59 protein-coding genes (1 of these 59 running past the window's edge) are annotated in these 57,671 nt (G+C 41.3%); 34 read left to right on the top strand and 25 right to left on the bottom strand.

Annotated elements, in window-relative coordinates:
- Positions 1 to 212 (top strand): hypothetical protein (locus BMZ06_RS20965; protein ID WP_217646821.1); only part of this gene is annotated, 212 nt, incomplete at its 5' end.
- Positions 213 to 990: 778 nt separating this feature from the next.
- Here the strand turns inward: BMZ06_RS20965 and BMZ06_RS10585 are convergent.
- Positions 991 to 1,377: a sporulation protein gene (locus BMZ06_RS10585; RefSeq protein ID WP_089752014.1), complete on the bottom strand. Its 387-nt coding sequence runs from the start codon at positions 1,375 to 1,377 to the stop codon at positions 991 to 993.
- Positions 1,378 to 1,982: 605 nt separating this feature from the next.
- Between BMZ06_RS10585 and BMZ06_RS10590 the strand changes: the two genes are divergently transcribed.
- The 8 genes from BMZ06_RS10590 (at position 1,983) to BMZ06_RS10625 (ending at position 9,958) form a co-directional block, all read left to right on the top strand.
- The gene (locus tag BMZ06_RS10590) at positions 1,983 to 2,723 is read left to right on the top strand and encodes an SDR family NAD(P)-dependent oxidoreductase (RefSeq protein WP_089752015.1); all 741 of its coding nucleotides are present in this window, start codon (positions 1,983 to 1,985) and stop codon (positions 2,721 to 2,723) included.
- Between the two features lie 176 nt (positions 2,724 to 2,899).
- On the top strand, positions 2,900 to 4,024 hold the full coding sequence (locus BMZ06_RS10595; protein WP_089752016.1) for an acyltransferase: 1,125 nt from the start codon (positions 2,900 to 2,902) through the stop codon (positions 4,022 to 4,024).
- Between the two features lie 200 nt (positions 4,025 to 4,224).
- A complete protein-coding gene (gene nadE / locus BMZ06_RS10600) occupies positions 4,225 to 4,974 on the top strand; it encodes an NAD(+) synthase (protein WP_089752017.1) in 750 nt (249 codons plus the stop codon).
- A gap of 10 nt (positions 4,975 to 4,984) precedes the next feature.
- Positions 4,985 to 5,542 carry a cysteine hydrolase family protein gene (locus BMZ06_RS10605; protein WP_089752018.1) on the top strand — a complete coding sequence of 186 codons (558 nt, stop codon included), beginning with the start codon at positions 4,985 to 4,987 and terminating at the stop codon, positions 5,540 to 5,542.
- Between the two features lie 501 nt (positions 5,543 to 6,043).
- Positions 6,044 to 7,960 carry an endonuclease MutS2 gene (locus BMZ06_RS10610; RefSeq protein WP_089752019.1) on the top strand — a complete coding sequence of 639 codons (1,917 nt, stop codon included), beginning with the start codon at positions 6,044 to 6,046 and terminating at the stop codon, positions 7,958 to 7,960.
- A gap of 78 nt (positions 7,961 to 8,038) precedes the next feature.
- The gene (msrA, locus tag BMZ06_RS10615) at positions 8,039 to 8,722 is read left to right on the top strand and encodes a peptide-methionine (S)-S-oxide reductase MsrA (protein WP_089752077.1); all 684 of its coding nucleotides are present in this window, start codon (positions 8,039 to 8,041) and stop codon (positions 8,720 to 8,722) included.
- 165 nt (positions 8,723 to 8,887) lie between these two features.
- Complete coding sequence (locus tag BMZ06_RS10620) at positions 8,888 to 9,094, top strand: DUF3006 family protein (RefSeq protein WP_089752020.1); 207 nt, start codon at positions 8,888 to 8,890, stop codon at positions 9,092 to 9,094.
- 123 nt (positions 9,095 to 9,217) lie between these two features.
- Complete coding sequence (locus tag BMZ06_RS10625; RefSeq protein WP_175477868.1) at positions 9,218 to 9,958, top strand: STAS domain-containing protein; 741 nt, start codon at positions 9,218 to 9,220, stop codon at positions 9,956 to 9,958.
- Positions 9,959 to 10,698: 740 nt separating this feature from the next.
- Here BMZ06_RS10625 and BMZ06_RS10635 read toward each other — a convergent pair.
- Positions 10,699 to 11,814: an oxidoreductase gene (locus BMZ06_RS10635; protein WP_089752023.1), complete on the bottom strand. Its 1,116-nt coding sequence runs from the start codon at positions 11,812 to 11,814 to the stop codon at positions 10,699 to 10,701.
- A 125-nt stretch (positions 11,815 to 11,939) separates the two neighbouring features.
- Between BMZ06_RS10635 and BMZ06_RS10640 the strand changes: the two genes are divergently transcribed.
- Positions 11,940 to 14,102 carry an ATP-dependent helicase gene (locus BMZ06_RS10640; protein ID WP_089752024.1) on the top strand — a complete coding sequence of 721 codons (2,163 nt, stop codon included), beginning with the start codon at positions 11,940 to 11,942 and terminating at the stop codon, positions 14,100 to 14,102.
- 16 nt (positions 14,103 to 14,118) lie between these two features.
- Positions 14,119 to 15,204: a mechanosensitive ion channel family protein gene (locus BMZ06_RS10645; protein ID WP_089752025.1), complete on the top strand. Its 1,086-nt coding sequence runs from the start codon at positions 14,119 to 14,121 to the stop codon at positions 15,202 to 15,204.
- Positions 15,205 to 15,414: 210 nt separating this feature from the next.
- On the opposite strand, the gene BMZ06_RS10650 is transcribed toward BMZ06_RS10645, so the two are convergent.
- Positions 15,415 to 15,888, bottom strand: coding sequence for a membrane lipoprotein lipid attachment site-containing protein (locus tag BMZ06_RS10650; protein WP_089752026.1), 474 nt, complete (start codon positions 15,886 to 15,888; stop codon positions 15,415 to 15,417).
- 177 nt (positions 15,889 to 16,065) lie between these two features.
- On the opposite strand from BMZ06_RS10650, the gene BMZ06_RS10655 reads away from it, so the two are divergent.
- Entirely contained in the window at positions 16,066 to 16,476 is a 411-nt protein-coding gene (locus BMZ06_RS10655) for a GNAT family N-acetyltransferase (protein ID WP_089752027.1), read from the top strand.
- Between the two features lie 20 nt (positions 16,477 to 16,496).
- On the opposite strand, the gene BMZ06_RS10660 is transcribed toward BMZ06_RS10655, so the two are convergent.
- The 10 genes from BMZ06_RS10660 to sigY all read right to left on the bottom strand — a co-directional run bounded on the left by BMZ06_RS10660 (position 16,497) and on the right by sigY (position 21,549).
- A complete protein-coding gene (locus tag BMZ06_RS10660) occupies positions 16,497 to 17,036 on the bottom strand; it encodes a DUF6241 domain-containing protein (protein ID WP_089752028.1) in 540 nt (179 codons plus the stop codon).
- A 135-nt stretch (positions 17,037 to 17,171) separates the two neighbouring features.
- Positions 17,172 to 17,942 carry an SDR family NAD(P)-dependent oxidoreductase gene (locus BMZ06_RS10665; protein ID WP_014642192.1) on the bottom strand — a complete coding sequence of 257 codons (771 nt, stop codon included), beginning with the start codon at positions 17,940 to 17,942 and terminating at the stop codon, positions 17,172 to 17,174.
- A gap of 139 nt (positions 17,943 to 18,081) precedes the next feature.
- Positions 18,082 to 18,855, bottom strand: a complete 774-nt coding sequence (locus BMZ06_RS10670) for an ABC transporter permease (protein WP_089752029.1) — start codon at positions 18,853 to 18,855, stop codon at positions 18,082 to 18,084.
- The gene (locus BMZ06_RS10675; protein ID WP_089752030.1) at positions 18,830 to 19,753 is read right to left on the bottom strand and encodes an ABC transporter ATP-binding protein; all 924 of its coding nucleotides are present in this window, start codon (positions 19,751 to 19,753) and stop codon (positions 18,830 to 18,832) included. The genes BMZ06_RS10670 and BMZ06_RS10675 overlap by 26 nt, the downstream gene beginning before the upstream one ends.
- Entirely contained in the window at positions 19,750 to 19,971 is a 222-nt protein-coding gene (locus BMZ06_RS10680; protein ID WP_425431757.1) for a PLD nuclease N-terminal domain-containing protein, read from the bottom strand. The genes BMZ06_RS10675 and BMZ06_RS10680 overlap by 4 nt, the downstream gene beginning before the upstream one ends.
- 21 nt (positions 19,972 to 19,992) lie before the next feature.
- The gene (locus tag BMZ06_RS10685) at positions 19,993 to 20,322 is read right to left on the bottom strand and encodes a YbjQ family protein (RefSeq protein ID WP_089752031.1); all 330 of its coding nucleotides are present in this window, start codon (positions 20,320 to 20,322) and stop codon (positions 19,993 to 19,995) included.
- Positions 20,303 to 20,497 (bottom strand): hypothetical protein, encoded by a 195-nt coding sequence (locus tag BMZ06_RS10690; RefSeq protein ID WP_089752032.1) that lies wholly within the window; start codon positions 20,495 to 20,497, stop codon positions 20,303 to 20,305. The genes BMZ06_RS10685 and BMZ06_RS10690 overlap by 20 nt, the downstream gene beginning before the upstream one ends.
- Positions 20,494 to 20,727, bottom strand: a complete 234-nt coding sequence (locus BMZ06_RS10695) for a sigma-Y antisigma factor component (RefSeq protein ID WP_089752033.1) — start codon at positions 20,725 to 20,727, stop codon at positions 20,494 to 20,496. The genes BMZ06_RS10690 and BMZ06_RS10695 overlap by 4 nt, the downstream gene beginning before the upstream one ends.
- On the bottom strand, positions 20,724 to 21,035 hold the full coding sequence (locus BMZ06_RS10700) for a YxlC family protein (protein WP_089752034.1): 312 nt from the start codon (positions 21,033 to 21,035) through the stop codon (positions 20,724 to 20,726). Before BMZ06_RS10700 ends, BMZ06_RS10695 begins: the two co-directional genes overlap by 4 nt.
- Positions 21,025 to 21,549, bottom strand: coding sequence for an RNA polymerase sigma factor SigY (gene sigY / locus BMZ06_RS10705; RefSeq protein ID WP_089752035.1), 525 nt, complete (start codon positions 21,547 to 21,549; stop codon positions 21,025 to 21,027). Before sigY ends, BMZ06_RS10700 begins: the two co-directional genes overlap by 11 nt.
- Before the next feature lie 573 nt (positions 21,550 to 22,122).
- On the opposite strand from sigY, the gene trpE reads away from it, so the two are divergent.
- The 8 genes from trpE (at position 22,123) to BMZ06_RS10745 (ending at position 30,414) form a co-directional block, all read left to right on the top strand.
- The gene (gene trpE, locus BMZ06_RS10710; RefSeq protein WP_089752036.1) at positions 22,123 to 23,631 is read left to right on the top strand and encodes an anthranilate synthase component I; all 1,509 of its coding nucleotides are present in this window, start codon (positions 22,123 to 22,125) and stop codon (positions 23,629 to 23,631) included.
- On the top strand, positions 23,628 to 24,650 hold the full coding sequence (trpD, locus tag BMZ06_RS10715) for an anthranilate phosphoribosyltransferase (RefSeq protein WP_089752037.1): 1,023 nt from the start codon (positions 23,628 to 23,630) through the stop codon (positions 24,648 to 24,650). The genes trpE and trpD overlap by 4 nt, the downstream gene beginning before the upstream one ends.
- Complete coding sequence (trpC, locus tag BMZ06_RS10720; protein WP_089752038.1) at positions 24,643 to 25,407, top strand: indole-3-glycerol phosphate synthase TrpC; 765 nt, start codon at positions 24,643 to 24,645, stop codon at positions 25,405 to 25,407. Before trpD ends, trpC begins: the two co-directional genes overlap by 8 nt.
- Positions 25,404 to 26,066, top strand: a complete 663-nt coding sequence (locus BMZ06_RS10725) for a phosphoribosylanthranilate isomerase (protein ID WP_089752039.1) — start codon at positions 25,404 to 25,406, stop codon at positions 26,064 to 26,066. The genes trpC and BMZ06_RS10725 overlap by 4 nt, the downstream gene beginning before the upstream one ends.
- Positions 26,044 to 27,234 (top strand): tryptophan synthase subunit beta, encoded by a 1,191-nt coding sequence (trpB, locus tag BMZ06_RS10730; protein ID WP_089752079.1) that lies wholly within the window; start codon positions 26,044 to 26,046, stop codon positions 27,232 to 27,234. Before BMZ06_RS10725 ends, trpB begins: the two co-directional genes overlap by 23 nt.
- A 1-nt stretch (position 27,235) precedes the next feature.
- Positions 27,236 to 28,036, top strand: coding sequence for a tryptophan synthase subunit alpha (gene trpA / locus BMZ06_RS10735; protein WP_089752040.1), 801 nt, complete (start codon positions 27,236 to 27,238; stop codon positions 28,034 to 28,036).
- 28 nt (positions 28,037 to 28,064) lie between these two features.
- Complete coding sequence (locus BMZ06_RS10740; RefSeq protein ID WP_089752041.1) at positions 28,065 to 28,646, top strand: anthranilate synthase component II; 582 nt, start codon at positions 28,065 to 28,067, stop codon at positions 28,644 to 28,646.
- A gap of 355 nt (positions 28,647 to 29,001) precedes the next feature.
- Positions 29,002 to 30,414 carry a sodium:solute symporter family protein gene (locus BMZ06_RS10745; RefSeq protein WP_089752042.1) on the top strand — a complete coding sequence of 471 codons (1,413 nt, stop codon included), beginning with the start codon at positions 29,002 to 29,004 and terminating at the stop codon, positions 30,412 to 30,414.
- A 58-nt stretch (positions 30,415 to 30,472) separates the two neighbouring features.
- Here BMZ06_RS10745 and BMZ06_RS10750 read toward each other — a convergent pair whose 3' ends face one another.
- From BMZ06_RS10750 to BMZ06_RS10765, 4 genes are all read right to left on the bottom strand, one after another.
- Complete coding sequence (locus tag BMZ06_RS10750) at positions 30,473 to 31,363, bottom strand: manganese catalase family protein (RefSeq protein WP_089752043.1); 891 nt, start codon at positions 31,361 to 31,363, stop codon at positions 30,473 to 30,475.
- 12 nt (positions 31,364 to 31,375) lie between these two features.
- On the bottom strand, positions 31,376 to 31,597 hold the full coding sequence (locus tag BMZ06_RS10755) for a YuzF family protein (protein WP_051005589.1): 222 nt from the start codon (positions 31,595 to 31,597) through the stop codon (positions 31,376 to 31,378).
- A 676-nt stretch (positions 31,598 to 32,273) separates the two neighbouring features.
- Positions 32,274 to 33,878 carry a glycoside hydrolase family 43 protein gene (locus BMZ06_RS10760; protein ID WP_089752044.1) on the bottom strand — a complete coding sequence of 535 codons (1,605 nt, stop codon included), beginning with the start codon at positions 33,876 to 33,878 and terminating at the stop codon, positions 32,274 to 32,276.
- 23 nt (positions 33,879 to 33,901) lie between these two features.
- Positions 33,902 to 35,104: an ROK family transcriptional regulator gene (locus tag BMZ06_RS10765; RefSeq protein ID WP_089752045.1), complete on the bottom strand. Its 1,203-nt coding sequence runs from the start codon at positions 35,102 to 35,104 to the stop codon at positions 33,902 to 33,904.
- Between the two features lie 150 nt (positions 35,105 to 35,254).
- On the opposite strand from BMZ06_RS10765, the gene BMZ06_RS10770 reads away from it, so the two are divergent.
- The 3 genes from BMZ06_RS10770 to BMZ06_RS10780 all read left to right on the top strand — a co-directional run bounded on the left by BMZ06_RS10770 (position 35,255) and on the right by BMZ06_RS10780 (position 38,362).
- On the top strand, positions 35,255 to 36,553 hold the full coding sequence (locus BMZ06_RS10770) for an extracellular solute-binding protein (protein ID WP_089752046.1): 1,299 nt from the start codon (positions 35,255 to 35,257) through the stop codon (positions 36,551 to 36,553).
- A 94-nt stretch (positions 36,554 to 36,647) separates the two neighbouring features.
- Positions 36,648 to 37,526 carry a carbohydrate ABC transporter permease gene (locus BMZ06_RS10775; protein WP_089752047.1) on the top strand — a complete coding sequence of 293 codons (879 nt, stop codon included), beginning with the start codon at positions 36,648 to 36,650 and terminating at the stop codon, positions 37,524 to 37,526.
- Between the two features lie 14 nt (positions 37,527 to 37,540).
- Complete coding sequence (locus BMZ06_RS10780) at positions 37,541 to 38,362, top strand: carbohydrate ABC transporter permease (RefSeq protein WP_089752048.1); 822 nt, start codon at positions 37,541 to 37,543, stop codon at positions 38,360 to 38,362.
- A 42-nt stretch (positions 38,363 to 38,404) separates the two neighbouring features.
- On the opposite strand, the gene BMZ06_RS10785 is transcribed toward BMZ06_RS10780, so the two are convergent.
- Positions 38,405 to 39,019 carry a YesL family protein gene (locus tag BMZ06_RS10785; protein ID WP_089752049.1) on the bottom strand — a complete coding sequence of 205 codons (615 nt, stop codon included), beginning with the start codon at positions 39,017 to 39,019 and terminating at the stop codon, positions 38,405 to 38,407.
- Between the two features lie 128 nt (positions 39,020 to 39,147).
- Here BMZ06_RS10785 and xylA point away from each other — a divergent pair, with 128 nt between their 5' ends.
- The 3 genes from xylA (at position 39,148) to BMZ06_RS10800 (ending at position 43,030) form a co-directional block, all read left to right on the top strand.
- Complete coding sequence (xylA, locus tag BMZ06_RS10790) at positions 39,148 to 40,476, top strand: xylose isomerase (protein ID WP_089752050.1); 1,329 nt, start codon at positions 39,148 to 39,150, stop codon at positions 40,474 to 40,476.
- A gap of 2 nt (positions 40,477 to 40,478) precedes the next feature.
- Positions 40,479 to 41,978, top strand: coding sequence for a xylulokinase (gene xylB / locus BMZ06_RS10795; protein ID WP_089752051.1), 1,500 nt, complete (start codon positions 40,479 to 40,481; stop codon positions 41,976 to 41,978).
- A gap of 68 nt (positions 41,979 to 42,046) precedes the next feature.
- Positions 42,047 to 43,030 carry an aldo/keto reductase gene (locus tag BMZ06_RS10800; protein WP_089752052.1) on the top strand — a complete coding sequence of 328 codons (984 nt, stop codon included), beginning with the start codon at positions 42,047 to 42,049 and terminating at the stop codon, positions 43,028 to 43,030.
- A 645-nt stretch (positions 43,031 to 43,675) separates the two neighbouring features.
- Here BMZ06_RS10800 and BMZ06_RS10805 read toward each other — a convergent pair.
- The 3 genes from BMZ06_RS10805 to BMZ06_RS10815 all read right to left on the bottom strand — a co-directional run bounded on the left by BMZ06_RS10805 (position 43,676) and on the right by BMZ06_RS10815 (position 45,673).
- On the bottom strand, positions 43,676 to 44,701 hold the full coding sequence (locus tag BMZ06_RS10805) for an aldose epimerase family protein (protein WP_089752053.1): 1,026 nt from the start codon (positions 44,699 to 44,701) through the stop codon (positions 43,676 to 43,678).
- A gap of 194 nt (positions 44,702 to 44,895) precedes the next feature.
- Positions 44,896 to 45,168, bottom strand: a complete 273-nt coding sequence (locus BMZ06_RS10810; protein ID WP_089752054.1) for a hypothetical protein — start codon at positions 45,166 to 45,168, stop codon at positions 44,896 to 44,898.
- A gap of 163 nt (positions 45,169 to 45,331) precedes the next feature.
- Positions 45,332 to 45,673 (bottom strand): YflT domain-containing protein, encoded by a 342-nt coding sequence (locus BMZ06_RS10815; protein ID WP_175477869.1) that lies wholly within the window; start codon positions 45,671 to 45,673, stop codon positions 45,332 to 45,334.
- 337 nt (positions 45,674 to 46,010) lie between these two features.
- On the opposite strand from BMZ06_RS10815, the gene BMZ06_RS10820 reads away from it, so the two are divergent.
- The 3 genes from BMZ06_RS10820 to BMZ06_RS10830 all read left to right on the top strand — a co-directional run bounded on the left by BMZ06_RS10820 (position 46,011) and on the right by BMZ06_RS10830 (position 50,029).
- Positions 46,011 to 46,922, top strand: coding sequence for a tyrosine-type recombinase/integrase (locus BMZ06_RS10820; RefSeq protein ID WP_175477870.1), 912 nt, complete (start codon positions 46,011 to 46,013; stop codon positions 46,920 to 46,922).
- A 146-nt stretch (positions 46,923 to 47,068) separates the two neighbouring features.
- Positions 47,069 to 47,932, top strand: coding sequence for a hypothetical protein (locus BMZ06_RS10825; RefSeq protein WP_089752057.1), 864 nt, complete (start codon positions 47,069 to 47,071; stop codon positions 47,930 to 47,932).
- A gap of 186 nt (positions 47,933 to 48,118) precedes the next feature.
- A complete protein-coding gene (locus tag BMZ06_RS10830) occupies positions 48,119 to 50,029 on the top strand; it encodes a hypothetical protein (RefSeq protein ID WP_089752058.1) in 1,911 nt (636 codons plus the stop codon).
- A gap of 199 nt (positions 50,030 to 50,228) precedes the next feature.
- On the opposite strand, the gene BMZ06_RS10835 is transcribed toward BMZ06_RS10830, so the two are convergent.
- The 3 genes from BMZ06_RS10835 to BMZ06_RS10845 form a co-directional block, all read right to left on the bottom strand.
- Positions 50,229 to 50,531: a hypothetical protein gene (locus BMZ06_RS10835; protein ID WP_089752059.1), complete on the bottom strand. Its 303-nt coding sequence runs from the start codon at positions 50,529 to 50,531 to the stop codon at positions 50,229 to 50,231.
- Positions 50,528 to 50,791 (bottom strand): hypothetical protein, encoded by a 264-nt coding sequence (locus BMZ06_RS10840; protein WP_089752060.1) that lies wholly within the window; start codon positions 50,789 to 50,791, stop codon positions 50,528 to 50,530. The genes BMZ06_RS10835 and BMZ06_RS10840 overlap by 4 nt, the downstream gene beginning before the upstream one ends.
- 212 nt (positions 50,792 to 51,003) lie before the next feature.
- Positions 51,004 to 52,113 carry a hypothetical protein gene (locus BMZ06_RS10845; RefSeq protein WP_089752061.1) on the bottom strand — a complete coding sequence of 370 codons (1,110 nt, stop codon included), beginning with the start codon at positions 52,111 to 52,113 and terminating at the stop codon, positions 51,004 to 51,006.
- A gap of 771 nt (positions 52,114 to 52,884) precedes the next feature.
- Between BMZ06_RS10845 and BMZ06_RS10850 the strand changes: the two genes are divergently transcribed.
- From BMZ06_RS10850 to BMZ06_RS10870, 5 genes are all read left to right on the top strand, one after another.
- The gene (locus tag BMZ06_RS10850) at positions 52,885 to 53,142 is read left to right on the top strand and encodes a helix-turn-helix domain-containing protein (RefSeq protein ID WP_089752062.1); all 258 of its coding nucleotides are present in this window, start codon (positions 52,885 to 52,887) and stop codon (positions 53,140 to 53,142) included.
- Positions 53,143 to 53,227: 85 nt separating this feature from the next.
- The gene (locus BMZ06_RS10855) at positions 53,228 to 53,716 is read left to right on the top strand and encodes a phBC6A51 family helix-turn-helix protein (protein WP_089752063.1); all 489 of its coding nucleotides are present in this window, start codon (positions 53,228 to 53,230) and stop codon (positions 53,714 to 53,716) included.
- Positions 53,716 to 54,480 carry a hypothetical protein gene (locus BMZ06_RS10860; protein WP_089752064.1) on the top strand — a complete coding sequence of 255 codons (765 nt, stop codon included), beginning with the start codon at positions 53,716 to 53,718 and terminating at the stop codon, positions 54,478 to 54,480. The genes BMZ06_RS10855 and BMZ06_RS10860 overlap by 1 nt, the downstream gene beginning before the upstream one ends.
- Positions 54,461 to 54,661, top strand: a complete 201-nt coding sequence (locus BMZ06_RS10865; RefSeq protein WP_089752065.1) for a hypothetical protein — start codon at positions 54,461 to 54,463, stop codon at positions 54,659 to 54,661. The genes BMZ06_RS10860 and BMZ06_RS10865 overlap by 20 nt, the downstream gene beginning before the upstream one ends.
- 727 nt (positions 54,662 to 55,388) lie before the next feature.
- Positions 55,389 to 56,339, top strand: coding sequence for a tyrosine-type recombinase/integrase (locus tag BMZ06_RS10870; protein ID WP_089752066.1), 951 nt, complete (start codon positions 55,389 to 55,391; stop codon positions 56,337 to 56,339).
- A 128-nt stretch (positions 56,340 to 56,467) separates the two neighbouring features.
- Here the strand turns inward: BMZ06_RS10870 and BMZ06_RS21050 are convergent, their stop codons facing one another.
- Positions 56,468 to 57,671 carry the 3' portion of an SEC-C metal-binding domain-containing protein gene (locus BMZ06_RS21050; protein ID WP_425431759.1) on the bottom strand. The gene runs 980 nt beyond the window's last position, so only the last 1,204 of its 2,184 coding nucleotides appear in the window; its start codon lies off the right edge, out of view; it ends in the stop codon at positions 56,468 to 56,470.

The raw sequence follows: 57,671 nt of genomic DNA on the forward strand, positions 1-57,671 counted from the left end.
AAAAGACACGCGGTGATACTCTTCTTGTGCACATCCATCCCACACACACGATCACTTATAACGTGCATAAGGGGCCGCCTCCTTTTGGAAAGTTGCAGCCAGCCACTCCATTCGGAAACGTTACGTGTAATCTACCCTACGTGCTTCTCCGAGGAGAGCGACAATCCATGGTACACTTGCTTCCGAAGACCCGTCTCTGTTACGAGTTCTAAGACATCACGCCATCTCGACCTTTGGTAGAAGTCGCTGACTGTACTCTTCTAATACCCGTTAGGAAACCATTTTCATATATCATGGTGCGAAAAAATTAGCATGAATGTCTCTGTTAAACTTCCGTGTTGATTTTATGGCAAAGCTTCCATTAGTTGAAGACTCAGTTTCTAGATATCTAGTTAGAGAGTTAGGTCCTGTGGGGAACGACTCGTTTTCCGGCCCTGCACGACGCAGGGGCGTTGGACGTTGCCACAGGAGGTGGCTTCTTTGTCGAACCTTTTATGTGCTGAGCCTCCACAAGCCCGGGGTCTTACCGATCATGTTTATCCCACAGGAGTCTCCCCGCTCCCCTCCGGACCTGGGCGAATCAGAAAATCGAAATGGGTTTATCTTTCACCCGCTTGAAGAAAAATAACCACGTGGGTGTATTTTCTTTATTCAAGCTGAACAATGCGAGATAGTCTGTTATATAAGCATTTCAGGCAGGTTAAGGAGGAGAGGACACTTTCTTTCCGAAGGGTCCGTTCTTCCTAATAAAGTTGGGCTGGTGGGGAAATGACGAGACTCCCATGGGAGAAGGGGCTAGGTGAGATCCCGCAGGGAGTGAAGCGAGCGAGGAAGCTCACCGTTCCCCCATAGGAAAGGGAGTTATTTCCCCACCAGCCTTTTCCTCATATTGTAACGGACCCGGAATATCTCGAAACTGAGTCTTCCACAATCCGGCCCTATTGCGTAATGAGCCTTTTATGAAAAATCAACAATAAGCTTTAAAAAGCCTTAATTTATAACGACAAGTTCATCGTGATCGAAACGTTTAACATCATCGACGAACACAATCTTCGTTTGCAAACGATAGGAATATGCTTGAGACGTAGGAGGAAGGTCTTCAGGAATCTGATAGTGAAAAGGTACTTCACGCTTTCCTTTTGGTTCCATTGTTTGAGACATTAATACGGTAGCGGCAGGGGCAATGACTTCTATTTTATGATTCTTCGCTTCTCTTACAAAATCGCATTCCAATCGTTTAATTTTCTGCGGCAGCCATCCTCCATAAATGTGGAAAGACCCCTTCACTATGGCGCCTGGTACAATCTGGTGAGATTGCAGCACTAAATCTACTTTCGGGGAACCGATTTTAAATAAGTTTAATAATGATTGAATCACGATCTGGATCCTCCTTAGGGTTTTTGATATTGATCCGAAAATCAACTTTCATTGAATGATACTCCTTCTTTTTTGTACATTAAAAAACCTTTACCATCGGTCTGGTAAAGGTTTGGGATTCCAAATAAATATACCTTTACCGAATTGGCAAAGGTCTCGCAAACAACATAATGTTGTCAGTTAAGCCGGTGATGAATCATCACGTATTGTCGACATAACTGTAAGCTACTCCCCTTTGGAGTATTATAAGCTCTTTATGAGCACAGTTTTTACTCGCTAACTGTAAATCTATATTATTATATTTTTCCAACTCTGTCAATTTATTTTTTGAAAATTCTTTTATCGGACGCGCCTGAATTTAGTTAAGGAGCGGTTGGTAAGGCGGAATTGACAGTTGCGCCACTCCTGCAGATAAGTATAGACTAGTGAGACTCTGGGAGATGAAGAGATAGCGCTGAAAAAATTTTAAAATCATCAAGTCAGAAGACAGCTTAAGTGTTGATGAAGCAAAATCGATGAGGCGTGCATATTAAATCACACCCGGCATAATTACCAATGGTCCTTCAGACGACAAAACGTAAAATAATTAGTTAGGAGAATGAAATATGCCCGATTTAACCAATCAAGTCACCCTGATTACCGGTGCTAATCGAGGTCAGGGGAAAGCGATGGCCGAACATTTGGCTGAACTGGGGAGCCTTGTGATAGTTGCTGCCCGGGATTATACTCAAGCAATGGAAACAGCTGAAGAAATTGGAAAAGAGAGGGCTTTTCCAGTGCAGTTGGATGTTATCAGTGAAGAAGAGTGGAAAGAAGCAGTAAGTCTGATCATTACAAGGTTCGGCCGAATTGATACTCTTATTAATAATGCTGGAATCCTTATACGTAAACCTTTCAGTCAACTCACAATAGAAGAATATCAACAGTTAATTAATGTGAATCAGCTCGGAGTATTCATCGGCATGCAAACTGTTACACCTTACATGGAAAAACAGAATAAGGGCTCAATCATTAATAACTTATCCATTTCGTCTTTTGCTCCTATCAGCCGTTCTTCAGCTTATGCTGCAACTAAGGCAGCAGTAGTGGCCATGTCTAAATCTGCGGCAATTGAATTAGGACCTAAAGGCATTCGAGTCAATATGATTCATCCCGGGGGGATCGAAACCGAAATGGCTACTCAGGGAAAAGGAGTTCCAGAATCCTATCAAGATATTCCGTTAGGGCGTATTGGACAGCCTATAGAAATAGCCAGAGTGGCAGCCTTTCTTGCTTCGGATGAAAGTTCATACTGCACAGGGACGGAAATTGTTGTAGATGGGGGAATGACACTTGGGACCTCTTGATATAAAGAGGCCAAATTGTCATGTATTTTCTAGTTACCAAATCTGCCAATTAAAGGAAAGTTTTGTTTAAATAACATCACGAATTAATTAAGTTTTTGTAACAGTAAGACGTATTTTGTAGATCTATGGTATGATAACTTAGGTTTTGAAATTATATAATAATAAGGATGATCATTATGCAGAAAGATAGAATTGAATCTATCTATTTTTTAAGGCTGTTTGCCATGCTGATGGTTGTACTGGTTCATACTACAGGTGTTTTTCAATCCGTCTTTTCTGAAGGAAGTACAGAGTTTGGAATTTATCATTTTATCAATCGGATCATACGATTAGAAGCCGGTATATTCATCATGATTACAGCCATGGTATTTTTCTATAAATATATGGATGAAAAAATGACGGTATCAGAATTGAAAGATTACTATAAAAAGCGGGCGCTTTATATCGTGGTTCCCTACCTTTTATGGGCGTTATTTTATGAAGCTTTCTCTCTTTATATTGGAGCAGTTCCTCTTAATTTTGCAGAGATGACCTGGAGGATCATTCAAGGAGAATCTTTTTACCAGCTTCACTTTATATTCTTAATTGTGCAATTTTATCTGGTATTTCCTATCATTCTTTTTGTTGCACAGAAAGTTCCTGTGTTTAGAAAGTATATGTGGGTATTTGGAATTGCTATAGAAATTGGATACTATTTCTTTGACCAGACGTTCCAGTTGATTCCGTTTTCCATCTTCCTAAGTTCTCTGGGACCTTACCTGCTGGGTGCGTGGATTGGTACGTATTATAAGGAGCAGCGTTCTCTTATTTATAAAAAGACGAACGCGGCTTGGGCCGTTTTTGCATTGGCCGCCGGTGTTACTACCGTGTTCTTACACTACCATTTATACACGGTTTCCACGTTTGCCCTTCCCGGGTATATTTATTTAGTTATGAACCTTTCATACATTCTAAGTGGAAGCTATATATTGTTCCGATTGACCGAAGTTGTCTGTGACAAATGGCCGGGCATTATTCCGTACGTTCAGCGTGTTGCTGTGTATTCTTTTGGGTTTTATCTGCTGCACCCTTTCATCTTAAAAGTTGTGGCTCAATTCATCCCTGCGCCTGAGGGATATTGGTTCCACGTGTTTATTCTTCTTAGATACGTGAGTACGATCGTCCTTTGTTACTTGGTCATCTGGTTAACGCATAAGTACTTCCTGCGTCCTGGGTTAATCTTTGGAAAGCTTCCCAGAACAGCACCTTCAATCCTGGAATCTCCAGAGATTTCAATGGGGAGTCAGAGAACAGGAACTTAAAAATTAAGGCTTTTCAAAAGGCACACTCGCTTATGAGTGTGCCTTTTTATTTGAAAAACTGCTTATACATCTATTAATCCTCCATTGAAGGAGGTTCTTTTTTTAAAACTTTCCTGCCCATCAATCATAAACAAGGTTTATATTATATCGGAATAAGGAAGAGAACCCATATAGTGTAAATAATGAAGGGGGAAATAAGGATGCAGGAAAGAATAGAGTATTTAACCGAATGGTTACAAGTAAAGGTAAAAGAAGCAGGAGCGGATGGAGCACTCGTAGGTATTAGCGGCGGTATTGACTCGGCTGTTGTTTCATACTTAATTAAACGGGCATTTCCTGAAAACTCTTTAGGCGTACTGCTCCCTATTAACAAAGAAGTAAAAGACCAGACCGATGCTCTGAATGTAGTAGAGGACGCTGGCCTTGAGTATGTAGGAATTAATCTGACATCGTCTTATGAAACGACGTATGCAACTATTCAGGAAGAACTCGAAAAAAAGGGTGACTGGAATAATGATAAATCCCAATTAGGTGGAGCAAACCTTCAGGCTCGTCTGCGTATGAGCACGCTTTACGCCGTTGCTAATAACTATAATTATCTAGTCGTAGGCACAGATAATGCTCCAGAAGATTATACAGGTTACTTTACGAAGTACGGAGACGGAGGCGTTGACTTAGTCCCTCTTATTAATATGAGAAAAGAAGAAGTAAGGGAAATGGCCAAGGCACTAAACGTAACTGATGCCATTATTCATAAGAAACCGAGTGCAGAGTTATGGGAAGGGCAGTCCGATGAAGAAGAACTTGGTCTTTCCTATGACACTATAGACGCTTACTTGCGTGGAGAACAAATCGACCCAGAGGATGAAAAACTCTTGAAGGATCTGCATGAGAAAACAGAGCATAAGCGTCAGATTCCAGCAGGTCCGGAAAAATACAACGGAAAGTGAGTTTTGTTAAATGAAAAATGATACAGCGCTCATTATCATAGATATGATCAATAAAATGGATTTTAGCGGAGGCGAGGATCTCCTGGAGAATACAAAACCTATGGTGGAAAATCTCCGTTCCTTTAAAAAAGAAGCTCAAAAAGAAGGCTTACCCGTTATCTATGTTAATGATAACTTTGGCCTTTGGCAGGATAATGTGTCCGATTTGATTGATGAATGCAGGAAAGGACAGGGAGAACCTGTGATCAATCAAATCCTTCCAGATGAAGATGACTATTTCATTATCAAACCTAAACATTCTGGATTTTTTGGTACTCAGCTGGATATTCTTCTCAACCAATTAGGTGTAAAAAACCTTATTTTAACTGGAATTGCCGGAGATATTTGTGTATTATTTACAGCTAATGACGGGTACATGCGGGAGTATAATTTGTGGGTTCCGGAAGATTGCACTGCCTCAGAAAAAGCAGAAGGAAATGAAAATGCTCTTAAAATTATTGAACGTTCCCTGTTTACAAGTACCGCACCAACGACTGAAGAAAATTATCAATCAATTTTTGAAGATTGACATTTTTATTTCCACGGCATATATTTGTAAAAGGAGCAGACTTCTGTTCCGCCAACAACATCCTTATCAATAAGAGGAGAATGATTTATGAGTGTGGTTGTTCTTAACTAATCCGTAATTGGATAGAGTCCTGATCAAAGGAATGGGAAAGGCGTGGATCTGACACGTCTTGTTTGTAAACCCATTTTTCAGGAACAGTTAAGAACAAGCATAAGCGTAGCACGTTGAGGATAGAAACGAAGCTATGACTGGCTTATTCAGTCATAGCTTTTTTATATTCTCTGTTGGCGGAATAGGATCCTTCACTTATAAGTGAGGTCTGTTCTAATCAAGCCACGGCGAGCGTATCTGCTTGCCGTGGCTTTTTTTATTGGCAGAGAAAGGATGCAGCGTAAACTTGGTTGATTTTCTAAATACCTTTTGCCATCCAGCTACCTGCCTTATAGTCCATTTTAGAAAACTAACATGGACGTGTAAGAATCCATTAAGGAGGAGTCAACATTGAACGAACGAACGTATCAGACATTAGAATTTTTTGAAATATTGAAAACGGTGAGCCGTCTGGCTTTTACAAAGCTCGGCAAAGAATCGATTGAATCCTTACGGCCAGTACGTAACGTTAAAGCTATAAACCGCTGGCATGAAGAGGTGAAAGAGGCTGTAGCTATTTTAAACACAAGTGGAAACATCCCCATCCATACACTGGAAGATGTAACGGATATGCTTGAACAAGGAAAAAAAGGGATGTTCATTCGAGCGAACCAATTTTCAGCTTTGCTTTCATTTCTGGATCATTGTACAAAGTTGAAGCGTTTTATGAAGGATAAAGAGGTTATTGCCCCGACAATCAGTCTGTATGCTTCCTCCATTTCTGACTTAAGCAGACTGGAGGAGGATATCCACCGTGTGATCCGTCACGGGCAGGTAGATGATTATGCTTCTAAGAATTTAGCTAAGATCCGAAAGCAAATTCAAACGAAGCAAAGCCGATTGAAGGAAAGGACAGAGGCTCAGGCAAAAAAATATAAAATGATTATGCAGGAGCCAAGACCCGTCGAGAAAGATGGGCGCTGGACTCTTCCGATTAAAAGAGAAAACCGGAACAAAATCAAAGGAGGCGTTGTCGATCAGTCTGCTTCAGGAGCAACCCTTTTTGTTGAACCAGAAGAGCTTGCCAATCTTCAGGAGGATTTGCAGTTACTGCGCATGAGTGAAGAACATGAGGTAGAGCAGATCCTTTATACAATGACCGCAGAAGTGCTGAACTACGAGTCTGAGTTGAATCTTGCCATGGAAACCATGCATGAGTATGACGTTATTTTTGCTAAGGGGAAATACAGCCGTATGATCAGCGGGACTGCACCGGAATTTACCGAAGACTTTACGCTTCGTGTCAGCAGGGCGAGACACCCAATGCTTGGCGAGAAGGCAGTTCCTCTAAGTATTCAAATGAATGCAGAAGACCAGGCTTTACTCATTACGGGGCCTAATACAGGAGGAAAAACTGTAACGCTGAAGACGGTAGGGTTGCTCTGTCTGATGGCTCAGTCCGGCCTTCCGATCCCGGCAGAGAAGGGAAGTGTACTACCAATTTTTCAGCAGATTTTTGTGGATATTGGAGATGGGCAAAGCATAGAGGAGAACTTAAGTACCTTTAGTTCAAGACTAGTTAACTTAATCGATATTTTAAGAGAAGCGAATGATCATTCTCTGCTTTTACTAGATGAAATTGGATCAGGGACGGATCCTGGGGAAGGGATGGGGCTTGCGACAGCCATACTCGATAAGCTCTCGGAAAAAGGAGCAACAATCCTTGCGACCACACATTATAGTGAAATGAAGGAGTACGCCAGGAATAAGCCCGGATTTATGAATGGAGCTATGGAATTTGACCTTGAAACGCTTAAGCCAACCTACCGGCTGCTTCTTGGAACCTCGGGGAGGAGTCAGGCTTTTGATATTGCTCATAAATTAGGTCTTCATCCTGAGATTTTAAATCAGGCGTACTCGATCACTTATAAGCAGGAGGGAGATTTTCAGGTTAGTGATCAGAAATTAAAGGAAGCAGAATACAATCGCCAGGCAGCCGTAAACCGTTACAGAAGAGGTAAAACCTCCAGGGTACCTGTGAGCGAGAAGCCGCATTTTCAAATGGGGGATAATGTGATTATTCAGGCTACAGGTGAGACCGCCATTGTATATAAAGGTCCAGATCAAACTGGCAGCTATGTGGTTCAGGTGAAAGGAGAGAAATTCACCTACAATCACAAACGCCTTAAGCTACACATTCGTGCTGAAGATTTATATCCAGAGGATTACGACTTTGATATTATCTTCAAGTCCAAAGATTACCGAAAAGTGCGGAAGCAGCTGGATAGGAAACATGTAGAGGGACTGATCCTGGAGGAAGAAGATTGAGGCCTGCATATTTCTAGGAGGTAATCGAGTTCCCGTGCTATGATGAAGGTAAATAAAGCAATAAAGGTGGGCATCATGATGAAGCGTAAAAAATGGTTTATTATAGCCGGCGTGCTCGTGATCATTGGGATTTTTGCGATTCCAGAAGCTTATGCCTATTTGACAAAAAGAAATTATGAAAGTGAAGCGATTACAAAGGAACAGGTTCCAGAAGGATATCAGGTTGCTACTTTTGCAGGAGGCTGTTTCTGGTGCATGGAACCGCCTTTTGAAAAATTAAAAGGAATTCAGGAGGTTGTCTCAGGTTATACGGGTGGAGATACCAAAAACCCTTCGTATAAAGAGGTTTCATCCGGTGGCACAGGACATTTGGAAGCCGTACAGGTCTACTATAATCCGGAAATCATTTCGTACGAACAGCTTTTAGATGTATTTTGGCGTCAGATTAATCCGACCGATGATGAAGGGCAATTCGTTGATCGGGGCTTCCAATACACGACAGGGATCTTTTATCATAATGAAGAGCAGAAACAAGCGGCCATGGAATCCAAGCAGCAGCTGACGGAATCCGGTCGTTTCGAAAATGAAATTGTAACTCCGGTGCAGCAGGCTGAAGAATTTTACCGAGCTGAAGAGTATCATCAGGATTATTATAAGAAAAATAAGGTTCGATATGATTTTTACCGTGGGAACTCTGGCCGTGATGATTATTTGGAGGATACATGGGGAAGCGATAGGGAACTAGATTTACCAAAGAAATAATGGCACCCCCTTGAAGGTCAAGGGGGATGAAATTCAAGTTGGAATCCTCTCTTCATGCGGTTCTTCCAAATTTCGACAAGTTTATTCATACAAGTAGAAGGGAAATAGAATATATATATACGTACTTATCACCATTTTTTCAAAATTACAGAGGGGATGAATTAGGTGAACAACTACAAATTGGATCGCTTTGAAGGGGCTTATGCCATTCTGATTCAAGAGGATGCTCATAATAATGAAATATCTGTATTAAAGGAGCGTTTAATTGCGTTCGCCAAACCCGGAGATTCTATTAAGATCGATTTTGACAATATTGGGAACTTAAAGCACGTAGAAATTATATCTAAAGTAGATAAAATGGAAAAGGCATAAGCCGTTGCTAAAACCAGGGATACTCCCTGGTTTATTTTTTCTGAAAATTAAGTCGAATGTTCTTGATTTTCTCCTTAATACCTTCATAATATAAGTAAGATACACGCCGAGGGGGAAATGAATGTGCTCTTGAGAAATGCTATGGATCTTTTAGATGAAGGTGTATTGATTCTAAACAAGGATTTCAAAGTGACGTACGTTAATCCTGCCTATGTTCAAATGTTTCAATTAGAAGAAGAACGGGTTGTCGGAGAGCATATTCACGATATTTATCCCAATTTACCTCAATCCAAACGTGTGATAACCCATACGATTGAAAGAGAAAAAGATATCACACTAGAGTCTATGGAATTTCATTGGCGCGGCAAAGAAATGATCCTTCATTTTAAAACAAAGCGGTTTATTCATGAAGGCGAATGGTTTGTATTAAGCCGGATTGTTGATATTACAAAGCAATCCCAGACAGAAAAGCATCTAATACATATGATTGAAGAGATGACGGCAAATGTGGTCACGATCGCCAAGGGCTACGCGCTTTTACCTTTGCAGCCGATTCTAAGAGAAGAGCAGCGGTTGATTCTGCTGGAAAGAGTCCCTGTTCAATGTCAGGAAAAAAATGTAACTCGCCTGGTAATCCAGTTTTCCGGCATCTCAGAGATCGACCAGGAATGGGCTGTGCTGCTTAGGAATTTATTGCATAGCTTAAAATTACTGGGGATTGAAGTGGCTTTGGCAGGAATGCGTCCTAAAGTTGTCAGGCAGTTCATAGAAAATAACATTAGGCTGAATGATGTTCGCACCTTTATGAACATCAGCCAGGCGACCAAATACTTTTTAGAAACCGGCTTAAAAGCAAACTTTTAATGTGATACTACATTAAAAGCTTTTAATGATTTTAAAAACCGGTTTATTAAACAATAGGGCCGGTTACTGTAAGACTCAGTTTCGAGGTAATTCGGGACCGTTGCTAAGAAAGAGAGGAGCTGGCTACGGAAACAACTCGCTTTCCTGCGGGGGAACTGGCAAGCCTCCTCAGTCGTTTTCACTCCTTGTGGGGTCTCGCCTAGCTCCTTCTCCCGCGGGAGTCTCGTCGTTTCCTCCGCTATCCTATGATTGAGGAGTGAACGAACCCTTCTATAAGAGAGGTAATCGCTTTGGATCAGCCTTAAACCCTTATATATCACGGATTGCATACTTAAATAAGTTAGATACTCTTTCGCTCTCCAGTTAATTTTAGCAGGCATTTTTGGTGGATTTCGAGCTTCTGATTCGGCAAGGTCCGGAGGGGATGATGTAGACTCCTGTGGGATGAACATGATCGGTAAGATCCCGGAAGGCGAAGCCTGAGGAAGCTTACCACATGGGATGTTCGACTAAGATCGCCACGTCCTGTGGCAACGTCGAACGACCCTGCGTCGTGCAGGGCCGGAAAGCGAAATCGTTCCCCGGAGGACCTAATTCTCACAAATGTCTCGAAATCAAGTCTTCAAGTAACGGGAGCTTTACTGCAATATTACCAGTGGGATTTTGTGAAGTTCTATAATAAAAAACCCCGTCTCAGTCCATTTCATAGATAAATGGTCAGGGACGGGGTTTTTGGGGAATTATACGATAATATGCTTGTTTAATTCATGGTCTTTAATATAAGCCTGGGGCAGCATGATTGAACCGAAATCAAACTCATCCAGAGTTTTCTCCTGTTTAATCCGCTTCGGTGCATCAGGGTTTTGAAGAGCGCTGGTACCTAAGCTCACAAAATCGGCATGTCCGTTGTTCAGCATATACACGGCTTTTTCTGGGTCAGCTAATTTACCGTTTGCGATGACTGGAATGTCACTGTGCTTCTTAGCTGCTTCAGCCATGGACATAGAACCCTGACCGAATCCAGGTTTCTCAGCATCATCATCTGTAACATGGATATAATCGAGGGATTCATTTCCCAGGGTGCTGAAAATAGTATGGGCATCCGATTCTCCAAGCGCCCATCGATGATCGGCATCGGAGGCTTTCCCTTGAGAGATGCGAATTCCTACGATAAAGTCTTTTCCGACTTTTTTCCGAACTTCTTTAATAACCTGAAGCGCAAATCGAAGGCGGTTTTTGGTATCTCCACCAAATTCATCTTCTCTACGGTTGAAATAATCAGTTAAAAACTGATCAATTAAATAGCCATTAGCTCCATGAATTTCCACACCATCGAAACCAGCTTCTTTGGCAAGTTCAGCAGATCGGCCAAAGGATTCTACAGCCGTCTGTATATCGTCATGACTCATTCTCTTCGGCTCTGGAAAAGGACCTTCTCCTCCATAAAAAGAGAGCTTATCATTCTTCGGGGCTACTTGGGAGGGGCCGATATTGTGTTCAGCATATGGGTTTTCCTGTGATTGTGCGCCTGCATGCATGATTTGCGCAATGAAAAGCGCTCCATGTTCCTGAACACTTTTCACAATAGGTTTCCAAGCATCGCGCTGAGCTTCATTTGCGAGGCCGGGCTGATTAGGGTATCCCTGTGAAAAACGTTCATCCGGATAGACTCCTTCCGTGATGACGGTCCCGAATCCGCCTTTAGCATAGCGTTCATAATATTTTTTCATCGTTTCATTTGGCGTTCCATTATTCTCGGCACTTACACGAGTCATCGGTGCTACCACATAACGGTTTGCGAACGTACGGTCATTTATGGTTTTACTTTCAAACAATGGTTGATGTTGTTCCTTCATACTATTCAACTCCTTCATGGATTTCATAACCTTTACGCGCTTTTTTTAAACAGCTGGGTCTGCTGATTATCTTCCCTGATATGCTATAATACAAACAAATGTTCTTTGAAAGGTGAGTACTTTTTATGGAAGAACTTCTTGCAGAATTAAATGAATCCCAACAGGAAGCTGTTGTTTCCACTGAAGGATTTATCCGGGTCATTGCCGGAGCAGGATCAGGAAAAACGCGTGCCTTGACCCATCGTTATGCGTTTATTGTAAATGAACTCGGTGTAGATCCTTCCAATATACTTTCGGTCACCTTCACAAATAAGGCTGCTCATGAAATGAGGCGACGTGTGAAGAAGCTGATCGGCGGGGAGCAGGATACTGGGTTTATTACCACTTATCACGGATTTTGCGTTCGTGTACTTCGAGAGGATATTCACCGGTTGTTTTATCCTAAGAATTTTATCATTTTAGATGTGGAAGACCAGAAAATTCTGCTGAGAGAAATTTTTGAAGATATGGATTTAAAAATGAACGATAAAACCTTTAAGCGGCTGCTCGATAAGATAGGAATTCTAAAAGGTAACACTCATTACGTACAGCAAATGATTTTGCGAGGGGAGATGCCTGCCGTAGAAGAGGCTGGAGATATGGACGGCCAAATTATCCAGCGCTATTTAAAGAAACAAAAGCGTGTGTACGGACTGGATTTCGATGACCTTCTTAATTTTGTTTTTGTCCTCTTTGACCAGTATCAGGAAGTACTGGAGAAATGGCAGGATCGTCTGTTCTATATTCAAGTGGATGAGTTTCAGGACAGCAGCCTGAAGCAATTTGAGTTGGTGAAAAAGCTTTCGGCCCATCATGGAAACCTCTTTGCGGTGGGGGACCCTGATCAGACCATCTATGAGTGGAGGGGGGCTGACCCTAAGTACATGGTTGATTTTGAAAAGTATTTTCCTGACACCCAGACGATCTTTTTAAAGCAGAATTACCGTTCTACCCCGGAGATTCTTTCTCTTGGAAATGCACTCATCCAGAATAACTATTTTCGTGTAGATAAGGATATGGAAACCAGCAATCCACCTGGCGTGAAAGTCGTTCATTATCATGGAAAAAATGAAGTTGACGAGGCGAAGTGGGTGGTGAACCGGATCAAAGAAATTGTGGAAACCCGTCAGGCAAACTATAGTGACATCGCGGTATTGTACCGGGCGAACTATCTCTCGCGTTCCATTGAACAGGAACTTATCAGTGCTAATATTGAATACACTATTTTCGGAGGCTTTAAATTCTTTGATCGTCTGGAAATAAAAGATGCTCTGGCTCACTTACGGATGACTGCTGCGGCAGATGATCTGTCATTTTCCAGAATTATAAATGTTCCCAGGCGGCAGATTGGTAAAAAGCGAATGCAGTTTCTTCGTGAACGGGCCGAAGCAGAGAATCTTTCTTTGTATGAAACTTTAAAAAAATACAAGGATCACGAACGTTTTAAATCTACAGGTGCCCATTCATTTATCGAAGCTATCGAATACTTAAAAAATCGAAAAGATGAGTTGAAAGTTTCTGAATTACTCCAGGAAGCCATGCAGAAAACAGGTTACGAAGCTTACCGGCGGGAGGATGGAGACCAGGAGCGACTGGATAACCTGACTGAATTACTTCATTCCATCGTTCAATATGAGCAGACACTGGGGGAAGATATTAATCTGGAAGAATATCTTCAAATGATTTCGTTGTACACTGATAATGAACGTGACGATCAACTGGATTCTGTTAAACTGATGACTATTCATACGGCTAAAGGGCTTGAGTTTCCTTATGTATTTGTAGTGGGGATGACAGAAAGCGTGCTGCCCAATGTGCGTGCGCTCAGAGAAAGAAAAGAGCGGGCGCTTGAAGAGGAGCGACGCCTGGCTTATGTGGCGGTCACCCGTGCTGAACGAGAGCTTTACTTAACGGAATCTGAGGGGTTTCAAAATGGTGGCCAGAAGAAATATCCTTCCCGATTTATTTTTGAAGTGGAAGATGATCTCTATGAAAGAATCGGAGAACTGGATGAAGCTCTGATTGAAGAAGCGAGAGAATATATAAGAACGACCCATCACAGTAAGGAAAAGGCACCTGCAAGTTTTTATGAAAAGGGTACCCGGGTGAAACACCCTGTTTTCGGGGAGGGCGAGATCGTAGATATAGATGAAAAGAAGAATACTTATCGAGTGTTCTTTGATAATCTAAAAGCACCGAGGCCGATCAGCAGGAATTTCAAGAAACTCGAGAAACTAGAAGAATCCTAAAGGAAGGATCGGTTGTGTGAAAAATATATCTGGCAATGAACTTTGGATCAATTCATTTGTAGTATTTGCGGTTGTACTGATTGCAGTAATTGTGATGAGAGGTATACTTATTGGCATTTTGAAGAAGTGGAGCTCTAATAAAGAGGAACGATCCAGATTTTTTTATATGTTTCAAAGCATTATTAATTGGATTGCCTTATATGGAGTCGTTATTTATACTCTTTTTCATTTCCGCAGTGCCCAGTGGATGTTCAGTGCCCTTTTTACTATTGGCTCGGAACCTGTATCTGTGTTTTTACTGATTATAGCTGTACTGATTATTTCTCTTACCAACCGCATATCCAAGCTTTTTCGCGGATATGTATTTCCGGGAGTTTATAAGCGGTATGAATTGGATCGCGGCGTCCAGTTTACATTCGACAAAGCGTTCCATTACTTAATCATGGTACTGGCTATTATTATCAGTTTATCTACAGTAGGGTTTGAATTAAGTGCTCTTACGGTTTTTGCTGGAGTCATAGGAGTCGGGATTGGTTTCGGGATGCAGAATATTGCTTCTAATTTCATTTCCGGAATTATTCTCTTGTTTGAAAGGCCTATAAAAGTAGGCGACCGAGTCATAGTGGATGAAATTATCGGTGACGTACAGCGTATAAATATGAGAGCAACGGTCATTAAAACCCTGGATAATGAGCATATTATTGTTCCTAATTCGTATTTTCTGGAAGAGCAAGTGATTAATCGATCGTATAGCGATAAAGTAATGAGGTTAGTCATGCCAGTGGGGGTTGCTTATGGAAGCGATGTGCCTTTAGTGAAAAAACTGCTGCTGCAGGTAGCGGAAGATGAGGCGGGGGTTTCACCAACCGTTCGACAGATCCCGGAGCCTTTTATTAATTTTAAAGAGTTTGGAGACTCCTCTTTAAATTTCGAGCTGTTTGTCTGGATCTCGGATCCTCAGCATGTGATACGAATCCGCAGCAATTTAAACTTCAGGATTGATGCAATCTTCAGAGAAAATGGTGTTGAAATTCCCTTCCCGCAGAGAGATCTGCATGTGAGGAGTGTAGATGAGAAGATTATAGAAAAATGGAAGAGTTAAAACGTGGAAAGTCTGAATCGGATAAGATTCAGGCTTTTTTATACTCCAGCTTTCTGTTTGTATAATTGATGAAATTTTGAGATAATTACGATTGTAAGTTATTTTAATATAGTAAGAGTTCCTTATTATTAAACAAATTGCGAGGAAGAAGCGGGTTATTCCGTTGAAGCGTTTAAAAAAACGCTCAGGTAAAATAACCTGAACGTCTTCTTAATTGATGGAATTTGCGATATCCATGGCTTGCTGGGTCTGCTTTTCTTTATCCACTGCACTGTAATCGATTTGGTAAATGACATCCTCATCACTATTATACCATTCGACAAAAACTTGTTTTTTCTCTTCCCGTACTCCAGCCACAGATCCAGAATTTAATGGAATCTGCAAGTCTGTTTCAGCCATCTCTCCAGACGGATCAAATAAGGTGGTGACGGTTAAATCATGAGCTTCTGTAGAATGATAACGAACCGTTACTTCTTTTCCCGCAGCAGAAGCTGCCACAGCTTTCACCTCAAAAGGAAGCTCATCTGGAAGCCCCACCCGTTCCTGTTTGCTTTCCGGGAGAGAATCAATTGGTTCTGCAAATGAATTAGGATAGTTGGCTTTTAAGTCGCTTAAGGCTAAATCGGCAGATGAACATCCGGCTAAAAAAATTAGAAAAGCCAGAAAGACAAGGATTTTTTTCATATGGCGTCTCTCCTTATGACCAGGTAAAAATTCTCCCTTGTAATTTTAGCACAAAAGTATTACGGATTGGATAGGGTTTCTAGTTTGTAGTTGATCTAATAAGGGAACTCAGCCTACAAAGAGGGATAGACGACGACTCTAGAGTGAGGGCAACTCAACAGGAAAGGATGAATTTGGATGACCGTTCAAATACGATCGTTTTTAGAAAAGGACTTTCACGACATCCAGCAATTAAATGAGAAAGAGGGATGGAACGGACTGGTTGAAAGAAATGAAGAAACGTGTTGTTCCTGGTTGAATTCAGAGCCTGCTCTTGTAGCTGAAGAAGATGGAGAAGTAGTCGGCTATCTGCGCGGACTTACAGATGGAGCTGTGACGCTTTATATTTGTGAGATTCTGATTAAAGAAAGTCACCGTAATCAGGGAATTAGTGAGCAGCTTGTCCGGACCGCTCATGAATGTTATCCAAGTACGCGAGTAGAGATGCTTGCTACCACTTCTTCCCATGAATATTATGAAAATCGCGGATATCGTTCGTTTTATGGTTTTAGGAAATCACCAGAAGAAATGAAAAACGCTCGGAGCTGAGGCTCCGAGTGTTTTTTTTTTTACTTCTTTCCTTCTATATAATCTTTCTCTTCAGTAGGAGACAGGATACCGGTGGCTTTTCCAATCGTGCCATTCTGTAAATTCCAAATGGCATTGTGATCCTCATCTATGGTAGAGAAATTCTCTTCATTCCATTTAACCAGAATATCCTTGTACACCTGCTTATGTTCTACGTCTGCCTGGTCAAGACCTTCAAGCAGCCAGGTTATTCGCTCGGGATGGATTTCATAGAAACCCCACTTTTTAGAAGCTTCTACTTTTTGATGAGACATTCCATGTATGTACTCTTTATAATGATAATCCGTCAACTCGTCTGCAGGAGTATCCTTTCCAAATGGGTTTTTACCTGCTTCTTCATAACTGTCTAGTTCTTCTTCTGATATAGCTCCTGTAATCACTTCTTCCGCTTCGCGCAGATCTTCTGGGGAGGCGACTTCCTTATCCTCACCTGGTGTAAAAATATATTTTTGTACAACCCATCCTCCAGCACCTACGACCAGGAGGGTTATTAATAAAGTGTATCCGATTATTTTTTTCAAAACTAGTCCCCTCTCCTCATATTACCTGAAAGAAATAAACATGATCTTCCAATTATACATAAAAAGGAGCAAACTTTGAAGTTTGCTCCTTGTTTTTATAAGGATAAAGATGTATACCTGTGTCACTCAAAGTGACTATTGGTCCATATAGTGAGCCAGTTTAGCTGCAGTGGAACGAGGGACGAATTTAGAAGCATAGGCCATGGACTGGTTGGCTGCTCCTGGAACGATCACTCTTTTTCCTTTCACGAAACCGAGAAAGCCGGCTTTCGCTACATCTACAGGAGACATCGTGCTTTTTACCAGTTTTGTGTGCTCGGCTTTAGCCGTTTTGAAGAAGTTTGTATCGGTTGCTCCTGGACAAAGGGTGGAGACGGTAATACCTGTGCCGCGTAGTTCTTCCACTAACGCTTCAGAGAATGATAGGACGTAAGCCTTTGAAGCATAGTACACAGCCATCTTAGGTCCCGGCTGGAAAGCAGCGGTGCTTGCGACATTGATGACCCCTTTTGGTATATCGGGTAGAGGTGCTTTTTTAATATCCTGTAAGAATAAATGAGTTAATTCTGTAAGGGTGTTTACATTGACTTGAAGCATTTTCTGTTGATCGAGAAGAGGAAGTTCATCAAACTGACCGTTTAAACCAAAACCTGCATTATTCACAAGCACTTCCACTGTGAGCCCGAGTTCTTTCACTTTACTATAGAGAACTTCAGCAGCTCCAGGTTCAGATAGGTCATGAGGAATAATTGTGACGGGGTGTTCACCCAATTCTTCTTTCAACTGCATTAATTTATCTTCAGACCGGGCGACAACAATAAGATTATATCCTGATTTCGCAAACAGGCGGGCAAATTCATAGCCGATTCCACCTGAAGCTCCCGTAATTAGAGCGGTTGGTTTCATAAGAGATCTCTCCTTCTGCAAATAATAGTTTGCTCTCAGTCTATACCCGAACCAGACCAAGGACAATCTTCCACCTTAAGTATACCCAATAACTGGATGACCTGAGGTGGAAGATTTTGGTTGGAAGGATTTTTTATTTTCAGGAGATCTCTTTGTGTTTCAGGGTATAGGCTGCGCTTGCGAGAAGGAGGATGATAAATAGGACCGCTGTTCCGGCGCTTCCCCACAGCGCGCTTGATAACTCTCCAGAAATTAAGGTATTTCTAAGGTGTGAACTGATTAAAGACGGGCTCCATTTCACCACATGAGCAAAAACACTGCTAAGAAGATTCAATGCGATCACTAGCGTTATTGTAAAGAATAAGACAAGACCGGCTGTTTTACTTAATGTATTCATAAAGATGCTGATGGAAAGAATCAATGTCATCCATAAGCCGTAAAAGAAAAACGTTCGTAAGAAGCTCCCTGCTGATACTTCGCCGAAGAGTAAATTCACATAATACCAGCTGGCCAATAAAGCGGTAAAAGTGGATATCCAGATGAGTAAGGCGTAGGCGGCCCACTTAGCCGTAACGTACGAGTGATAAGCAATGGGTTTTACCAGGATCAGTTCGGCCACACCGCTTTTACGTTCGCCGGAAATGGTGCCCATCGTAATTAAAACGATAATCAGCACTCCAATAAGATTCAGCTGAGACACGCTCATCATGAAAACTTCGGAAGGGGGAGGTTCCGGCATCTCGAAAGTTGCGCCCTCTGGAAGCCCGCCCGTTGCCTCAAGAATTTGAGGCAGATAATAAGTTGTAAGTGGATCCGTAATGGCAAGCAAAATGAAAACAAGAGGCACCCAGATCCATTTAAAGTTTCTCCATGACTCCAACAGTTCTTTATTGAATACGGTCAGCCACTGCATAACTTTGCACCACCTTCATAAACAGATCTTCAAGTGTTATTCTGCCCACTTCAAACTGAAGAAGCGGCCAGTGTTCCTTCAACGCCAGGTTCAGTATGATTTCTCTTGCCCGCGCCTGGTCAGTAACGTACACATCGAGCGTTTCTTTTTTTATTTCCGTACGGGTAACCACGTCTAAATGGTCCAGTTTCTGACTGTAGGCTTCTGGGCTGTCTTCAAATTGAAGAGAAATTTTATCAACTTGATGCCTGTCTTTTAAGGAAGAAAGTGAGCCTGACTCTACAATTTTCCCTTCATGCATAAGAAGGATTTCATCACTTGATTCTTCAGCATCGTTTAAGATGTGGGTGGAATAAAGAATGGTTGTTTCCTTTTTCAATTCTTCCATTAAATCCAATACATCACGCCGTCCAATCGGATCTAACGCGGAAACAGGTTCATCAAGCATCAATAACTCAGGCTTATGAATCAATGCCTGCGCTATACCAAGACGCTGTTTCATTCCCCCGGAATACTTGGAAATCCTTCTATTCCTCACTTCAAAGATTCCAACTCTGGTAAGCAGCTGGTCTGCACGGGAAGCAGCTTCCTTTTTAGATAGGTAAGCGAGCTTACCGGCGTAGATAAGAAATTCTCTACCTGTCATCCACGAGTGGAAATGGGGATGTTGAGGGAGGTAACCAATGTGTCTCCGGATATCACCGGAATGCTCTTCTAAAAGTTCCACTTTGCCGCTTGTAGGGGAGATTAACCCAGCCATCATTCGGAGAGCGGTTGTTTTTCCGGCACCGTTTGGTCCAAGAAGTGCAATACACTTTCCGGATGATAACGTAAAAGAAATATCATCAACCGCCCGGTTATTCTGATAGACTTTGGATAGATTTTGTACCGTAATCACGCGTCAAACCTCCTGCCGAAAATAAAGTAAGCGATAGGACCTAGTGTGTTGAAAATGACAATAACCAGTGCCCACACCCATTTTGGTCCGTTTGTTTCTTCTGTCCGAATTAAACTGATTAAGGCAGCAATCATAAGGATGATTTGTATGACGATAAGAGGAGCGATAATAGCTAGATTTTCCTGTAAAAGCTGCATAGCGTTCTGCATCATTAACATAATAACAACCCTCCTTTCAGGTTAGTTGCGAGGAGACGGATTTAGTGTGACCGCTGTTCCATAGGCCATGATCTCAGAAGCAGAACTTGATATGCTGGAAGTCTCTAACCGTACGGCTATAACTGCGTCTGCACCTTTAGACTCTCCGTGCTCAATCATCCTCCCGATGGCCTGCTGGCGGGCCTGATCCATCATGTTTGTATAGTCCGTAATCTCTCCTCCGACCAGGTTTTTTAATCCTGCCATGATATCACGGCCAATATTTTTAGACTGAACCGTGCTGCCTCTTACAAATCCTTTTAACTCTTTAATCTCATAACCTGGAATAAAGTCAGTAGTCACGATAATCACGTTGATCTTCCTCTCTTTTTTCTTTTTTTCTTTCAAGTATTAATCTGTAAATGATGATGATTAAAAGTAAATAGGAACTTAATACAAGGGCAATTCCTGTCCCCAGGTGGAAAAAGAGGAGCCCATATCCCAGCAACTGAGCGGTTATGGCCAGGGTGATCAGCAGAATATTCATGAATGATCCGGTCCTTGGCCGTTCTTCTTCTCATTCCAGACGGTTTTAGTGAGGACGAAGTACACCAGACTTGGAATCGGAAATTGAATAAGTCCTATAATTCCCCATAGCCAGGGGGCTTTGCCTCTTTTTCTTGCTTTAATGTAAAGAATAGAGCTTTGTGTAATTAATATAATTCCGATTAATAGGATCCCCCATAATGGGATTTCTTCAGGTCCATAATGCTTCATGAACGCCACGCCACCGTTCTGGAGCTTTCCTTAAGGAAGTAACCGAATAGAACAATAACGGAAAGTAATTGAATCCCTATAAATACAAGCGGGGCGTATACAACGCTGATTGCTAAGACGCTAAGGCAAAGGACAGCCGTCAGCCAGAGAAAGGCGAGTTCGATCCACAGCCTCTTATACCAGGCTTCTGTTTCCTTCTGAACTAAATCAGTAAAGTAAGCAAGGGAAGGTTCCTCAACTTCGATCTCTTTATCCATTTGATGGGCAGTTGTTCGCAGCAGGCTGTCTATACTTTTTTTATCCTTCATGTTCGCCGAGCTCCTTTCTTAACTGTTTAAGCCCATAATGGACTCTGGATTTCACTGTGCCTGTTTTAGCTTTGGTCATTTGAGCAATTTCCTCATAGTCATAGCCGTAGTAATGTTTTAATACAATAGGGATGCGGTACTGGTCCTCCAATTGAAGCAGGGCCTGCTGCACGTCATACCATTCGGCAGGCATGGAGTCGGTTATTTCATCCCGTTTTAGACATGCTGCTTCGGATTGTTCATAAGTGAAGGCTCTGTTTTGTTTTCGTTTGATGTCCAGGTACGTATGAGTGGCAATTTGGATAAGCCATGATGAGAAGCTGGACTTTCCTTTATATTGATTGATTTTCTGGATCGCCTTTACGAGCGTCTCTTGTGTTACATCGTAAGCTAATTGCTCATCGCCGCTCATCTTCCACACGTACTTGACAAGGAAGGAGTAATTTTCTTTGAGCCGTTTAGCCAAAAGTTGTTGGTCTCCCTGCTTAGCAAGTTGAATGTCATTAGAATCCATCATCATTCCTCATTTCCGACTTACTTATAAGACGAACAGCCAGCAGAATTCGTTCAAAGTTTATGTAAAAAATTTATCCAGTTCTTATGTAATGTACCTGCCAAATCACAATCTTAATCTTACAGCTAAGCTACCAATTTATTGGATTTCGTTTATTTGGTGTGGAAAAATAGGGGGAGGAAAAATAACTCCCTTTCCACAGGAGCTGCGTCGTGCAGGGACACGGAAAGTGTTCAAAAGCAGAATCTTCCCCCAGAGGACTTCCTCGTAAGCCAAGGCAGCGTATGTAACGCTCCTTTACGAGGGTTGAATACTCAGCCAAGCGCCGGTGGTTGACATTATTGTCTGAATTTTATAGACTATTTAAAAGTGATCAGAATATAGCATAGTTGAGATGAGAATGAGAGCCGTAGAGTTGAGGTTTCTAGGATGAGCATAGCTGAGTGAGCACAGGGATCAACAGACGAAGGAGCTGGAAGATTGCCTGGCCGTTATAGAAGTATATTTATCATCCTCTTATATTTATCCTCTCAACGTCTCATTCTCCATAAATTTATATGGAGAGGTGAGCCCATGACCACGTACGAAAGATTTATCCAGGATGCCCGCGAGCATCAGACCATTCCCGTAAGCCAATCTTTTTTCACAGATACGTTAACCCCTATCCACATGTTTCATGCGCTTAATGATGAAGCTGTTTATATGCTGGAAAGTCAGGATCCTGAATCACCCTGGTCTAATTATTCCTTCATTGGCTTAGATCCGATGATGGAAATAAAAGAAGACGAGGCTGCTTTTGTGATCTCTGATTTTCAAAAAAAGACCAAAGAATCGGCGGCTACTTTTAAAGAAGCGTTTAACCATGTGGTAAACACCCTGAATGTAAAACCGGCCGATGTACCACTTCCTTTTAAAGGAGGGGGAGTCGGATACATCAGTTATGATGCGATTTCCGACTATGAGCCAGTACCTCGTGCCATCCAGGACGAATTGAACTTATCTAATTACCATTTATTATTTTGCCAGACGCTTATTGCGTATCATCACAAAACCAAAGAAGTAACCATTTTAACGTATGCAAGAGTCGATAACGAATCGGTTTCTTCTACTATATATGAACAATCCAGACAGCGGATTAAAAAAGTGCAACAGCGACTAATGAACCACCAGGGACTGCCGGATTTAATGCTTGCCGGTGACTTGGAAGAAAATGCAGGTGTTGAACTCGGCAGCAATTACCATCCTGATAAATTCAAGAGCGATGTAGAGAAAATTAAAGAATACATTCGTGCCGGTGATATCTTCCAAGCTGTATTATCCCAGCGATTTCACACCGTCACAGAGCGGAGCGGCTTTGAATTGTACCGCGTATTAAGAAACGTTAACCCTTCGCCTTACATGTTCTTTTTGAAATTTAATGATGTAGAAGTAATCGGAAGTTCTCCTGAGCGTTTACTGGAAGTGCAGGAAGGGAAACTTGAAATTCACCCGATCGCAGGAACGAGAAAGCGTGGAGTCACTCAGGAAGAAGATGACGCTCTCGCTGAAGAACTTTTAGCAGATGAAAAAGAATTAGCGGAACACCGCATGCTGGTTGATCTTGCCCGCAACGATATCGGACGGGTAGCTGAATTTGGTTCGGTGGATGTAACCGAATATATGACCATCGGGCGATTTTCAAAAGTTATGCACATCATCAGTAAAGTCGTAGGGCAACTGAGATCAGACATTTCACCCATTGATGCCGTAAGTTCAGCCTTCCCTGCTGGAACGTTATCCGGAGCCCCTAAAGTGCGGGCGATGCAGATTCTTAGGGAATTGGAGCCCACTCCTCGTAACTTATACGGCGGCGGAATCTTGTATTTTGGTTTCGATGGCAATATCGATTCCTGCATTACGATTCGGACGATGACGCTGGTCGGAAAAGATCTCTATATTCAGGCAGGCGCCGGGATCGTTGCCGACTCAGATCCAGAGACGGAATTTCAGGAAACGTTAAGTAAAGCAAGTGCCCTTAAGAGAACGATTCAAATAGCTGAGCAAGTATTCGAGACGAGCAGAGAAGGAGTGGAGTACAAATGAACGATATCTTAAAACGAGTAGTATCCGGAGAAACTTTATCCGAGAAGGAAGCTTTTGCTACTATGGACGCCATTATGAAGGGAGAAGCGACTACAGGTCAGCTGATGAGCATGCTGAGCGTGATGAGCTACCGCGGAGAAACGGTCGATGAGATGACTGGCTTCGTCCAGGCGATGCGGGAGAACATGACAAAGCTTGATGTTCAGGATGATTCAGTTGTAGACACGTGCGGTACAGGAGGAGATGGAGCTTCTACGTTTAATATTTCTACCGCTGTTTCTATTATCCTTGCCAGCATGGGTGTGAAGGTCGCAAAACACGGCAATCGTAAAGTTTCCTCCAGAAGTGGAAGCGCCGATGTGCTCGAAACACTCGGTATTCCGATCGATACCACTCCCGAAGAGGGCGCTAAAGCTCTTCAGGAAAAAGGGATGACGTTCATGTTCGCTCCTCTATATCATCAGGCGATGAAGCACGCAGGTCCTGCACGGAAGGAACTTGGTTTCCGTACCGTTTTCAATCTGCTTGGACCGATGTCCAATCCGGCGAATGCACGCCGTCAGCTAATAGGTATTTATGATACGGCCTACGCAGAGAAGATGGCTGAAGCGCTGCACAATCTTGGTTCGAAACACGTATTGTTAGCAACAGGCCGTGATGGCTTAGATGAAATAACCATAACCGGGATTACCGACCTGGTGGAACTGAAAGATGGAACTATCAGCCGTACAACGATTTCACCGGAAGACCTCGGTCTTACCAGAGGGAAACTCGAAGATATACAAATAGAAAAAACAGAACAAAGCGCAGCAATGATTGAGGCGGTTATGCTCGGTAAAGCGAACGAAAGCGCAACGACAATCGTGACCATGAATGCAGCAGCCGGCCTTTACGTAGCAGGAAAAGCCGAAGACCTTCGTGATGGAGTTAAGCAAGTTCAAGAGGCCATCCAGACAGGGGTGACCCGTCGTTACTTTGAATCTGTAGCAGTGGAAAGGGAGGACCGCCAGTATGCTTGAGACCATTCTAGCTGTGAAACGACAAGAGGTAGAACGCCTCTTCTTACCGGAAGAACAGTCATTTACAAACTATTCACTAAAGGAATCTTTGAAAAATTCTCCCCACTTAGCAGGACTGATTGCAGAGGTGAAAAAGGCCTCACCTTCTAAAGGAATTATCCGCGAAGATTTCAATCCTGTACGGATCGGATATGAATACAACCAGGCCGGGGTTCAGGCGATTTCTGTATTAACAGATCAACACTTTTTCCAGGGTCATCGAGACTTTTTGACGGATATCAAAAAAGTGGTAGATGTTCCCGTTTTACGAAAAGACTTTATTATTGATTCTATGCAAATCGCTGAGAGTGCTTATATTGGAGCGGACGCCGTACTGTTGATCGGCGAAGCATTGGAAGCAGAAAAGCTTCACGAACTTTACTTGCAGGCTCAAGATCTGGGGTTGGAAGCCTTGGTGGAAGTTCACAGTGAAGAAACACTGGAAAAGGTGCTGAAGGAATTTACACCTGAAATCCTTGGGGTGAACAACCGTAATCTTCACACCTTTGAAACGAAACTTTCCCAGACGAAAAGAATGGCGGAGCTTGCTCCTAAAGAATCCCTTCTTGTTTCTGAAAGCGGAATTTTTACAAATGAAGACTTACGCGAAGTAGTCGGCTACGGAGCTGAAGGAGTACTTGTCGGAGAATCACTTATGAAACAGGCCGACATTAAGAAAGGTGTTCATGACCTAATGACTGGAGTCAATGTGTTATGAAGGAGCCTATCATTAAGTTCTGCGGCAACCGCTCCTTATCAGATTTAACGAAAACCACCTCCTCCAGTGCCACACACGTGGGTTTCATTTTTGTTAGAAAAACGAAACGATACGTACGCCCTGAATTGGCAGGCCGCTGGGTGAGACAGATACGTCCGAAGCAGAAGCTTGTCGGGGTGTTCATCGATCCAAGCATTGAAGAAATAGAGGAAGTTCTTCATTTTGTTCCACTGGATGTTATTCAGCTGCATGGAAACGAAAAGGTCTCTGATTTGTTAAAAATAAAAGAATCATTCGGTCTTCCTGTATGGAAGGTCATTCATCACCAGCAAAATGGAAAAAATCAAATGGAAGTGTTCCAGGGTGTAGCGGACGGCTATTTGATTGACTCCAAGGTGAAGGGAGTCTCAGGCGGTACAGGTGTCCGATTTGACTGGGAAGCGATCCCGGAATATCGCGATATAGCTTTTGAGCAGGGAGTTCCCTGCCTGATTGCCGGAGGAGTTACACCGGAAAACGTGGGAGAATTAATCGCCTACCGTCCGGAAGGAATCGACATATCAAGCGGCATCGAGAAAGATGAACAAAAAGATCTTAGTAAAATACAAGCGATTACGAAAGAGGTGGAGCGGAATGTTGCAAGTATTTCCAGACGTTAAAGGCAGATTCGGTGACTTTGGAGGCAAATATGTACCTGAGACATTAATGGGACCTCTTCAGGAACTGGAAGATGCCCTTGACCAAGCTATGGAGGATCAGGCTTTTCATGACGAATATCATCATGTACTTGAAGAATATGCAGGGCGTCCTACAGCTCTCACGTATGCGGATAAAATCAGTGACTATCTGGGCGGAGCCAAGATTTATCTGAAGCGTGAAGATTTAAACCATACTGGAGCGCATAAATTGAACAATGCGATTGGCCAGGCCTTACTTGCCAAACGAATGGGCAAAGAAAAAATCATTGCCGAAACAGGTGCCGGCCAGCATGGTGTGGCGTCAGCAACTGTAGCTGCTAAGTTTGGTCTGAAGTGTAAAGTGTTCATGGGCGAAGAAGACATTCGCCGTCAGGAATTGAATGTATTCCGCATGAAGCTTCTTGGAGCGGAAGTTGTTTCCGTATCAAGCGGTAACGGAACACTGAAGGACGCAACGAATGAAGCGATCCGCTACTGGGTCGCCAATTGCGAAGACCACTTTTACCTAATTGGTTCTGTTGTCGGTCCTCACCCTTATCCACGTATGGTCCGCGATTTCCAGCGTGTCATCGGGGACGAGTCGAAGAAACAGTTCCTTGAAGTAGAACAAGAGCTGCCAAACCGCATCTACGCCTGTGTAGGCGGAGGAAGTAATGCAATGGGAATGTTCTATCCGTTCCTTGAAGATGACGCGGAACTGATCGGAGTGGAAGCTGCCGGTCGTGGAATTGACACCCCAGAACATGCTGCTACGCTTACCAAGGGGGCACCTGGTGTTATCCATGGTTCCCTGACGTATTTAATGCAGGACGATAATGGACAGATTACGGAACCATACTCCATTTCTGCTGGTCTTGATTACCCGGGCATTGGCCCTGAACACGCTCACTTGTTCCAGACGAAAAGAGTACGCTATGAATCTATTACGGACAAAGAAGCATTAGATGCTCTTCGCCTATTAACGGAACGTGAAGGAATTATCCCGGCAATTGAAACCGCTCATGCGCTTGCTCAGGCTTTCAAGGAAGCCGGCAGTATGTCTAAAGATGAAACCATTTTAATTAACCTGTCCGGACGCGGAGATAAAGACATGGCGACGCTGATGGAACATTTCGAGGAGGAGGTTTAGTATGCTGACGAAGACATCGTTTCAAGGTAAGTTAGAAAAAACGGAGGACCTGTTCATCCCTTTTCTCGTAGCGGGTGACCCCACTCCGTCCATGACGATCGCGTTCGCACTTCGTCTTCAGCAGCAGGGAGCCGACGTACTGGAACTCGGTGTACCTTACTCCGATCCACTTGCAGACGGGCCAACGATCCAGCTGGCGGCGAGACGAGCCCTTGACGCAGGAATGTCGCTTAGAAAGGCGATTGAACTCGTGCCGCAGCTGCGGAAGCACGGTCTTACCATTCCGGTCGTTATCTTCACCTATTACAATCCAGTCTTAAGACTTGGTCATGATCAGTTTTTCGAATTACTAGAAGAAAATGGAGTCGAAGGCGTGCTCATTCCAGACCTTCCTTTTGAAGAAAGTGAAGAGATTCGTGGCCAGGCAGAATCCAAAGACATTGAATTTATCTCTCTGGTAGCTCCAAACTCTGAGCAGCGTATCAAGCAGATTGCGGAAAACGCGAAAGGCTTTTTATACTGTGTGTCCACGCTTGGTGTAACGGGCGGAGAAAACAAGATGACAGGAGAATCGCTGGCTTTTATAAAAAAAGTGAAAGAATACAGTCCTGTTCCTGTCGCAGTAGGCTTTGGCGTTTCTACCAATGAGGATGTAAAAATTGTACGCGAACATGCCGACGGCGTCATTATTGGCAGTAAAATCATCCGTTTAATAGAAAACGAGCTTGATAAAATAAACAGCGGCGAGAAAAGTGGAGCCTTGAAGAGCTTTTCAAACAGCATTGCTGAACTTGTTAAATAAGCAAAGCATCAGAGAGGAGTGGAGCTGAGTGATTTACATGATTGATCATTATGATTCGTTTACCTACAACCTGGTCCAGTATTTAGGAGAGCTCGGGGAAGAGGTTCTAGTCAGGCGTAATGATGAAATCGATATAGCAGAGATAGAAGCAGTAGAGCCAGACTTGATTTTTCTGTCACCGGGGCCATGCTCCCCGGATGAAACGGGTCAAACCCTTGAAGTGATCGATTACTTTAAAGGACGCACCCCCATCTTTGGCGTATGTCTCGGCCATCAGTCCATCGCCCAGGTATTTGGTGGACAGGTTGTACGTGCGGAAAAACTTATGCACGGAAAAGCTTCCACGATTTTTCATGGCGGCCGGGGCATTTATGAAGGGCTGAACAATCCTATGGAAGTCATGCGTTACCATTCCCTCATTGTGAATGGTGAAGACCTTCCTGAATGTCTGGAAATAACAGCTACTACGATCGAAGGTGAAATCATGGGTCTTCGTCATTTAGAATACCCTATTGAAGGGGTCCAATTTCACCCTGAATCGATTGGTACCAATGACGGCAAGCAGCTATTGAAAAATCTACTTGAAAATCGTATTAAAGCGCTGATCTAAAAAGAAGCGGATATCTGAATCATAGATGTCCGCTTCTTTTTTTAGTACTATTGAATCATTTTTCGAAAGAATTTTCTTTTGTATTCTTACTATTAATTAGAAATTTCTTAAAAATCGAGCAATTTTTTCATCCTTTGGCGTTACCGCTTTCACAGGAGATTGTGAAAATATACCATCTGTAAAAAATGGCTTAAAATGGCTCTAAAGCCATATGAAATCGCTATTTTCACAATCTTTTAAAGTGTGATAAATTGAATAGCGTTGTGTTCAGAGAGCGCTTCATTCATCGGCCGATGCAGAAAGACGACTCATTAAAGAACCAGCAACTAATACACCAGGAGATGATTGAGTAGTTATGGAATTACAGCAAAATCCGAATTTACTTTGGTTTATTGTTATATATGGCCTGATCATGGTCGGTATCGGTATAGTTATGTCTAAAAAAGTAGCTGGAAGTGAAGATTTCGTTCTGGCAGGGAAGAGTCTAGGGCCGTTTGTATTAATGGGAACCCTGCTTGCCACCTGGACAGGCAGTGGTAGTATTTCTGGTGGAGAAACGTCCATGGCCTTCAGTTATGGCATTCTTCCATCTTTGATGATGATGCTCCCAACGTTAGTCGGTATTATTATTCTTTATGTCATTGCTCCCAAAATTCGAGCCTATGGAAAGTTCACGGTATCAGGAATTCTGGAAGCAAAATACGGGCGTACGTCCCGTAACATTGCGAGTGTCATTATCATTCTTGCTTATGTAGGTATCGTTTCTTATCAGATGAAAGGCTTTGGCTTCATACTTAATTTAACTACAGGAATGAGTGTGCAGACCGGTACCATAATTGGTGCAGCTATGATTATCTTTTTAGCCATGATCGGAGGTCTTCGTTCGGTCTCCCAGACAGATGCGATCAGTGGTTTCCTCATGGTCGGAGGACTGATCATAACGGTACCGACGATCATTGCTGTCGCAGGCGGCTGGAGTGAAGTAGTTGCTAATGTTCCTGAATCTCATATGAGTTCTACTGGCGGGTTAACATCCATCCAAATGATCGGGTATTTACTGCCATCCCTATTCTTATTATTAGGGGATCAGAATATGTACCAGCGTCTGGCATCCTCCAAAGGGGACAAATCAGCTAAACGCGCACAGCTTGGCTGGTTGCTTGCGATGCTTGTTATTTCACCATCCATTTCACTGATTGCCTTCGCATCCCGCTCTTTATTCCCAAATATTGATCCGGGTATGGCACTGATGGCTACCACGGTAGCGATGCCAATGGCCATTGGCGGAATTCTACTTGCTGCCGCAGCGTCCTTTATCATCACAACAGGAAACTCTTATCTTTTGTCTGCAGCTACTAACTTAACGTATGATCTCTATGGAAAATACGTAAATAAGGATGCATCGGATAAAAAGCTGTTATCTATGACCCGTATCTTTATCGCAGCCCTTGGGATTTTCTCTTACCTGCTCATCAGTTACTTCCCAACTGTGCTGAGCGTTCAGATGTATGCGTATACGGTGTACGGAGCAGGACTGACGCCTGCTGTCCTGGCTGTCTTCTTCTGGAAGCGTGTGAACGCAGTAGGAGGAGTATCCTCAATGGTGGCGGGAGTTGTAGCCACTCTTACTTGGGAAATCATTCTGCAGAAACCGTTTGACGTCAATAGTGTAGTCGTGGCTGTTCCAGTAGCTGTCATTGTGCTGATTGTAGCGACTCTACTTACGACGAACAACTATCAAACACGCAGCGTAACCTCTAATGCTTAATATTGGAAAGAAGCTCTTTCACTCAATGAAAGAGCTTCTTTTTTTATAGAATATAGATTCATAAGTTTTCCATTAGCTTCTTAGCGATCCGTTCATAATCGTCCCGGTCAATTCCCGGCGCGAACTCTTCCGGCAAATCATCAAGGTCAGGGATGGGGGCGCCTTTAGGTGTTCCTTGAATCACCTGTAACGGAGCTCCACTTTCCGGGTTGGTTCCTTTCCAGATCTGATTAATATCCTGATAATCTGTATCGCTCCACGTATAGAGAATATTATCCAGTCCCTGTTCGATAAACGGGCGGGCGTAGTCAAACTTGGAGTTATCCAAATCGGGCACAGGAAGCATTTTTTTTACATCAACACCAGTGGCGATCTCCAGTGCTTTCGCATAAGCGAGCGCATGGGTGCCGCCCCGGACTAATAAGTATCCAATCATCTCACGGGCCGTTGGATGATCGGTCATCTCATATACACGCATCTTATGTGTGCGGGCCCCAAGCTCCAAGAAAAAATTATGCAGTAAATCTAAGACCAGGTTGCCGCTGTTAAAGACGTTGTCTCCTGTCCAGGCTCTACCCATCGAATCACCTGGAAGAGCCGTTTGGGCCGTTGCAATAAACTGATAGGTATTGCGTTTATTAAGCCCATTCTGCAAAGGTGCAATATCCGGATCTCCTGTAAACGTGATGCCGCGGGTTAATAGATTAATGGAATTGTTTACGAGTTCTACGTGACCGAATTCTTCCGCGGTAATGCTTGCCACCAGATCATAAAAGGGTTTGAACTTCTTTTTGTTACGAAAACCGAAGGACTGATACATGTAATTGTTCAATGTGGACATTTCTCCGAATTTGCCGCCAAGCAATTCCTGTACGGCAGCGGCCGCATTAGCGTCTCCATGCTCAGGAATCGTCAGAGCAATCTGCATACGATTGATGCGCTTAAACATAGCATCCTCCTTTTATCTTTGATCAGGGAAGACCCAGACAATCTGTTGCGTTCGAATGAAAAAAGGCGTTCCACTTACTTCAACCACGATATGGTCCGGCATTACTGTTTTCAGCATTCCCCTCACAGAACCCTGAGTCGTCTGCACAACGACCGGTCTCCCCTGGATGGACATTAGTGTCTGGTATACATACGGATCGATCGCTGAGTTCATCGACACGTTCTGGGAATTCATTGGTTCATCTCCTTCACAGGTAGTCTCATTGATGTATATGTAAGAGGGGGGACAAATAATAGTTCCTGTTTAAGAAATTGTACATAAGGGATAGTCATTCATAAGAAAAGCAGCTTATCCATGTGGATAAGCTGCTAAGGTACCTTTACTTCTTCGTATTAGTAGGCCCTGATAAATATCATGGTTGGTTTTACATATAAGCTCCCGTTTGTTGAAGACTCAGTTTCGAGATAAATGGGCCCGTTACGTTAGATGGATAAGGGCTGGTGGGGAAATAACTCGCTTTCCTATGGGGGAACGGTGAGCTTCCTCGCTCGTTTCACTCTCTGCGGGATCTCACCTAGCTCCTTCTCCCATGGGAGAAGGAGCCATTTCCCCACCAACCCCACTATAATTCTGCGAACGGACCCTGCCAGTAGAAAAAGTGGGAACCTTAAATCGGCTTAAATACTTCTATAGCGGCGTTTATCCCCTGTAAAGACTCGGTATTTAGCGTTGATCACATAGGTTATCTTTCCTCATATGAAGGCATTTAGTATAGGATTTCGAGCTCTCCGTGATCGCAAAGAGGCGAGCCGTTCACTGGAGTCTCTTATCTATACAATATCTCGAAACGGAGTCTACAACAATTTGGCCCGATAATTGAGACTCCGTTTGAGAAAGTCAACGCTAACTTTTAATGGCGCTTATAAATAAAATAATCGAAATCAGCAGGCTTGCTGCGGCCGGATAAATCCTGGCACTGCATGCCTACAAAAGCTCCCGTAAAGAAACCTCCCCCGTCCACATAATCATCTGATAGTTTATAAGATTCAAAGGTCAGGGGAACCTCCTGCCATTCCTCGCCATCAAAGGAATAGGAGTAATAGTAAAAGTTCTCTTTTACTTCAGATCTTAGGTAAATGGAATCAGCGGGCTCAGGAATGGAAATCGCCTCCTTCAAAGGCTGATCAAATGTAAAATTATCGCATGTAGTTACATCGAGGACTTTTCCTTTTTCCTCATCCCAGGTTATTTGCAGGGCGGTCCAGTTCCTGGTGTTGTAATAATTTACAAGTCCTGCTGCTTGCTGAAAGGATTCAGGTGCGAAATCAACTTTGGTTTCCGCTGTAAACTGGAAGTGCTGCCAGCGCCGGGCGACATAAGCTTGAGTAAACTGGGAAGTAAGCGATTCTTTACCGTACAAACGCAGATGACCTGGGTTTTCTTCTAGAGTAAGTGTATCCTGCCCTAGAGGAATGCGGAGCGACTGAAAGTGATGATTCAATTCCTTGTGATTAAAATCATCTTTTTCTTCGTAATCCTGTTCCCATGGATGTTCGTCAATGGATGGTCCTTCAATGGAGACAGAGGGCTGGTTTCCACCTACTACATATGGCCAGTCGTTTTTCCATTCCAGGCGCTGAATGGCCGTCTCTCTGCCGAGGGGGCAATAGCCACGCGGCTGAAGCAGTGGTTTGTTTTCCGGTGTTAGCGGACGACCAGTCAAGTGGACAAGGAACCATTCATTTGTATGCGTTTTCACTAACGATGCGTGCCCAGCCTTTTGAAGTGGATTTCTTGGATACGGCCACGTCGTGATCAGTGGATTGTCAGGATGCACTTCATAAGGGCCTTCCAGATGTTCTGAACGGGCGATCGTCGCCTGGTGTTCGAATTTCGTACCGCCTTCAGCTGTCAGTAAATAATAATAACCATTCAGCTTGTACAGGTGAGGAGCTTCCGTTAGCTTAACATCGGTTCCTTTAAAGATAATCTGTGGCTCTCCAATAAGCTTCTGTTCGCCGTGGTCATATTCCTGGAGCACAATTCCATAAAAGTTATGGTTTCTGATGCGGTGATCCCACACCATGTTAACTAAGTATTTTTTCCCGTCATCATCGTGGAACAGGGAAGGGTCAAAGCCTGAACTGTTCAAATGGATAGGATCGGACCATTCCCCGTCGATCGAATCGCAGGTGGCTAGATAGTTGTGACAATCCTTCCACTGACCATCCACTACTTTTACATCGGTATAGATGAGCCAGAATTGCCCGTCCTCATAGGAGAGAGCAGGGGCCCATATACCACCTGAATCTGGATTGCCTTTCATATTCAACTGATTCAAGCGATTTAATGGACGTGAAATAAGCCGCCAGTTTTTTAAATCCTTTGAGTGGTAAATCCCAACTCCGGGGAACCACTCGAAGGTGGAGACAGCGATATAATAGTCATCGCCGGCCCGGCAGATGCTCGGATCGGGGTTAAATCCAGTTAAGATCGGGTTTTGAATAGTTGCCATAGTAACATCACCTCTATAGAAAATTATTTATTCATCAGCTTATAGGCAGGAGCGTGGTGAATATCGACTTTAAGGAAATTCTCAAAGGTAAAGGCAGCCACTCCAAGTGCCGTGGCATGGGTGTGTAATTCGGAAAAGCTTACATTTAAATCATCCTTCTGGAACCATAGAGCGTTATTTTTGGTTTTTTCGAGAAGCGGCTGTTCAATCCATTGCTTGGCTGCAACGAGACGGTTTCCAATAATTACTTTTTCCGGGTTGAAAGAGTTGATGATATTGGTAATACCGACTCCAAGATAAGCTCCAATCGTACGGAAGGACTGAATCGGATCCATGTCCCCCTTGTTTGCCAGCTCAATCATTTCTGCTAAAGTATCCTGATCGTCAGAAAAGCCAAGCTTCTTCCCGTAGGCGATCAGGGCCTGTTCGGAAGCATATAATTCCCAGCAGCCGTTATTGCCACAGCGGCATTTATCACCATTCACTTCGATGGTCATGTGACCCATCTCCCCGGAAAAGCCGTTATTGCCTCTGTACAATTTACCATTGAGTACAAGTCCGACGCCGATCCCTACGCCGACGCTAACGTAGATGATGTCCTTACCGTCTTTGCCAGCTCCGAATTTTTTCTCTCCATAGGCTCCCGCGTTAGCCTCATTCTCAATGACTACTGGGCACTCGTACTTTTCTTCAAGCGGCTGCTTAAGCTCCACGTTCTGCCAGCCAAGGTTCGGGGCAAGCAGAACCTTGCCGTCTTTATTAACGGCACCCGGGACGCCGATTCCGATTCCCACTATTCCATAGGGGCTAGGGGGAGCGGCAGCTGTTAAATGATCAATAATTTTACAAAGTTCCTCATTGATATACTCATAGGAAAGCTGATGGAAATTCATCGAGGTCTTTTCCACAATATTTCCTTCCAGGTCTGTCAGGATCCCAAGAAGATAATTGACTCCGATATCCATACCGATACAGTATCCCGCGTGCTGATTGAATAAAAGCATAACCGGGCGTCTGCCTCCGCTTGATTCTCCCGGTCCTTTTTCGTATATTAAATCTTCATTTAACAATTCACTTACCTGTGAGGAGACTGTACCTTTATTCAGGCCGGTATTATTAGCAATTTCAGCTCTGGATATAGGAGCATAATTCATGATGGTTTCTAATACTAATGATTTGTTTCCGTTCTTAATGGTGTACTGATTCCAAGTGTTTAACTTTTTCATTTCGCATCCATCCACTTCTTAAAAAGTTTCCCCAATTATAGCACGAACAACATTGTTTATCCACTAGACAAACTAAGTTTCGTCTGGTACATTGGAATTAACATTCGAAAAGGATGTAAAAATTCTGAATTTATAGGGGGCAAAATTTAGATGAAAAAGAAAGCGGTTACATTATTTTTAGTAATTACATCGTTCGTTTTGGTTCTTGTTGGCTGCAGCGGCGGAGCGGATGAGGGAAGTGCCAGTCAGGACGGGAAAACAATTGAATTTATGCACTTATGGCCTGAAGGTAGTTCGGCTCAGCACCACAAAATTATAGAAGACATTGTGGCTGATTTTGAGAGTAATAATGAAGGTGTAAACGTCGAAGTTGAAGTGTTGAGTAATGAACAGTACAAGGATAAGATGAAAGTTCTATCCACATCTAATGAATTACCGGATGTAGGGATGACGTGGGCAGCCGGATATCTGGAACCTTATGTGGAAGGGAATAAGTTTGCTTCGTTAAATGACGTTTTAGAGAGCGGACTGCAGGATTCCTTTGTGTCAGGAACAACAGAGGCCTATGCAATTGAGGACACGACGTATGGTCTGCCTCTTGAGTTGAACGTTGCTCCCATCTATTACAATGAGTCCATTTTTGAAGAAAACGGATTAGAAGTCCCGCAAACATATGAAGAGTTTAAACAAGTAGTTGCGACACTAGAAGAGAATGGAGTCGATCCAATTGCATTAGGTAACAAAGACCGCTGGACTGGTTCTCTATGGTATATGTACATGGCTGACCGCATCGGCGGACCAGAAGCATTATCGGAAGCTATTAATGGAAGCGGTTCCTTTGAAGACCCTGCGTTTGTAGAAGCAGCTGCTAAAATTCAAGAACTAACTGATATGAATGCCTTTAATGCCGGTTTTAACGGTCTTTCGGATCAAGAAGCAAAAAGTATGTTTATGAGCGGCCAGGCAGCGATGTACATGATCGGCACGTGGGATCTGCCAAACTATACAACGAATGAAGATGTTCCGCAGGAGTTTAGAGACTCTGTCGGATACTTCAAATTCCCTACGGTTAATGGTCAGGGGGATCAAAGCAGCTTTGTAGGTGGTCCTGGTGTTGGTTTGTTTGTAGCTGAAAATTCTGATGTAAAAGCAGAAGCGAAAGATTTTGTTTCATTCTTTGTAGAGCAATGGGGTGAAAGATCGGTGCAAGATGCAGGGGTAATTCCGGCCACTAAAGTAGACGCCGAATCTATGGATCTTCCGCAAATGTACGTCGATGTCTTGAATGACTTAAATAATGCCAGCAACATCACCTTGTTTGCAGACGTACAAATGAGCCCCGATGCAGCAGAAGTTCACCTAAATCAAATTCAAGCTTTATTCGGCGGTGAAATCACCCCAGAAGAATTCGCCGAAGCTCACCAGGAAGCTATGACAAGCGAAGAATAGAAAGATAGATAACAAGATGACTAGTTAATTTAGAAAAGGAGATGCCGTCTCTCGGAACTCCTTTTCTACCCCACCAGGGGAGGAGGTAATGTCAGTGAATAAAGTAATGTCCAACAAATGGATGATCGCCTTCTATGTATTGCCAGCCTTAATCCTTGTCGGGATCCTTATTTTTATACCGTTAGGGTTATCGGCCTATTATGGGCTGATGGATTGGAACGGCATTGGCGAGATGGAATTTATCGGAATGGAAAATTATATAAATGCGGTTCAGGATATGAAATTCTGGGATAGTGCGTTTCATTCATTTCTATTAGCTTTTTTCTCAACATTAAGCTTAATCGTGTATTTAGCTATATCTATGATTCTGGCATCCAAAATTAAAGGAGCCGATCTACTAAGAAAAATATATTTAATTCCCATGCTTTTGTCATCGGTGGCCATTGCCCAATTGTGGATCAAAGTCTTTAACCCGTCCAACGGGATATTGAACAAAATGCTGATGGGCTTAGGAGTGGAAAATCCACCGGCGTGGCTTGCGAATCCAGATATTGTCCTGTATGCAATTTTTATCCCGATTTTATGGCAGTACGCAGGTTTTTACATTTTGATTTACTATGCAGCTTTAAAAAATATCCCGGAATCGCTTATTGAAGCGGCTAAGATTGACGGGGCTACTCCTTTACAGATTGCCTACCGGATTAAACTTCCTCTGATTGCAGGGGTTGTAAAAGTTACTATCGTTCTTGCGATTGTAGGCTCATTAAAATACTTCGATCTGATCTACGTTATGACCGGAGGCGGACCGAATGGAGCCAGTGAAGTTATGGCGTCCTATATGTATAAATTGGCCTTCAGTACCAATGACTTCGGCTATGGAAGTGCAATTGGTTTCTTGCTGCTTGTCATTACACTCATTGTCACAGTCATTGTTCGTAAATTAACTGCTGACAAAGAAGAACTTCAATACTAAAAGGAGGTTACCACATGAATCGCCTCGGCTATATCTTCCTTTATTTATGTTTAGGACTGGTAGCTGTATTTCAGATTTTGCCGATTGTCTGGCTGTTCTTATTCTCGTTAAAAGGAAACCGTGAGATATTCGCTGGATCACCATTTGCGCTGCCGCAGGAATGGAAGTGGGAAAATTACTTAACCGTATGGCAGGGTGGAATCGGCACCTATTTCTTTAACAGTATATGGATTACTGTAGTTGCGATCATACTTACCTCGCTGCTTGCGAGTATGGCAACATTCGCGATCACAAGAATGCAGTGGAAGCTCAGCAGTTTAGTACTTGGATTATTTATGGTCGGACTTATGATTCCTATTCATTCCGCCATTATTCCACTGTTCAATATGTTTTTAAATGTGAACTTGATAGATAACCCATGGTCCATAGTCATCACCTATACGGCATACAACCTGCCAATTACTATGATGATTCTTCTAGGGTTTTACTATACATTACCGCGTGAAATTGAAGAAGCTGCTATCATCGATGGATGCTCGATTCACCGGCTGTTTTTCCGAATTATCCTGCCGATGACGACACCGGTATTATCCACCATTGTCATCATCAACATGATTTACAACTGGAACGAGTTTGTGTTTGTGAATACCTTCATCAGTTCTGACCAGTATAAGACCCTGACCGTAGGAATCCAGAACTTTATCGGCCAGTATATGACCGACTGGGGAGCGATTGGAGCTACCTTGATCATTAGTCTTCTGCCGATTCTATTAGCCTTTATTTTCTTCAGTAACAAAGTAGTAGAGGGCATTTCATCCAGTGCCGTTAAAGGGTAAATAAAAAAGCCCCATCTGCTGGTGAGATGAGGCCGAAGCTGATCAAGATGCTTTTTGACGGTCAATCCTGCGAAAAGCATGCAGGCTGAGCCACATGGTGATAAAAGTATAAAGGCTTCCGCCGAATAGGAAAGCAAGGGCGGGAAGCGACCGGAACACTAGCATAAGTGAAGCCAGACTCACCAGAATAAGAAAGCTTTGTACTGGGCTGATCAGCATAATTAGAAAGGTATTTTTCAAGATGGCTGGAATCTTGAGGTCGTAATGTACGAACACGGGAAACAAGTAAAACAAGAATAATAGAAACAGTAACATGAAAGCAAATAAGGGAACATAGGTCCAGGTTACGTCTCCGGATATTGTCCGGATATAGTAGATATCCACGCTGATAAGTAGAAGCAGCCCCAGCACGACTAGACCTAAGCGATTACTTTTCCAAAACTCATCTTTAAAATATACCCAAAATGTAGAAAAAAGATTTCGATCCGTTTTCCCGTTTAACCAGTCTCTTACGATGGCAAACATCGCAGAGGTTGAAGGGAAAAGCCCAAAAACAACGGCTCCTGCCACTGTAAACAAAATCCACAAGAGGTGGAGATAGGCAAGCCGGCTAATCCAAACCATGATTCGGTAAAGTGCGCCGCTGAATAAATTCATAATAGACCCTCCGGAAATAGTTTTAGGAGATATGTCTCATTATACAAAAAGAAATAGTGGCGTAAAGGAAAAATGTTTGAATAAAACCAAAAATAATAATGGTTTATTATCTTTAGGAGGTTATTTAAATGGCTTATTTTAACAATATCGATAAAATTAAATACGAAGGTTCTGAATCCACAAATCCATACGCATTTAAGTTCTACAATCCGGAAGAAACGATTAACGGGCAGACGATGGAGGAATATCTTCGATTCGGGGTGGCTTACTGGCACACATTTACGGAAGATCTATCCGATCCATTTGGTGTAGGTACCGCACAGCGTACGTGGGATCGATATGAAGGGATGGACCTTGCGAAGGCAAGAGTAGAAGCGGCTTTTGAATTCTTTGAAAAACTGAATGTTCCTTACTTCTGCTTCCACGATGTCGATATTGCTCCAGAAGGAAACAGCTTACGTGAGTCGAACGAGAACCTCGACACGATTGTCAGGATGATCAAGGATTATATGAAAGACAGTAAAACGAAGCTGCTATGGAATACGGTAAACAATTTCACCCACCCGCGCTTTGTTCATGGTGCAGCTTCATCCAGTGAAGCGGATGTATTTGCGTATGCTGCTGCAAAAGTGAAGAAGGGACTTGAGGTCGGAAAAGAGCTCGGTTCAGAAAACTATGTATTCTGGGGCGGACGCGAAGGTTATGAAACGCTTTTGAATACCGATATGAAACTGGAACTTGATAACCTAGGCCGCTTCTATCATATGGCGGTGAACTATGCGAAGGAGATCGGATTCGATGCCCAGTTCTTAATTGAGCCGAAGCCAAAAGAGCCGACGACGCATCAGTACGATTTCGATGTAGCTTCAGGTTATGCATTTTTGCAAAAATATGATCTTCAGGATCACTTTAAATTCAATATTGAAGCTAACCACGCCACACTTGCCGGGCACACGTTCGAGCATGAACTGCACTATGCCCGCATCAACAATGTACTGGGATCGGTGGACGCCAACCAAGGCCATCCGCTGCTAGGATGGGATACGGATGAATTCCCAACTGACCTTTACTCTACGACACTTGCTATGTATGAAATTATTAAAAATGGCGGATTAGGACGCGGAGGGTTGAACTTTGATGCGAAGGTCCGACGGGGCTCCTTTAAGCCGGAAGATTTATTCCACGCTCACATTGCTGGGATGGACAGCTTTGCGGTCGGCTTAAAAGTTGCGCAGAGACTGCTTGAAGACGGAGTGCTCGAAAATATTGTCGAGGATCGCTACAGCAGCTATAAAGAGGGAATTGGCAAGGACATAGTAAATGGTACGACTAATTTCCATAAGCTTGAGCAGCATGCTCTTGGATTGGAAGGTATCTCTCAGCCATCCGGCCGCCTGGAAAATATTAAAGCCATCATTAACCAATACCTGCTGAAAACTTTTGCAGGAGAGAAGTAAATATGTCTCATGTCATTGGAATTGATCTTGGAACAAGTGCAGTTAAGCTATTACTGATGGACCGCGGCGGCAGGATTGTTCAAGAAGTCTCAAAGACGTATCCATTGATTCAGGAAAGCCATGGATATAGTGAACAGGAACCGCATGTCTGGGTAGAACAGACCGTAGCAGGGCTGTCTGAAATGATGAACCATTTCCCGGGCAATGCTGAAAATATTGAAGGCATCAGCTTTTCCGGACAAATGCATGGACTTGTGCTGCTGGATGACAACAACGAAGTGCTGCGTAATGCGATTCTGTGGAACGATACGCGCACGACTGCACAGTGTCAGGAAATTTATGATGTCATTGGAAATGAACGTCTGCTTGAGATTACGCAGAATCCAGCTTTGGAAGGCTTCACTCTTCCTAAACTGATGTGGGTAAAAGAGCATGAGCCGAATATCTACTCAAAAGCTAAAACGTTTCTCCTGCCAAAGGATTATCTGCGTTACAAGCTGACAGGAGAACTGCATATGGATTATTCAGATGCTTCAGGTACTCTCCTGCTTGATATTCATACAAACAACTGGAGCGAAGACATTTGCCAGGCATTAGGGATTGATTCCAATCTTTGCCCGCCGCTCATTGGTTCTTATGAACAGACGGGAACGGTACTGCCTGAAATGGCAAGCATTACAGGTCTTTCACCTTCCACAAGGGTGTTTGCCGGAGGAGCGGACAATGCGTGCGGAGCCATTGGATCCGGCATTTTAGAAGAAGGAAAAACCTTGTGCAGTATAGGTACTTCGGGAGTAGTGCTCTCTTATGAATCCAGTCATGACAAAGAGTTTGGCGGCAAGGTTCATTACTTTAACCACGGCGCTCCGGATGCTTACTACACGATGGGCGTAACGCTTGCTGCAGGTTACAGTCTCAGCTGGTTTAAAGAAGTATTTGCGGCAGAAGAATCCTTCCAAGATCTTGTAGCGGAAGTGGACTCCGTGCAGCCTGGAGCTAATGGATTGTTGTTTACCCCATATATTTCCGGGGAGCGAACGCCGCATGCAGACGCATCGATTCGTGCAAGCTTTATTGGAATGGACAGTTCTCACCAGCGAAAGGATTTCGTTCGCGCGGTCATGGAGGGGATTACCTTTTCCCTCCATGAGTCTATCAACTTATTCCGTAATAGTGGAAAAACGATTGATACGATTGTTTCTACCGGAGGCGGTACGAAAAATGAACACTGGCTGCAAATGCAGGCGGATATATTTAACGCGGACATCGTGAAGCTATCGAGTGAACAAGGTCCGGGAGTCGGGGCTGCCATGCTTGCTGCTTACGGCTGCGGCTGGTTCGATTCCCTGAAGCAATGTGCGGATGAATTTTTGCAAATTGAGAAGACCTATTCACCGAATGAAGAAAATGTCCAAATTTATGAGGAACTTTTTGGAATTTATCAGCATGTTTATGAGCAAACAAGGGAACTAAATACACAATTGCTCCCTTATCGAAAGTAAAAGGGGGGAGAGTAAGGCTGTCTGCTTAAGGGCCAGCCTTTCTTATTATTTACGAAAGGCGGTTATTTATGAAATACAATCGTTTAGGGAATACAGACCTTGAAATCAGTGAACTGAGTTTTGGAACATGGGCGATTGGCGGTGCCTGGGGAGAAACGAACGATGAAGATGCGCTTGCGGCACTCGAGACCGCCATGGAAAGCGGAGTTAATTTTTTTGATACAGCGGACGTATATGGCATGGGGCATAGCGAAGAGCTGCTTGCCCAGGCAACCAAAGGAAAAGAGAAGGAGATCTATATTGCGACGAAGTTCGGACGGCAGGGAGACTTTGCCGACCCAGCGAACTATTCACCGGAGCAGGTAAGACAGTATGCGGAGGACAGTCTTAAGAGGCTTAATCGTGATCAGATCGATTTGTATCAGATCCACTGTCCAACTTTTGAAATTATCAAGGATGGCTCTGTATTTGAAGTGTTGGAGGATTTAAAATCAGAAGGAAAAATCCGCTACTATGGGGTTAGCGTCGAGACGGTAGAGGAAGGGTTATATGTGCTTGAGCACACCAATGCCAGTTCTCTGCAGATTATCTTCAACATTTTCAGGCAGAAGCCGCTTGATGAATTGATTCCAAAAGCACGTGAAAAGCAGGTAGGGATTCTGGCACGCGTACCGCTCGCAAGTGGTCTTCTGACAGGGAAGTTCAATAAACAGCATGTCTTTGAAGAAGATGACCATCGTAACTTTAACCAAAACGGGGAAGCGTTCAATGTCGGTGAGACCTTTGCTGGGCTTGAATTCTCGAAAGGGGTAGAATTGAGCGAGGAGCTTCAGTGGATGATCAAAGGCCGCGGGAATATGAGCCGAGCGGCGCTGAAGTGGATTATGCAGCAGGACGGAATTACAAGTGTCATTCCAGGCTTCCGTAATGTGAGTCAAGTAGAGGATAACCTGAAGGCGCTTGAAGCGAGGGACTTTTCGAACGAAGAGCTGCAGCAATTAAAAGAGTTTTATAACGAGCAGGTGCACGATCATATTCGAGGAGTTTACTAATAACGAGGCACTGTTAAAACTCAGTGCTGTTGTTACAGTAAAGCTACCGATACTGTAAGAGTCAGTTTCAAGATACTGGGTTACTAGGAAGGTCCTCTGGGGGACGATTCGCTTTCCGCGGGCATGTGGTGAGCTTCCTCGGGCTTACCAGCCCTGCGGGATCTCCCCGATCATGTTCATCCCGCAGGAGTCTTCATCGTCCCCCTCCGGACCTTGCGAAGTAAAGGAACTCGAAATCATGTTTGAAACGCCCTGGGTTATGGGGGAGGGAAAGCTTTTACAACGAGCATGTCCACGTGGCTGCATCCTGCTATAAAAGCATTTGAAGCTGATCCACCACTCCTTTCGCTTATAGAAAGGTCCGTTCACTTTTCAACCATAAGGTGGCGAAGGAAACGACGAGACTCCCACGGGAGAAGGAACTAGGCGAGACCCCACAGGGAGCGACCGAGGAGGCTTGCCAGTTCCCCCGTAGGAAAGCGAGTTGTTTCCGTAGCCGGCCTCATCGTTTTTTTGACAACGGACCCGAGTTATCTCGATATCGAGTCTTAAAGTATATGGCCCGATAGTTTAATATTCTTCTGAAAACATTAACTTTTAACAAACCCAATAAACAAGCCAAGAGGGAGACCTCCTGGCTTGTTTTTATTGGGTCTTAAATGAAAAAGTGGTGCGTTTGTGGTAAGGTTCATCCCCGTTTAAAACAATAGATGGGAATCCTTCATGATGAAGTGATGCCGGGGAACTTTGGGTTTCCATACATAAACCTAAATACTTTTCTGCAGATCTTTCTGCCAAAAGAAAGCTGTCATCTAGGTTGTTTGAGGTGTACATAACCATTCCTGGTTGATCGGTAGTAATATCGAGCGTCCGGCCGCTTGTTGGTTCTTCGACACGGACCTGTCCATCCTCCAGGATAAAATAATGATCAAAGCCGTCTTTAGCGACTTTGTTCTGAGGGTGAGGAGTCACAATCCCTTCCACCAGGTCTTTTCCTTCCCGGAAATCAAAAGGGGTATCGTTGACGTCCAGCCATTTTCCGGTAGGAATCAGCTTATCGTCCAATTCGACAAATCGCGGACTGTTGAAAGTAAGGTGATGATTATGCAAGGTCCTTTTATAGTTCCCGCTTAAATTAAAGTAAGAGTGGTTGGTTAATGTCAGGACCGTTGTTTCATCGCTCTCAGCTTGATAATCCACCACTAATTCGTTTTCGTTCGTTAACGTATAAGTCACGGTGACGTCCAGATTGCCAGGGTATTCGTCTTCTTCTTTTGAAACATTCAAAGAGAGCGTCAGACCGACCTCGTCGTTACTTTCAAAAGGGGTGACCCCCCAGATCCTTTGGTGGAATCCATTCGGACCGCCATGAAGGTGGTTAGAACCTTCATTAGCATCAAGCGAGTGCGTGTGCCCGTTAAGTGTAAAAGAAGCTCCCTCGATTCGTCCGGCCACTCGTCCGATTAGCGCACCAAAATAATTAGGATCTTCTTTATAGTCTTCTAAATTTCTGTAGCCTAGTACAACGTTTTCTATCGTTCCGTTCTCGTCTGGTACGTGCAGCTCTGTAATAATACCTCCGTAGTTTAGAACGCTGAGCTTCATGCCGTGATCATTCGTCAGGTCGTACTTTGTCCAGCTGTTGCTGACTTCTTTAGTCGTAATCTCCATGTTGTATGTACCTCCGTTTAAAAAGCGAAGCAGAGTATCCGCATATTCTATAATTTCTATAGTCTTCTTTATCTTATCAAACATGAAAGTGTTATTTACGTATTTCGCTAAATTGCATAAGATTTCTATAGAAATGGGTAAGTAATAAAGAAGCTAGAACCCTATGCTTTCACTCATGCTTTGAGTAGATCTTTCTACGGGGTATCTTGAATTTTATCGAGCATATGGTGAAAGGCTAAAGGATCTTCAAAATCGTCTGCTGTCCAATTTTCGTGAATCCATTGCTTTAATTCTTCCGGTGAGTTGAATACCTCTCCACTGGTATCTTCTTTCCGTATGGTATATCTACCGTTATCCGGGTCAATCGTAATAATACAGGGATAGGCGCCATTTTTTCCTCGCAGCGTGAATTCCAATGTGAGATCATCCTTTTTACGGGTTATTGTAACCTGGAAGACCATCTTCATACCAATCGTCTATCCCATTGAATTTCTCATTGAAAAAAACAAAAAAGAAAAGCAGCTGATAAAGATTTTGCCGCAGCAGTATATAAAAGTGCTAGTTCAATAAACAGAAGCGGAGAAATCCAAGACCAGGACTACTCCGCTTTAAAATGAGAATCGCGTAATTTTAAAACTGGACATCTTCTTCATTTGTTACGACTAATAATGTTTTTCCCTTCTCTAATTCTTTATGAATTTCTTTGGCCGTGGACTGTTCGAAGCCTATCTCTTTCATCTTGGAAATCAACTTGTCATCTTTCCCACGGAAAATATTCTTTGTCGCTGTACCGAGACCAGTTTCGCTTACACCGATCTTATTGGCATCTGTTTGTCTCTTCGTACGTCTGACATGGTCATTATCGTGTGAAAGAATGTAGATATTGTCTTCATCTACTCCGTGTTCTTTAATTCTGTCGATAGATTGACCCATCTGTTCATCGTCGCCAAAAATTTGATAGTTAGGTTGCATCGATATCGCCTCCTTTAGAAAGAAGATTTCCCGAGGGAAAATCAGCTTAAACGATGAAGAAAGTCCTGATATCGAAAAAACAGGCAGGGATTTGTATTTAGCTCTTGATAGTAGGAGGGACATCGTTATATAATACTGATTGTCGAGTTAAAAAATTAAATCATGGGGCATTAGCTCAGCTGGGAGAGCGCAACACTGGCAGTTTTGTCCTAATAAATTGACTACAAAATGCTTACATAACAGGATTTACAACTGAAAATGAATGGTGTCTAATTGCGGACACTTTTATGAGTGTGTAGACCACTACTTTCTAAAATTAGGAAGGGTGGTCTTTTTTGTGTTATTAAAGTTTGCAATACAGGAGTTTTATCAAGAAAAGCGCTATCAAAATGTAGCCCCAGGAACACTACAAAACTATAAGTATACCCTGGAAGATTTACGTGTGTACTGTGAAGAAAGAGGAATAACAAACATTAATGAAATCACGACTAGAACAATCAAAGGGTTCTTTCTCACGCTTCAAGAAAAAGGGAACAACCCAGTTACATTAAATAGTAAAACCAGGTTACTTAAAGGTTTCTTCAATTGGCTTATTGATGAAAGGTTCTTGACTAACAATCCGGCAACAGGTTTGAAGAAGGTGAGGGAAGATATAAGAATTCAAACTTTTACGGATGACCAGGTTCAACAAATTTTGTCTTATTTCAGAAGGAAGAAACGAAAAGAGGATACATTTTTTGCTGTTCGTAATTATACGGTATTTCTCACTTTAATAGGTACTGGAGTACGTGTAGGAGAGCTAATAAATATCAAGTGGAATGATGTTGATTTCAGGAGTGGAGTTATCAAGGTGTTTGGCAAGTCCAGGACTGAAGCAACAGTGCCATTATCAAACAAGCTTTCAAAAGAATTAGCTGAATATAAGGTATGGAAAGAAAATTACTTCAATGAATCTTCAGAGTATGTATTCGTCAATCAACACAATAAACCAATAACAGTGAATGCTATTAAATGTATGTTCAAACGATTAGCAACTGTTATGGATTTTAAAGGAACTAGAGTTTCAGCCCATTCAGCAAGGCACTATTATGCAAAGAGATATATACAGTCAGGTGGTGACATTGTCAGTCTGGCAAGAATCCTAAGGCATACATCTGTAAAAACCACAGAACGTTATTTACATTACTTTGGTAACGAGTTGAAAGACCAAAATGAAAAGCATAATCCTTTGAATGATATGGAAATATAGCCAAACAAAAAGAACGCCCTGGACGGCTACCAACCAACAACCAGGACGTTCCTAACACAAACACATGGAAGGTGCTTGTAGTAATTATTTTACTTATATAACCAAAATGCTTCAAGTATCTTCCCTTACCTGGAGGGAAAACAAAGGTGGAACTATTTGACTTAATCAGACAAGACGCTTATATCTCAATCAATAAAGAACTAGCAAGGAATATCGGACTAATTGAGACTGTTCTTTACAGTGAATTAGTCAGTAAATATAAGTATTGGAAAGACCGTGAACAGCTTACAGAAGAAGAATGGTTTTACTGTACTTCAGAGCAATTAGAACACGACACTGCAACATCCAGGAAGAAAAGAGAAACAGCTATTAGAAACCTGAAGAAGCAAGGTCTTATTGAAACAAAAAGAATCGGTCTCCCTGCCAAAACTCATTATAAAATTACTTTCAAGATATACGAACTATTGAATCAAGGTACAAACAAGAATGCACTAAACGTGCAAACTGATGACATCAGGAGTTCAGAAGATAAAAACCAGGATGAAGACTGTCACAATCAGTATGCACAAAATGGACAAACTGGAATGAACGAAACGGACAAAAAAGAACGTCCGAAACGTACAACAAATAAGAATAGAGTTAAGAACCATATATCTAATAAAAATAGAATACAATCTATCTATAATGAAGGCTATTCTCTTGTAGGTAGTCGCCTGGAATCATGGAATGAACAGATAGACGAACACAAGGTTTCCTCAATAATAAATCAGTACCAAAAGTTCAAAGAATTATTAAGTGAACAGCAATTCATCCATGTAGTATCGAATGTACTTGAACAACCTGTTAAAAGTAGCTTTGAAGGTCTTCTCCATAAGTCCTTAGAAAACAAATGTGATTCAAAGAAGGAAGTATTGCCATCATGGCTCAAAGGTACACAAGATAATTCTCAGGGAGCTGATGAAGTATGCTTAGATAACCTAGCACAAAGAGTTAAAAGGCTTACAGGTTAGATATAGAATTACTCATAGCTTCAAAATGTGGAATCCTTAGTTTAAAATTTTATTTTTTGATAGCTCAGTTAAGAGTTGAGTTTATAATAAGATAATCAAAGGATTTAGTGGTTATATTTCCCAATCTATAAGTCTTTTGATAAGCTAATATCAATATTGCTTTTAATAGTTATGGGGGTAGATATCTTGAGAAGTGTAGATTCTAAAAAGAAGATAAATTTCATTAAATCTTATTGGTTAGATACTCTTAACATTAATGTTTATAAATATGACGAAAATAAATTAAGCAATCTGAACACATACCTGCTTGAATTAACTAATGTTATCAGCTCCATTAAAATGGATAACTCAAAATATGAAAAAAAGAAATTCGGGTTGGTTTACATAGTAGAAGATTTATATTCGTACTTAAAGCAAAATATATATTTCGTAAAACATTACAATAAACATGGTGAAATTGATTATCTTTCTAAGATGCTAGAACGTGTTCTTAATGCCAAAAATAAAGAAAATATAAAAAAGCAAGTGTTAGAATTAGAGAAGCTTGCTTCAAACTTACAAAAAATTCAAGAGAACAATATCAAACTCCTATTTAATGAATTAATATATTATATTTATAGTTCAGTTAAATTAGAGGACACTTACGAATATGTAAAATCACTAGTTATGGATTTAGTTATAGAAATTATTTTGGATGGCTATCCAATCGAATATTTAATAAAGGAAGTTTACAAAGAAACAGAGTTTGACTTTTCTACAATGAGCAATTACTCACTTTCTTTGAAAGAGCAATTTGAGAATAAAAGAACTAGTTTTACACAAAACAAAAAAATGAATAAGTACACTTTTATCTTTAGAATAGATAACCTCAAGTCTATTCAACCTTTTACAATTAAAGGGTACACATTCTATAACCCTTTAAGAGAATCTCATAATCGTTATTTCAAGAATATTAATACACTATTTGCTGAAGAAGGGTTAATGAGAAAAGAAGAGGTAGAATACCTGAGAAATAGTCCTAGGATGGGAAAACAAGATAGAAGTTTTTTTAATATTGTTCAGCATACCGATTTACACGTTCGAGTGAATACACGTCATTGGAATGAAATTAAGGCTAAACAAGAAGTTTTAAAAGAACTAGAAGAGATTGTTACTTATATCAGGTTTGTCTATGATATTTCAAATATCCGAGTAAGTGAAAAAAATGTTACTATTTCTGGTCTGAAAAAAAGTTATCCTTTATGGAGAGATGGTAGAAACATCGATAAGTATTTAGCCACTAATTATAGAGACCTGAATATTTTCAGGAATAAGATTAATGAGTTAGAAGATGAAGACAACCTGATAAACAAATTATTTAGAGTAAACGATAATAGCCGCCAATACTTGCTAAACAGTCTAAATTCATTCCATTTAGGAATTGACCAGTCATCGACAGTTAATAAGTTTCATCATTACTGGATTTCCGCAGAATCTCTACTGGCTAATAAAAAAGTAGGTAACATAAAATCGGAAATTATTAATACCTATTCTGAGCACTTAACATATTATTACTATTACATTGAATTAGTCGATATTTACAATATGATATTTGCGGAATTTAAATATTACTATCATAACAAGGAAACTCAAAAAATAGAATTTCCAAATGAAATATCCTCTATAGAAGACTTAGGAGACTTTTATAATTATATTAATCTAAGAGTCTTTTCACAAAATTTAAGAGTATTCCCAGAGTATATAAGAAATGAGTATTTAATTTACAGAATAGACAAGTTTGCTTCACTAAATGAAAATATAGAAACAAGGGTTAAGTTTAATGCTCGCTTGAAAAAAACTTATCAAAGGCAATTGTCTAAGATATATAGCTTAAGAAATCAGATGTTCCACAATGGGAGTAAAGACTATACTGTGATTGGCTTCTACACTGATTGGCTTGAATCCTTATTACATGCACTTTTTGGGACTATAAGGAATAATTTAAGAGATGACGGTATCAGTAATGAAGGAAATTATTTAGATATTAACTACGAACAGTTTGTGAAATTTTTAAGGAATAGTCCAGCTAACATTATAGAATTTTACATATCCGATTAATTCAAGTCCAAACATTAAGATTTGTGTATATTGAGAAGAAAACGGACATTAGCCGTTCCCTTATACCTATCAGGGAGGGGAAGATTATTACTTGGAAACCACAATAATGTTACATGCCAAAACCTGAAGCGATTAAACTCCAGGTTAAGTCCTTACATACATTAGTGAAGTACATATAAAACCGCAAAGGGTAATAGTTTCAATCATGTTTACTACTCCCTTCTTCAGTAAAAAGGAAGTTATTTAACACAAATAATTTCTGTTGTTTTCCTCCGCCTGCTATATTAAGGAACCAGTGTCCGTAGTAACCTTTTGACATTAAAGTGCTGATATTTTGTTCAATATCCTCTTTAGTGAGATTTGTTTTTTTAGATAGAGTTTTGATTTCCATACAAGCCGTTTGTTCATCATTACCATGAAAGTATATAGCATATATTATCATTAGTTCCTTGGTGTTCAACATGTTGTATAGTTCTTGAGTGAGATGGAGGTATTTTGTCATTTTTGACTAACCTCCAGAGTTTCGTAATTAAATAAAGAGTAACTTCCTTGTTTATCACTGAAAAGAACAATACAGAACTCATAACTTCTACGCTGATTCAAAAGGGTCTTTACGTCTTCCAGTTCTAAGTGTTCCAGGCTAGAACCGTGATAAGTAATTACATTATTGTAGTTACGGCTTAATTCACGTGCTAAACTGACTTTACTTCTTTCACTGTTCTTGAATATTTCATACAATTCTTCGAAACTTTCGATTTTCATTTTACCATTCCTCCTCCGTCTTATTTAGTCGGCAAAGAGGGACAGATACTAGCATTTTTGAAGGAAAAATTGAGGGGATTGAGGAAACTTATGAAGGTGTGAGGGGATTACATCCTGTAATGTATAAAGGAAGCACACAGCGTTCACAGTGGACTTTTATAAAAGTTTTTAAGTGCAACAACAAAGACCGCCACAAAGTGTGACGGTCATTTTTAACTTTCCAGGAACTCCATAAATTTATTTAATTCTTCTTCATGGTTTTTATTAGCTTCTTCAGCTTCCTTCTGAACTCTCTTAACTTCCTCTTCTTCCTTTTTGTCCTGTTCTACAATTTTTAGAACCTGGTCACGTAACCAATTCATTTTCTCTACGTACAACATGAACAATCCTGGCTTCTCAAATCCTTTCTTTTTCCAATGCTTCTCATAGTCACGAATTAGTACGTCAATCATTTTCTTAATGGTTTCAGTATTGTATTGCTTCAACAATGTGTTGTTTACCTTAGAACTATCTTTCGTAAAATTAAGGTCACAATATTCTCCATACTTTCTCTCGTATTCCTGACAAAAGTATTTCAATACATCTGGAGCATTTTTGATTTCATTCACTGCATCATCCTTTTTTGTATTATTACTTTCTTCTAATGAACTTTCTTCTAGTTCACTTTCTTCTATGTGTCCGCTTGAACGGACACCTGAAGAATAGTGTTGTCCGTTCAAGGAGACACCTGTTTTATTTTTCTGGGAAGGCATGACGCTCTTTTTAGGTAACTCCATAATTCCCTCACGAATATGATTGAATCGGTTATCAAATAACATAAATAAGGTTGGTCTATCATATCCTGGAGTTTTGAACACATCATCATAGTCTTCAATTAATCGGTCTATGAAACCCTTGATTTTTTCAAAAGTATATTTGTTTATCAGATACCTTTGGATAGCGTCAGTGTTAAATTTTTGTTCAGTTCTTTCTTTATACTTTCTGTAAAAATTGAACGTAAAGTACGCTATCACATTTCTAGGGGTAATTGCTTCAATTTCATCCAGGACATTAAAATTAGGATTTAATATAAAAACGTTTTCCGTTTTGTTTGCTGATGCAATATTAAGTAATGAATGACCATTGACTTTAACTTTTTCTAGTTGTTCCAGGTCATTACAAACAGCTTTAACACTCTTTCCAGTTTCTTTACCAATTGTTTTTCTGGAGACTTCTGTTATCCCATTTCTGTCCATTCTTGAAGCAATAGAAATAAAACTCTTAAATGCTCCACCTGGTATTTCTTTTAATAAGTCATGCGTAACTAATTGTTGAAATATCATTTCCTATATTCCTCCTATCGTTTTCTATTTGAAATAACAGACCGAGTTGTTCTACGTGACTATAAAATTGAACTAAACTTCATAGATAAATAATGAACTAAACTTCAAACAAAAATAGCACAAGGATAAAACTCGGATATTCAAAGGAAGATTTGCTTTTTGAAATAGCTCTATGACGGTCTTCAAAGACTTTTTTTATTTTTGTTATTGTACTGCCTTATTTTTGCTACATTAGTTTTATGAGAAGGAGAAGGGAAAAAGAAAGGGTTGAGGAAAAGGCTAACGGTTTTGACTTTGAAGGTTAATGGTTTAGGGATTTAGGTAATCACGAACCTTCGGTTCGTTACGAACGTAAGTGAGTATAAGTTAACCTTAGGTCAACATAATTAAAAAAAGGCTAACAATTCAAAAGATAGAAGAAAGTTCAAAACATATGCAACCTTCGGTTGCGATTGCTTCGCAATCATGTTGTTAGATAATTCATACAAACATACTTAGAACATAACAATTACATTGTAAGAATATATTGAAGAGAATTTAGAGTTTCTCCTTGTCTTTTGAAGGCTCAGCAATTAATAAATATGAGAGTTCCTTTCCTTATGGGTTTCTACTACATGGATACTAAAAATTGCGTACATAAGAGTTCCTGCTTTATAAGGCAGGAGCTTTTTTTGTACCTTAAAACCAAAAATATTGTAGCTGCTTAGACAATAACATCCTTCATATCAATCTTCAGAACATGCGAACAACCAAAAAAAGGAGGGTTATTCATTGGACTACAATAAAGGTGAATTTATTCGTGCAATTAGAACAAATCTAAAAATGACTCAATCAGAACTAGCAAAAAAGGCAAACATAGACACGGCAGATGTAAATCGAGTTGAAAAAGGTAAGAAAAAATTAACTCCATATCTTGAGTGGAAAATAGTCGAAGCATTTGATGTAACTCCAGAAGAGCTTGATTTGCTTCATGACTATCACAAATTGATACAAAAACGATTAAAGGAGAATGATTGCTTTACCATTTAAAAAGATTGATGAAAGAGATACGAGAAAGAATTAAGGACACTAGTCGAACGAGCAAAAAAACATAAACAGAAGGGAGTTGAGTTAAATGGCACGGAGGAAGCAGGAACAACAATTCGATAATGAAATCATGGATAGAAATGACTCAGCTAAGACGTGGGCTATTGAATTTATGTCTTTATCTGACAATGGGGGTTACACGCAGAAAGAACTTGCAGAGAAGTTAGGTGTCAGCAGGAAAACAATTACACGTTGGAAGAAGGATGAACACTTCCAAGAAGAAGTAAGGAAACGTGCTGTTGAAAAAGCAGGGGAACACCTTCCTGAAGTCCTGGACGTTCTCATGCAGAACATTAGAGCCGGTAAGGATAAATCAATAGAGAACTATTTGAAGCTAGTTGGACTAATACAGGAGAACCAATTTACTTTTAATCAAAATGTAAACACTGAAGAGCAACAGACGAATGACGAAATTAATAAGCATGTTGAAGACTTACGTGAACAGCTTCAACAAACTGAATCAATAGATGTTCATTATAGAGAAGTAGATACACTAGAAAAGGAGAATGAGAAATAATGTCAGATAAACTAAATCAATTCAATGAGAAAGCAGAAGAATTACTTCAAAAGAATAAAAAGAGTATGGAAAAACTTAAGGAGAAGAAATTAGAACGTAGAGAAAAGGAACAGGAACTTGCAGACCTTGAGGAACAAATTAAACATAAGTCCGTAGCTGTTAATATTGGAAGCAAAGGTCATAATGAAGCACAGCTACAAAAGTTTAAGGAAAAACGGAAAAACCTCCAGGATGAACTTCAGGATATTGAAGAACAAATTATTAGTATAGAACAAGGGAAAGCAGAGACTTTACAGAAAATATATCAAGATGACCTGGAAGAGCTTTATAGAGATATTGAGAATGAAGTCTATGAGGAAATGAATAGTAACCTTCCCGAGTTCCGTAGATTGAAAGCAGAGTATCTCCAGCAGGTTTATGAACTAGGTCAACCAAGAGAACGGCAAGAACAAGCCAGGAAGAAGCTTGAACAAGTATATTCTGTTCTAGGTGTAGGGGAGAAACAAAAACTAAGAAAGAAATCTCTTCCCGAGCCTAATTTAGTTAATAAAGACGTAAGTATTGACCAGTTTGTTGGCATTAGTACACAGGAAGCCTTTGACTGGTACACTCACAACTTCAGGAACTCCCTGACAACTCCATTGTATTTACGGCACTATATTGAAACAGGAGATCTACTTCATAGTGAACAACAAGTAAAAGAGAAGCAGAAGGAAGAAAGACAAAAAAAGGAGGATAAGGATAATGACCAGGAAGCAGGCTAATTCCATCAACCTTTTGAAGCAAGGCTATGAACAGTTAAGAGACAAAGAAAAAGAACAGGCTGAAGCAAAGATTGCAGAAGAATCTATTCAACTCCAGGAAGGTAATCAGGAGAGAAATTCTCCCCAAATGCTATTACATCTGGGGTTTGAACAGTTAGAAAGTAACCAGGAAGGCAATTAAGTTTGTCCCTGGTCTTCTTTTTTATGTCCAGAGGGACACCTGCTTTTTCCTGGATTGTTAAATTACAAATCTATTATTATACTGAAGAAAATCAAAGGAAAAACAAGAATTGTCAAGATATTTAACTTTACAGATTATAGCTTAAAACATCAGCAATAGCCGCCCACCGTGTCCCTTCCCAAATCTCAATCAGTTGTTTGACAATTCCCTTCAGAGATACTTTAAATAGTTACACAGCCTTCACATATTAAATAACTACTCCCTTATAAGATTAATTAGCCTGGAGTCCTAAGAAGAAGACACAGAGCCTATTATAAGACTGATATTTAAAGCAGGGTAGGTTGAAAGCTTAACGTATCTTAGGTGACGATATTGCGAAATCAAGTAACTAAGTCAGTTCGTCAAGCTTAGGAAGGAATTGTTGTGGAAGTGAATCAAACAACACATTAATTTAGCCAACACAAAGCACACAGAAAGGCACACAATAGAGTTATTGTTGGTTGAATAGGAAAGTCTGTACAACACTAAAAGGACAACAGACAAAGGAACATTGTCTTCATTGACGATTCAATAATTCAATAAATTCACTATATAAACTTGTCGTACTTCATTGATAAAGTAAGACGAAATTGTTAAGGTGAAGATAGTTTAAAGTTGAATAAAGGCTTTAATATCTTATGATTATCTTGTCGTACTTTGTTTGAAGACAAGTAAAGGGGAAATATACATGAGCGAAATCTTGAATGATTACATAGATTATTTAGAGCGAAAGAGAAAGACAGAAAGAACAATCATAAATCATAGAACTTCAGTCAATCGCCTGGTGAAGTTCCTGGAAGACAGTGAGGGGGTACAGACCGGGCAAGCGGGCATGAATCCGTCCTCATCTGGCTATCAAAATAACCACACTAATTCAGAATCCGAGGTATTAGTAGGAGTAACAGAGATAGACGCTAAGAAATTCCAGGACAACCTAAAGGCAAAATATAAGGCTTCAACATTCAACCAATCATTAATGCACGTAAGGTCATTCTATAATTACCTGGTTGAACAAGGGAAAGTTCCTGATAATCCATTCAAGTTTCAAGAGTTTGTAACGGAACAAAGAAGTACACCTAAATGGTTAACCAGGAACGAACAGAACCACTTAATTAGAACCATTCGTAAACATGGTAATATTAAAGAATTAGCGATGGTTACAACTCTTCTCCACACCGGTCTACGTATTCAGGAAATATGTGACTTGAAGCAGGAACATGTTCAACTAACAGAACGGACAGGAAAGGTATTTGTTCAGCAAGGTAAAATGGATAGACAAAGAACGATTAAATTAAATAAGTCTGCCAGGGAAACATTGAAGACGTACCTGGAACAATTTCAACCAACAGGAATATATCTATTTGAGTCTCAACGTTCTCCACAGATGACTACCAGGAGCGTTCAGCATATCATCAAGAAATATAAAAAGCTGACAGGTATAGCACACCTGACAGCACATGCTTTAAGACATACGTTCGGACATGAACTCGTAAATAACAAAGTACCATTTGATGTTGTCGCTCAACTAATGGGGCATATGAAGGAAGACGGTTCACCTAATATTGAAATGACAATGAAATACACTCAACCAGGACAAGAAGACATGGACAATGCAGTTGATTCATTGAGTTGGATATAAGGATATTCGGCTCTTTCTTATGTACTATGTAGATTAAATAGATACAGCTTACAAAGGCCTTTCGGGTATCCTGTTCCTTTTAATAAAGAACTATAATAAAAAGACTCCCAATATAAAAGGGAGTCTAATTACTTTCCACAGCATTTTTTATATTTCTTTCCGCTATCACAAGGGCATTTTTCATTTCGACCAATCTTTCTAGAAGAAGATGTTTTACTAATTGGTTCATAAGGATTGTTACGTAGAATGAAATCTTTAAACGCAATCCTATCAGATTCTTCGTTTAATAAAATAAGTTGTCGTGGTTCTTCTACTAAGTTAGAGAAATAAGGTTTTACTGCTGGAGGCAACTTTAAATACTCTATGAGTACTTTAGAGTTTGGTTTTTCCTCAAATAAACTTTTAACATTGGTCACGGAAGGTTGCCCATCCTGGATTTCAACTTGCTCTATCTCAGGGTCCAAAAAAAACTTCATAAAAGCTGATGTATCAGTTATATATACATCTCCTTCAGTTCTGCCAGTGAAATCGTAAATATCAGTACATACTATCTTAATGATATCTTCTTTTGTTGGAGAGTTTGTAGGTAGACTTATATCCATATGGTTTTGTACAAGTTCTGGTTGTTTAATTAGTATGTTTTCTCTTCTATTTACTTGCTCAACTCCAAATAATATTTCTTTTTCTTTTTGGTATAACTCAAAATCTGAATATGGACGAGTAAGACATTTCATTTCAATAAGTAGTATTTTATTGTCCATAACCCCTATCATGTCATATTCTACTTGTTTGTGGTCATATGCTTTAAATTTAACTTTAGTGTGATTAACTTCGAAATACGGCGAAAAATCTAAGGTTGAAGTCAATTTATTCTCTAATAGGGTTCCTTTAGCAGAAAGTTGAACATTAAAAGAATTTAAATGTTTTTCTACTATTCTTTCTAAGTTCATCTGTTGTATTAGATGAGGGCAAAATACCACTTGGTTGTCGCCAACGTAAATCAGTGGTTGGGAAAACACATCCAAACTCTCTTTCATATCTTTAGGCTTAAATACAAATAATTCAATTACTTCTCTAGCTTTTTTCATGTCCAAAGAATAATATTGACTCAAGCCCTTTACAAAGTAATCAATATCAAAAACTGGAGTTAAGTAAGAAAAATCAGTATCATTAAAAGAGCGAGTGGAATTCACACTGTATGCAGTTCCTAAAGATAACAAGTAACTAAAACTGTCATATAATTCAAATAATGAAACTGTTTTGGATACACCTATTTTAATAGTAGAAAATCTATTTCCTAATTTATCCTTCATTTTCTCAATTGAGGTCTCT

Source organism: Halobacillus alkaliphilus, assembly GCF_900113125.1.
Classification (GTDB): Bacteria; Bacillota; Bacilli; order Bacillales; family Halobacillaceae; genus Halobacillus; species Halobacillus alkaliphilus.

What these genes read in the sequence shown, in the direction of transcription:
- BMZ06_RS10590 (WP_089752015.1), top strand. Translation starts at nt 1,983, where the DNA reads ATGCCCGATTTAACCAATCAAGTCACCCTGATTACCGGTGCTAATCGA.
- BMZ06_RS10595 (WP_089752016.1), top strand. Translation starts at nt 2,900, where the DNA reads ATGCAGAAAGATAGAATTGAATCTATCTATTTTTTAAGGCTGTTTGCC.
- nadE (WP_089752017.1), top strand. Translation starts at nt 4,225, where the DNA reads ATGCAGGAAAGAATAGAGTATTTAACCGAATGGTTACAAGTAAAGGTA.
- BMZ06_RS10605 (WP_089752018.1), top strand. Translation starts at nt 4,985, where the DNA reads ATGAAAAATGATACAGCGCTCATTATCATAGATATGATCAATAAAATG.
- msrA (WP_089752077.1), top strand. Translation starts at nt 8,039, where the DNA reads ATGAAGCGTAAAAAATGGTTTATTATAGCCGGCGTGCTCGTGATCATT.
- BMZ06_RS10635 (WP_089752023.1), bottom strand. Translation starts at nt 11,814, where the DNA reads ATGAAGGAACAACATCAACCATTGTTTGAAAGTAAAACCATAAATGAC.
- BMZ06_RS10640 (WP_089752024.1), top strand. Translation starts at nt 11,940, where the DNA reads ATGGAAGAACTTCTTGCAGAATTAAATGAATCCCAACAGGAAGCTGTT.
- BMZ06_RS10650 (WP_089752026.1), bottom strand. Translation starts at nt 15,888, where the DNA reads ATGAAAAAAATCCTTGTCTTTCTGGCTTTTCTAATTTTTTTAGCCGGA.
- BMZ06_RS10655 (WP_089752027.1), top strand. Translation starts at nt 16,066, where the DNA reads ATGACCGTTCAAATACGATCGTTTTTAGAAAAGGACTTTCACGACATC.
- BMZ06_RS10665 (WP_014642192.1), bottom strand. Translation starts at nt 17,942, where the DNA reads ATGAAACCAACCGCTCTAATTACGGGAGCTTCAGGTGGAATCGGCTAT.
- BMZ06_RS10670 (WP_089752029.1), bottom strand. Translation starts at nt 18,855, where the DNA reads ATGCAGTGGCTGACCGTATTCAATAAAGAACTGTTGGAGTCATGGAGA.
- BMZ06_RS10680 (WP_425431757.1), bottom strand. Translation starts at nt 19,971, where the DNA reads ATGTTAATGATGCAGAACGCTATGCAGCTTTTACAGGAAAATCTAGCT.
- BMZ06_RS10690 (WP_089752032.1), bottom strand. Translation starts at nt 20,497, where the DNA reads ATGAATATTCTGCTGATCACCCTGGCCATAACCGCTCAGTTGCTGGGA.
- BMZ06_RS10695 (WP_089752033.1), bottom strand. Translation starts at nt 20,727, where the DNA reads ATGAAGCATTATGGACCTGAAGAAATCCCATTATGGGGGATCCTATTA.
- BMZ06_RS10700 (WP_089752034.1), bottom strand. Translation starts at nt 21,035, where the DNA reads ATGAAGGATAAAAAAAGTATAGACAGCCTGCTGCGAACAACTGCCCAT.
- sigY (WP_089752035.1), bottom strand. Translation starts at nt 21,549, where the DNA reads ATGGATTCTAATGACATTCAACTTGCTAAGCAGGGAGACCAACAACTT.
- trpE (WP_089752036.1), top strand. Translation starts at nt 22,123, where the DNA reads ATGACCACGTACGAAAGATTTATCCAGGATGCCCGCGAGCATCAGACC.
- trpD (WP_089752037.1), top strand. Translation starts at nt 23,628, where the DNA reads ATGAACGATATCTTAAAACGAGTAGTATCCGGAGAAACTTTATCCGAG.
- trpC (WP_089752038.1), top strand. Translation starts at nt 24,643, where the DNA reads ATGCTTGAGACCATTCTAGCTGTGAAACGACAAGAGGTAGAACGCCTC.
- BMZ06_RS10725 (WP_089752039.1), top strand. Translation starts at nt 25,404, where the DNA reads ATGAAGGAGCCTATCATTAAGTTCTGCGGCAACCGCTCCTTATCAGAT.
- trpA (WP_089752040.1), top strand. Translation starts at nt 27,236, where the DNA reads ATGCTGACGAAGACATCGTTTCAAGGTAAGTTAGAAAAAACGGAGGAC.
- BMZ06_RS10745 (WP_089752042.1), top strand. Translation starts at nt 29,002, where the DNA reads ATGGAATTACAGCAAAATCCGAATTTACTTTGGTTTATTGTTATATAT.
- BMZ06_RS10750 (WP_089752043.1), bottom strand. Translation starts at nt 31,363, where the DNA reads ATGTTTAAGCGCATCAATCGTATGCAGATTGCTCTGACGATTCCTGAG.
- BMZ06_RS10755 (WP_051005589.1), bottom strand. Translation starts at nt 31,597, where the DNA reads ATGAATTCCCAGAACGTGTCGATGAACTCAGCGATCGATCCGTATGTA.
- BMZ06_RS10760 (WP_089752044.1), bottom strand. Translation starts at nt 33,878, where the DNA reads ATGGCAACTATTCAAAACCCGATCTTAACTGGATTTAACCCCGATCCG.
- BMZ06_RS10765 (WP_089752045.1), bottom strand. Translation starts at nt 35,104, where the DNA reads ATGAAAAAGTTAAACACTTGGAATCAGTACACCATTAAGAACGGAAAC.
- BMZ06_RS10770 (WP_089752046.1), top strand. Translation starts at nt 35,255, where the DNA reads ATGAAAAAGAAAGCGGTTACATTATTTTTAGTAATTACATCGTTCGTT.
- BMZ06_RS10780 (WP_089752048.1), top strand. Translation starts at nt 37,541, where the DNA reads ATGAATCGCCTCGGCTATATCTTCCTTTATTTATGTTTAGGACTGGTA.
- BMZ06_RS10785 (WP_089752049.1), bottom strand. Translation starts at nt 39,019, where the DNA reads ATGAATTTATTCAGCGGCGCACTTTACCGAATCATGGTTTGGATTAGC.
- xylA (WP_089752050.1), top strand. Translation starts at nt 39,148, where the DNA reads ATGGCTTATTTTAACAATATCGATAAAATTAAATACGAAGGTTCTGAA.
- xylB (WP_089752051.1), top strand. Translation starts at nt 40,479, where the DNA reads ATGTCTCATGTCATTGGAATTGATCTTGGAACAAGTGCAGTTAAGCTA.
- BMZ06_RS10800 (WP_089752052.1), top strand. Translation starts at nt 42,047, where the DNA reads ATGAAATACAATCGTTTAGGGAATACAGACCTTGAAATCAGTGAACTG.
- BMZ06_RS10805 (WP_089752053.1), bottom strand. Translation starts at nt 44,701, where the DNA reads ATGGAGATTACGACTAAAGAAGTCAGCAACAGCTGGACAAAGTACGAC.
- BMZ06_RS10810 (WP_089752054.1), bottom strand. Translation starts at nt 45,168, where the DNA reads ATGAAGATGGTCTTCCAGGTTACAATAACCCGTAAAAAGGATGATCTC.
- BMZ06_RS10815 (WP_175477869.1), bottom strand. Translation starts at nt 45,673, where the DNA reads ATGCAACCTAACTATCAAATTTTTGGCGACGATGAACAGATGGGTCAA.
- BMZ06_RS10835 (WP_089752059.1), bottom strand. Translation starts at nt 50,531, where the DNA reads ATGACAAAATACCTCCATCTCACTCAAGAACTATACAACATGTTGAAC.
- BMZ06_RS10840 (WP_089752060.1), bottom strand. Translation starts at nt 50,791, where the DNA reads ATGAAAATCGAAAGTTTCGAAGAATTGTATGAAATATTCAAGAACAGT.
- BMZ06_RS10845 (WP_089752061.1), bottom strand. Translation starts at nt 52,113, where the DNA reads ATGATATTTCAACAATTAGTTACGCATGACTTATTAAAAGAAATACCA.
- BMZ06_RS10855 (WP_089752063.1), top strand. Translation starts at nt 53,228, where the DNA reads ATGGCACGGAGGAAGCAGGAACAACAATTCGATAATGAAATCATGGAT.
- BMZ06_RS10860 (WP_089752064.1), top strand. Translation starts at nt 53,716, where the DNA reads ATGTCAGATAAACTAAATCAATTCAATGAGAAAGCAGAAGAATTACTT.
- BMZ06_RS10865 (WP_089752065.1), top strand. Translation starts at nt 54,461, where the DNA reads ATGACCAGGAAGCAGGCTAATTCCATCAACCTTTTGAAGCAAGGCTAT.
- BMZ06_RS10870 (WP_089752066.1), top strand. Translation starts at nt 55,389, where the DNA reads ATGAGCGAAATCTTGAATGATTACATAGATTATTTAGAGCGAAAGAGA.